The organism is Streptomyces sp. NPDC054842, assembly GCF_053611025.1.
Window position 1 is genome coordinate 57,672 of the sequence record NZ_JBSGZN010000001.1, and the last position, 56,557, is coordinate 114,228.

Consider the following 56,557-nt stretch of genomic DNA (forward strand, 5'->3'; position numbering starts at 1 on the left):
CCGTCACGCGGGCACCAGCAGGTCCGCGTGGTGGCGGGCGGCGACCAGCGGATGCGCCCGGAGCTTGCCCTTCAGCTCGTTGCGCCCGTACTCCGCGAAGAGCGGGTTGGCCGGGTCGCTCGTGACGCCCGGCGCGGCGGACGCGTGCGGGAACGGCAGCGGCTCCACCCGCGCGTCCAGCCGCGGGTTGTAGAAGAACGGCACGGAGAACCGCTCGGTGGCCCCGGGCGGGCTCACCACCCGGTGGTTCGTCGCCACCAGGTACCCGTTCGTCGCCACCTCCAGCAGCTCCCCGAGGTTGACGACGAAGGCTCCCGGGATCGGCGGCACGTCGTGGAACAGCCCGTCCCCGCGCTGCACCTGGAGCCCGCCCACCTCGTCCTGGAGCAGCAGGGTGAGGAACCCGTAGTCCTTGTGCGCGCCGACCCCCTGGCCGGCGCCGTCGCCCGCACTGCCCGGGTACCGCACGAGCTTCAGGTGCGGATGGGCCCGCTCCCCGAAGACGGGGTCGTAGAAGTCGCCGGGCGCCCCGATGGCGGTCAGCAGCTCGCGCAGGAGCCGCGCCGCGACGGACGAGAGCCGGTCGATCCAGGCGAGCGCCGCGGTGCGCAGTTCGGGCAGCGCGGCCGGCCACTGGTTGGGGCCCTCCAGCCACCAGTAGGCGGGCTCGCCCGGCCCGGGCGCGCGGGCGGGCCGCTCGGACCCGATGTCGAGCTGGTCGCGCCAGTCACGGCTGCCGCCCGTCCGCTCGTCCCCGGTGCGGGTGTAGCCCCGGAAGTGGGGCGAGTTGACGTTGTCGAGGGCCAGCCGGTCGGCCTCCGGGAGGGCGAAGAACCGGCGCATGGCGCCGAGCAGCGCGGCGGTCTCGGCCTCCGTCACCCCGTGCCCGACGAGCTGGAAGAAGCCCACGTCGTGGGCGGCGCTGTGCAGCTGCGCGTGGAGCAGCGCACGGGCCTGGGGGCCGCGGCCGGCGGCCGAGAGATCGATGATCGGGAGCTGCTGGTACGACGGGTTCGTCGCGGCGTTCGTCATGGGATGTCCGCAGGGGTCTACGGGTCCCCGGGCACCGCCGGGGGTGTGGCGGGACCGCGGGTGCCGGGTGGGCGAGGAGGAGAAGAGGCGCGCGGTCCCGGGAAGCGAACCGGGGAACGACGCGGGGCCGGGGTCAGAAGGACCGTCGACAGCCCGTGCTCGTGACGCGGACGTAGTCCACGTGGCGGCGTCGTACGAGCGGAACCATGGGCCCAGCGTACTGCGCGCGGCCCGGTCCGGACGTGACGCGGGTCACTCCCGCCGTCCGGTCGCGAGGCGCCCGGACCGCGTACACGCGGCTCACTCCGGCCGTCCCGTCGCGCGGCACCCGGACCCGTACACGCAGGCGACCCGCGGGCTCTGGTCCCCTCGCGCCTGGCGAGGAGGCCGGCCGGACGTACCGGCGAGCCCGCGGGTCGGGTGACTGCGTGGAAATTCGGCCGGCTGCACGCTGAGTTCACGCGCTGGTCCGGCACCGCACTGCATGGGGTGGCGGGCCGCTAGCCCGCAGCCACCTCGCTCGTCCGGGTTCCATACATCTGCCGGATCACCTCCTTTCTCAGCGTGGCTCCAGCCTAGAAACCCGCCGGACGGGGTTCAACCGCTTTTTTTCACCACGCCTGCGGTTGGGCATCGGGGGAACGCGAGGGACCATGGAAAGCGGCCGGCACGGTGCCGCCGAGGACCAGGGAGACGGAGATTCGCCCTACAACGATTTCGTCCGAACTTCGGGGAACGTGATGTGGGCTGAGTCACGTTCCAGTTGAATGATGACGAGTGAGCGAACCGACGCGCCGTACGTGCGGACGCAGCCTGCAGGGGGTTCAGGTGAGTGCTTCCCGGCGTAGTGGGACCACCGACGAGCTGGGGCCGGAGGAGCCCGAGCACGACGGTTCGGACCTTCTTGCCGCGCTGCTGGACGGGATGGACGCGGCGCTGTGCGCCTTCGACGCCGACGGCGTCGTCACGCACTGGAACCGCGAGGCCGAGCGCATCCTCGGCTGGACCGCGGCCGAGGCCGTCGGCCGTCGCGGGTTCGCCGGCTGGGCCGTGCGGACCGCGGACGCGGCGGAGGTCGAGGAACGGCTGATGTCCGCGATGGAGGCCCCGGGCCGCCAGGTCCACGAGTTCGCCCTGGTCACCAAGGACGGCGGCCGGGTCCTCGTACGAACGCAGTCCGCGGCCGTCCGCGGGCCCGACGGCAAGCCCGCCGGCGTCTACTGCGCCTTCAGCGAGGTGCACACCCAGATCGACCTGGAGCGCTCCATCGCGCTGAGCGAGGCCCTCTTCGACGACGCCAGCTGGGGTGTCGTGCTCGTGGACGCCGACCTGCGTCCCGCCGTGGTCAACTCCCACGCCGCCCGGGCCCTCGGCATCGGGCGCACCTCCGTCCTCGGCCGGCCCCTCGGGGAACTGCTCGCCCAGGGCGTCGAGGAGCTGGAGAGCGCGCTGACGCACGTGCTCGCGGAGGGCGCCCCGCCCGCGCCCGCCGAGATGTGGGTGAGCGTGCGGACCGCGGAGGGCGAGAAGCGGCGCTGCTGGCGCAGCGGGTTCCTGCGGCTCGCCTCGCCGCTCACCGAGGAGCCCGTCCCGCTCGGGGTCGGCTGGCTCTTCCAGGACGTCACCGAGGCCAAGCAGACGGAGCAGGAGGCCGCCCAGTTGCGGTTCCGCGCCAACCAGCTGCACCGGGCCGGGCGGGCCGCCGCGGAGTGCGAGGACCCCGCCGAGGCGGCCACCGTCCATCTGGACTTCGCCCTCGCCGGGTTCGCCGACCACGCGCTCATCGACCGGGTCGCCGGCGGACCGGTGGCCGACGGCGAGGGTCCGGTGCGGCTCGTGCGGGACGCGGCGACGCCCTCCGGGGCGCCCGGGCCGAGCCTGCCCGCCGGGAAGGCCGGCATCCCCGTCCGGTACGCGGAGAGTCATCCGGCGCTGCAGTGCGTGGAGCGCTCCGGGTCCGTGCGGGCCAGCGCCGGGGCCGCCGCACCGGAGAAGGCCCGCGACTGGGCCGTGGGCCGGCAGTGGCCCGCGGACGCCGTCCACGCCCTATGCGCGGTGCTGCGCAGCCGGGGCCGCACGCTGGGCGTCGTCACGTTCCTGCGGGGCGCCGGGCGCAGCCAGTTCGAGCGCGCCGACGCGACGTACGCCGAGGACGTGGCCGTCCGCATCGCCGCGCTGCTGGACCTCGCGGACCTGCTGGACGCCCCGTAGGCCGGGTCCGGCCCGGAGCCGTCCGGCGGCCGCCCCTCAGTGCCGGTAGAAGATCCGGTCCCCGTACTCGCTCAGCACGCGGCCGTTCCACTCGTGGCCGCCGTCGACGTTGCCCGAGCGGAGCAGCGGGGGTTCGATGCCGCGCTCGGCCAGGGCGCCGGCCGCCGTCGCCATCACCGCCTGGAGCAGCGCGGAGGTGACCACCGTCGAGGCGGGGGCGAAGGGCGCCGGGATGGCGTCCACCGTCAGCTCCGCGTCGCCGACCGCGATCTTCGAGTCGAGCACGATGTCGCAGTGGTCCTTGAGGTACGTCCCCGAGACGTGCCGCGACCTGGTCTCGGAGGCGTAGGCGACCGACGTGACGCCGACGACCTTGAGGCCGAGGGCGCGGGCGTTCATCGCCATCTCGACGGGGAGCGCGTTGCGTCCGGACAGGGAGACGATCACCAGGAGGTCGCCGGAGCGCGCCGGGCTGGAGTCCAGGACGGCGCTCGCGAGGCCGTCGACCCGCTCCAGCGCGGAACCGAGCGTGGCGGGCATGACGTCGACCCCGACGACCCCGGGCACCGCCAGCAGGTTCATCAGGGCGAGACCGCCCGCGCGGTAGACGACGTCCTGCGCGGCGAGCGAGGAGTGCCCGGCGCCGAAGGCGAACAGCCGGCCTCCCGCGGCGACGGTGTCGGCGACGAGCGTGCCGGCCGCGGCGACGGCGTCGGCCTCCTCGTCCCGCACCCGCTGCAGCAGGCCGATGGCGGCGTCGAAGAACTGCCCGGCCAGCTTGCTCTCGCTCATCGGCGAAGCCCCTTCGATTCGCGTCGGTGGCGGCACGGCCGGTGCGGCGGCCGCCGGGGACCGGGTGGACCGGAGGCCCGGCAGGACCGCTCCCGTCGTGTCGCGGATCACGTTGCGGTCTGGACCAGTGCCCTGTCAATACGGCCCCCGCACCCGGCGCCGGGGCGGGCGCGGGGGCGCCGGCCGGTACGCGGTTCTCCCGGCGCGGCACGGTTGTCAGCGCGATGCGTCAGAATTGGGTCCAGGGCCAGCGCACGCGCCGGAGAGCGGTCCAGTTCCCGGCAGAGCAATCAAGGGGCACGTATGTCCGGACTGATCGACACCACGGAGATGTATCTCCGCACCATCCTCGAGCTGGAGGAGGAAGGTGTGGTCCCCATGCGCGCCCGGATCGCCGAGCGGCTCGACCAGAGCGGACCGACGGTCAGCCAGACGGTGGCGCGGATGGAGCGCGACGGCCTGGTGGCCGTGGCCAGCGACCGGCACCTGGAGCTCACCGAGGAGGGCCGGCGCCTCGCCACCCGCGTGATGCGCAAGCACCGGCTCGCGGAGTGCCTGCTCGTCGACGTGATCGGTCTGGAGTGGGAGCAGGTGCACGCCGAGGCCTGCCGCTGGGAGCACGTGATGAGCGAGGCGGTCGAGCGCCGCGTCCTGGAGCTGCTCCGCCACCCCACGGAGTCGCCGTACGGGAACCCGATCCCAGGGCTGGAGGAGCTGGGCGAGAAGGACGGCGCCGACCCGTTCCTGGACGCCGGCATGGTGTCGCTGGCCGACCTCGACCCGGGCGCGGACGGCAAGACGGTCGTCGTCCGGCGGATCGGCGAGCCCATCCAGACCGACGCGCAGCTGATGTACACGCTGCGGCGGGCGGGCGTGCAGCCCGGTTCGGTCGTGAGCGTCACGGAGTCGCCCGGCGGTGTCCTGGTGGGCAGCGGCGGTGAGGCCGCGGAGCTGGAGGCGGACGTGGCGTCCCACGTGTTCGTCGCCAAGCGCTGACCTCCCCTGAGCCGGCGCGCGGCGCCGGTCGGTTGTCAACTCCCGCGACGGCAGAGGCAGTTGTGGCACGGCGTCGATCCCGTCGATTTCCAGATCCAGTGCGCCGAATCGCAGCGCCGCGACCGTTTGCGTGCGACGCTGTCGCGTGAGGCATATGACCGAGGGGCTCTTGGCCGTCGTCCGACAGCGATGTCACGCGGGCCGGGGAGGGAGCGGGAGATGTGCCGCAGATGTGGAGAGGGCCCCGGCGCCGAGTGGCGCCGGGGCCTGTCCTCCCCTGTGCTGACCCGGAGCCCCGAGCTCCCAGGGTCATCCCCTCCGGACCTTTTCCCCGAGCGGTCCGTTCCCCGATGGAGATCTCCCCTCGGCAGCGGCGGCCAATCCCTGAGAGAGGTCACTCGAACGAGGGGTGTTGGCGCCCGGGCCCGTATTTTCGAATCCGTATTCGATAGCGTGGGGGTGACGATCTCTCGGTGACGCGCGCTGTACGAGCGGGTGTGCGATCACGACGTGGAACAGCGCGCGACGGCAGGACCCAGCAGGAGCAGCGGGACGACCAGCGGTACCGGAGTGGACCGGCGGGAGCGAGCGGTCCGAGCGAGCCAGGGGGGTGCCAGGACCTATGGTGCGGCGCATCGACGTGACCGGAGCAGGCGGCGTACGGCTCGCGGCCTGGGAGTTCGGCGACCCTCCCAAGGGTGATCCGGCGCGGGCCGCCGAGCCCGCCCGGACCGTGCCCGCGCAGGGCGGGCCGGGGCGGGCGCCGGGCGAGCGCCCCGAGCAGGGCCCCGGCGTCCTGTTACTGCACGGCCTGATGGGCCGGGCCTCGCACTGGGCGTCGACCGCCCGCTGGCTCTCCGAGCGGCACCGCGCCGTGGCGCTCGACCAGCGCGGCCACGGACAGAGCGACAAGCCGCCGGAGGGCTTCTACACCCGCGAGGCCTACGTCGACGACGCCGAGGCGGCCCTCGAACAGCTCGGCCTCGCCCCGGCCGTCGTCATCGGCCACGCCATGGGAGCCCTCACCGCCTGGCAGCTCGCCGCCCGACGCCCCGACCTGGTCTGCGGACTGGTGATCTGCGACATGCGGGCCTCGGCCCTGGGCGGCGCCTCGCAGCGGGAGTGGGAGGACTGGTTCAAGGCCTGGCCCGTCCCGTTCGCCACGCTCGCCGACGTCCGCAAGTGGTTCGGTGAGGACGACCCCTGGGTGGAGCGCCCGAACCCGGCCCGCGGGGAGTTCTACGCCGAGGTGATGTCCGAGTCGGAGGACGGCTGGCGCCCCGTCTTCGAACCGGAGCAGATGCTCAAGTCCCGGGAGACCTGGGTGTACGACGCGCACTGGGAGGAGCTGACGCAGGTGCGGTGCCCCGCCCTGGTCGTCCGCGGCCTCGACGGCGAGCTGGGCCGCGCGGAGTCGCAGGAGATGGTCCGCGTCCTGCCCCGCGGCCAGTACGCGGAGGTCGCCGACGCCGGGCACCTCGTGCACTACGACCAGCCGGACGCCTGGCGCGCCGCGATCGAGCCGTTCATGGACGGCGTCCTGGCCAAATGAGCGGCCCCCGGGAGCGGCCGCCCCGCCCCGGGCCCGAGCATCCGGCCCCGTCCCGCCCCGCGGCCTGCCGCCTGTCCTACCCCGCGCCGGGTGGTGGCCCTGAGGTCGGGACGCACCGTCGCCCGCCCTCCTACGCAGGGTGGTGGCCCTGAGGTCGGGACGCACCGTCGCCCGCCCTCCCACGCAGGGGAGGTGGCCCCGATACCGGGACGGGCCACCGCCCGTCCTCGCTCGCCCGGGGTGGCCCCGAGGCCGGGACGCGCCGCCGCCCGTCCTTGCTCGCCGGGTGGTGGCCCTGAGGTCGGGGACGCACCGTCGCCCGCCCTCCTGCGCAGGGTGGTGGCCCCGAGGCCGGGACGCGCCGCCGCCCGTCCCGGCCGGGTGCTCAGCCCTTGCTCACCGCCGTCAGGATCTCCGGCAGCCGCCGTGCGACGCGCGGTGCCGCCAGACGCAGGCCGAGCAGCGTGATCAGCGCCCCGTACCCCGTGCCCACCGGCAGCAGCAGCCACGTCCACCCGTCGCCGTCGGCCGCCACGTGCAGCCAGATCGTCAGGGCGATGACCGGGGCGCACAGCAGCGCGGCGGCGACCATCCCGCCGAAGATCGAGATCCAGGCCAGCCCCGCCTGGCCCGGGACCACGTTCTTGTAGCCCTCCTGCGGGATCGAGTAGGGGAACCGCGCCGACGACCAGGCGCCGGTCGCCAGCATCGACCCGAGCAGCGCGAAGGACAGCCCGAGCACCTCCGGCAGCCGGGGCCAGTCGTCGAGCAGCGCGGTGGTCAGGACGGTCACCAGGGTCGCGTAGGGCAGCGTGATCACCAGCAGCGCCAGTGCCCGCCCCCGCAGCTCCGCGTACGCGTCCCGGGAGGACGAGACCGTCATCGCGACCATCCAGAACGCGGACGTGTCCTGCCCGAACTGGTTGTACATCAGAATGCCGAGCATCCCGGCCGCGAAGCACGCGAAGTACACCGAGCCGGTGCCCTGGAGGGCGTTGAACACCGGCACGATCAGCCCGATGGCGAGCGAGGTCACCCAGGCCGCCTTGGTCTTCGGGTCCCGCCACACGTAGCGCAGGCTCCGCTCCGTGACCGTCCCGGTGCGCCCGGCGGGGAGCAGCCGCAGCGGCCCGTTCGACCGGCGCCCCCGGGCGGCGGGCTCGGCCGCCTGGAGCGTCGAGCCGTCCGGCGAGGTCATCAGCCGGGTCAGGCTCCGCGACCAGAAGGCCAGCAGCCCCGCCAGCGCGGCCCCGCCGAGCGCCAGCCGCACGGCCGCGACGCCGTACGACCCCTCGCTCACAGCGTCCACCGCGCCGATCGCCGAGGCGGGCGGCACCCAGGCCAGCACGTCGCCCGCCGGGTCCAGGGCGGAGAGCCCGCCCGCCGAACCGAGCCGCTGCGCGCCGAAGTTGACGAGCTGGGCCCCGACGGCGACGACGAGCCCGCTCAGTACCGCGAGGTCGCGTCCCCGGCGGCTGGTCAGCAGCCGGATGTTGGCGGCCGCGACGGTCCGGGCGAGGGCCACACAGACGAGCAGGGCCAGCGGCACGGCGACCACCGCGGTGACGCACGCCACCGGGCCGTGCGCGACCGCGATCACCGAGCCGACGAGCAGGCAGAGCGTGAACAGCGGCCCGATGCCGACCAGGGAGGCCGCGAGCAGGGCCCGCACCAGGGGCCGCGGGCGCAGCGGCAGCATCACCAGCCGGGTGGGGTCGAGGGTCTCGTCGCCGCTGGGGAAGAACAGCGGCATGACGGCCCAGCCGAGCGCGAGGACGGCGGTCAGCACCACGGTGACGGTGGCGGCGTGGGCGTCCCCGCGCAGCACGATCAGGCCGATCAGCTGGAGCGCCGCGAAGAGGAGCACGAGGACGGTCGAGGCGACGTACGCGGCCCGCCGTCCGGCGGACTGCCGCAGCCCGTTGCGCAGCAGCGACAGCTTGAGGCGGACGAAGACGGCGGTGACGGGGACGGCGGGCGCGCCGCCGGCCGTGGAGCCCGCGGCCGGTGCGGAGGCGGTCGTGCTCATCGCGCGCCGCCGCCCAGCCAGTCGAGGTCGGCCCCGGCGTCCCGGCCGTGCGCGCCGACGAGTTCGAGGAAGGCGTGCTGGAGCGAGGGGGCGTCGCCGCGGACCTCGGCGAGCGGGCCGTGCGCGCGGATGCGGCCGGCCGCCAGGACCGCCACCCAGTCGCACAGCGACTCGACGAGCTCCATGACGTGGGAGGAGAAGACGACGGTGGCGCCGGAGGCGGTGTAGCGCTCCAGGACGCCCCGGATGATCTGCGCGGACACCGGGTCGACGCCCTCGAACGGCTCGTCCAGGAACAGCACTTCGGGGTTGTGCAGCAGGGCGCAGGCCAGGCCGATCTTCTTGCGCATGCCCGTCGAGTAGTCGACGACGAGCTTGTGCTGGGCGCCCGCCAGGTCCAGGACGTCCAGCAGCTGGGTGGCCCGCTTGTCCACCTCGGCGCCGGGCAGCCCGCGCAACCGGCCGGTGTACGCGAGGAGTTCGCGCCCGGAGAGCCGCTCGAAGAGCCTGAGCCCCTCGGGCAGCACCCCGATGCGGGCCTTCACCTCCACCGGGTCGCGCCACACGTCGTGGCCGACGACCTCGACGGTGCCCTGGTCGGGTCTGAGCAGCCCCGTCACCATCGAGAGGGTGGTCGTCTTGCCCGCACCGTTCGGTCCGACGAGCCCGATGAACCGCCCGGCGGGCAGCTCCAGATCGATCCCGGCGACGGCGATCTGCTCCCCGAACCGCTTCCAGAGCCCCCGTACGCGTACGGCGGCCGCCTGCGCCCCTGCTGCCTCGGTCATGGCAGCACCCTATGGCCGAACGCGCCCGCGGCGAGGGGGTGCCGGCGACTCCGCGATCACCGGCGGACGGCAGGGGCGGCGTGGACGGCGAGCCGTCTAGCGGCGCCCCTCCCGCCCGCAGGCGTAGGCGAGCGGGGAGATCAGTTCCTCCGCGTCCGGCAGCCAGCGGTTCGCCGGGGTCGGCCGGCAGGCCCACTGCACGGCGCCCCGGGACCCGTAACGCGTGGGCGGGGCCGCCACATAGGTGCCCTCGCCGAGCGCGACCAGGTCGAGCGAGGCGGGCGGCCAGCCGAGCTTGCGGATCAGGTCCGGGAGCTTGGCCGCGGCCCCCGGGAGGACGAAGAACTGCATCCGCCGGTCCGGCGTGCAGGTCACCGGGCCGAGGGCCAGCTCCATCCGCTCCATGCGGGCGAGGGCGAGGAACCCGGCCGTCTCGGGCACGTCGATGGCGTCGAAGGTGCGCCCGGTGGGCAGCAGGACCGAGGCGGTGGGCTGCTTCGACCACATCCGGCGGGCGACGGTCGCGCTGCCCGTCGCCTGGGTCGCCCAGTCCTCGCGCGCCGGGTGTGCGCCGGGCAGGGCGCACGCGGGCTCGCCGCAGGAGCAGCGCTGCGTCCCGTCGACGGCCTCCAGCCAGGTGCCGGGGAAGACGTCCCAGTGGCGCTCCTCGGCGTAGCGCACGGCGGTGTCCAGCAGCGCTTCGCCGCGCTGGACGGGGATCTGAGCGGTCTCGGTGCCTGCGATGGTCTCGTCCACGGTGAACTCAACTCCCGCACCCACCTCGGGTTACGGGCGACGCGCGCGCGGGGGAGGAGCATCGATCCCGCATCCGGGGCGCATGGGTGCACGGGCGGGGGCGCGCACGGGCAGCGGCAGCGGGGGGTGGGTAACCACCTGTGGGGTCGGGCAATCGGCTTTACCCCGGCAATCCTCACATGCCTCGCATCTTCCGTATCTCGACGGGGCATTGATCTTCCTGGCCGGGATCCCTCGCCGGAGCCGGCCACCGAGGACACGTCAACCCGGTGCGTGGGCAGGCACCGCAGCAGGGCGACGAGCCGAAGGGGCACCCCGGAGGCGAGCGGACGACCAGGGCCCGTTTCCGGGTCCGGCGGTCTCCCGTTCGCCCGCTACCCGGGCGCCCCGGCGGGGGAGTTGCCGGAAAGCAGGGGGTACGCCATGGCCGCAAGGCCTCTCGTCGCACGGCAGCCGAACGAACGACTGCAGGCGCTCATCCAGGAAGCCGGCTGCTCGAACGCAGGACTGGCCCGCCGGGTCAACATGTGCGGCGCGGAACACGGACTGGACCTGCGCTACGACAAGACGTCCGTCGCGCGCTGGCTGCGCGGTCAGCAGCCGCGGGGACGGGCGCCGGCGATCATCGCGGAGGCGCTGGGCCGCAAGCTGGGGCGCACGGTCACCATCGACGAGATCGGCATGGCCAACGGCAAGAACCTCGCGTCCGGAGTCGGTCTCCAGTTCTCGCCGACGGTGCTGGGGGCCATCGAGCAGGTCTGCGAGCTGTGGCGCAGCGACGTGGGGCGCCGGGACTTCCTGTCCGGCTCGTCCGTCGCCGCCTCCGCGCTCGTGGAGCCGAGCCGCGACTGGCTGATCTCCGCGCCGGACTCGCAGGTCGCGCGCGCGGCGGGCCCCCGCGTCGGGCTGTCGGACGTGGCGGCGGTCCGGGCGATGACCCAGGCGCTCGTACAGCTGGACCACCAGTACGGCAGCGGCCACGTACGGCCCGTCGTCGTGCACTACCTGAACAGCGTGGTCTCCGGGCTGCTCGCGGGCTCCTACCGGGAGGCGGTCGGGCGCGAGCTGTTCGCCGCCGTCTCGCGGCTGACCGAACTCGCCGGGTACATGGCGGTCGACACCGGGCAGCCGGGGCTCGCGCAGCGGTACTACATCCAGGCGCTGCGGCTCGCGCAGGCGGCGGGCGACCGCGGATACGGCGGCTACGTGCTGGCCGCGTCCATGAGCCACCTGGCGGCGCAGCTCGGGAACCCGCGCGAGATCGCGCAGTTGGCGCGCGCCGCCCAGGAGGGGGCCCGCGGCCGGGTGACCCCGCGCGCGGAGTCGATGTTCCACGCGGCCGAGGCGCGCGGGCACGCGCTCATGGGCGACGCCCGGGCCGCCCAGCTGGCGTCGGGGCGGGCGGTCACCGCCCTGGAGTCGGCGGACCCGGAATCCGGGGACGACCCGACGTGGATCGCGCACTTCGACGGGGCCTACCTGGCCGACGAGCTGGCGCACTGCCACCGGGACCTGGGCCAGGCCGAGGCGGCGGCGCGGTGCGCGGAGGAGTCCCTCGCCGGGCACCCGGAGTCGCGGGCGCGGCGCCGGGCGATCGGGTTCGTGCTGCTGGCCACCGCGCAGGTGCAGCAGCGCGAGATCGAGCAGGCCTGCCACACCGGCCTGCGCGCCGTCGAACTCCTCGGCACCCTGCGGTCCAACCGCGGGGCGGAGTACCTGGAGGACTTCCAGCAGCGGCTGGAGCCGTACCGGGACGAGCCCGTGGTAAGGGAGTTCGGGGCCCGGATGGACCTCCAGGCGGCGGCCTGAGCGGGCGGACACCGGCGGGTGCGGGGGGCCGGCGCGCACGCGGTGAACGGACGGGGTGCGTGGGCGTGAACAGGGGGGAAACCGGGATGCGCGCCCCGGAGGGAGGCGTACGGGGCGCGCCGGCGGCCGGTTCGGGCGTCCCGTCCGCCGGGGCGGGGGCCGGGTCACGTGCTGCGTGGCACCGGGTCGGCGTAACCCGGTAGCGTGAGCCGACGATTCCGAAGGTCCCCCATTCGTAGGAGTCCCGGTGACGCAGAGTGGACAGGGCGATCAGCCCTCGGCGCGGCCCCCGCGCGAAGGCATCGTGCTGCCCTCCGACGGCGGTGAACCTCTTCTTCCGGGCACGACGGGCGACCGGACGGCCCCCGCCGGCGGTCAGGCCTGGAACCGGTCGTGGGGGCCCGAGGCCCCGGCGGAACAGGGCCCGGGCCGGGACGCGGCCCCGGACGGCGGGCACGGACAGCAGCCCGGCCACGGCTGGGGGGCAACCGGGTCCGGAGCTGACGGCGCCTCCTTGCCCCCGGCCTGGAGCGCCTCCGAGCCGCCCCCGCCCGCCCCGGACTGGGGCGCCTCCTCCGGCAACGCCGGGAACTGGCAGGCGTCCGGCACGGGCGGCCAGGGCCGGCAGGAGCCCCACGGGGCGCAGGGCGGCTACGAGCCGGGCGTGCCCCGGGGCCGGCACGCGTCGGCCTCCGGGCAGGGCTGGGACGGTGCTCCCGCCCAGCCGCAGCCGCTGCCGCCCGAGGGCGGGCGGCCGGACCCGTACGCCACCGGCGCCCACGCGTCCCGGCAGGGGCCCGGCCACAGGGCGCCCCTGCCCCCGCAGGCCACCGACGGCCGTCACGCGCCCTCGTACCGCGCCGGGGCCGCCTCGCCGCTGCCGCCGGCCGACGAGGGCGCCACCCAGTACCTGCCGCCCGTGCCGCCCGCCGCGGCGCACCCCGACGAGGGCGCGACCCAGTACCTTCCGCCCGTCCCGGCGGCACCGGACGAGGGCGCCACGCAGTTCCTGCCGCCGGTGGGCCCCGGAGCGGGCCCGGCGGGCCCGGGCGCGCTGCCGCCCGAGATGCCCGCCGACGCGACGCGCTACCTGGGCCGGGTGCCCCGGGGCGGGGCCGGCCCGCTGCCGTCCGCCGCCGACCCCGACGCCCAGGCCACCCAGTACATCGCCCCCGTTCCCGCGGACCCGGCCGGAGCGCCGTACGGGACACCGCCGGGAGGCTCCGAGGGGCGCACGCCTCCCGCGGAGTTCGACAACCTCTTCCGCAGCGAGCCGGAGGGCCCCGCGTCCACCCAGCAGCTGCCCCGCGTCGATCCGCGGCAGGCGGGCCCCGGTGCCCCGGGCGGCCGGGCCGCCGCGCGGCGCGGTGCCGCCGACGACGGGGGCGGGCGCCGCCGCACCGGTTCGCGCGTCCCGCTGATCGCCGCCGTCGGCGTCGGCATCGCCATCCTCGGCATCGGGGCCGGCGCCCTGCTCAGCACCGGTTCGGACGGCGACGGCGAGACCGACGGGAAGCCGGTCTCGGCGGCGGCCACCACCGGATCGCAGCCGGCCTCCGCGTCCGCCGACCCGGCGAAGGAGCAGGCCGTCGCGCTCGACAAGCTCCTGGCGGACAGCAACGACAGCCGCGCCTCCGTGATCGCGGCCGTCGGCAACGTACGGGCCTGCAACAACCTCGGTCAGGCGGCCACCGATCTGCGGGCGGCCGCCAAGCAGCGGAACAACCTCGTCACCCGGCTCTCCGGGCTGAAGGTCGACAAGCTGCCGGACAACGCCGACCTGACCACCGCGCTGACCAATGCCTGGAAGGCGTCCGCGTCCGCCGACAGCCACTACGCGGCCTGGGCCGACCAGACCGCGGCCCGGCACGGCTGCCGCAAGCACCGGGCCCGCACCACCGCGCAGTCCCAGGCCGGTGACCGCGCGAGCGTGACCGCCAGCGCCCAGAAGACCAAGGCCGCGCGGCTGTGGAACTCCATCGCGTCCACCTACGGACTGACGCAGCGTCAGCCGACCCAGCTCTGACGGAGAACGCCCGTGCGGGCGGACCCGGACCCCGGGGCCGCCCGCACGGGCGCCGCTGTCAGCGGGAGTTGGAGGCCGCGTTCTCCAGCGTCTTCGACACGTTGACGAACCCGCGCCGCGAGGTGACCAGTTGGCCTCCGCGCACGACCTGGAAGGTCACGTCGGCGTTGACCAGGCGCGGGAAGTCGACCGCCGCGAGCAGGTCCCCGAAACGCCAGCTCAGCGTGGGCGTGAGCCGGCCGGTGTCGATCTTCAGGCCGTTGTCGAGCGCGCGCCGGATGGCGCGGGCGCTCACCTCGCCGTCACCGAGGGACTCGACGACCTGCCGCAGGACGGTGTAGGCGATCCAGGTGGTCTGCACCCCGGCGTCCGCGGGGTCGATGCGGTTGTCGCCGAAGGCCTGTGCGCGGATGACCGACTTCATGTCCTTCCACCGGGCGTCCTTGGACGCCGGGTACCAGCCGCTGACGTACGCGTCCTCGTACGGGCCCGACTTGCCGCCGGTGGCGTCGATCACCGTCTGGTCGACGCTGCCGAGCACGGAGGCCGTGCGCACCTTCGGGTAGTCCTCCCGGCGGTGGCGGAAGGTGTCCATGAAGGCGTCCGTGCGGTCCCCGAGCGCCGTCACCACGCATCCCCGCTCGGCGGGGTCGGAGGACGCCCGCTCCAGAGCCTGCGTGACCTGCGCCGAGTAGTCGGTGGCGTCCTCGGCGGCGCGCACGTCCGTGGCGACGGCGTGCCCCTCGCGCTCCAGACCCGCGCCGAGGAGCAGCGGCAGCTCGTCACCGGCGATGGTGTCGGGGCGGACGAGCGCCACCGGGCCGCAGGTCCTGCCGAGCTCCTCGCCGAGGCCGGCGAGCAGCGCTGGCTGGCCGCCGTTGACGGGGTAGGAGAGCGGGCTCCGGAACTCGTCGTCGGTCAGGCCGTACCCGCCGATGTACGGGATGCCGGCGCCCTGGAGCGGGGAGAGAAAGGAGTCGCCGTGCTGGCTGTAGGAGCCCACGACGGCCACCGCGTCCTCCTTGGCCGCGCGCCGGGCGCACTTCGCGGCGTCCACGGAGTCGTTGTGGTCGTTGCAGGTGAGTACCCGGAGTTCGCGGCCGTTGATGCCGCCCCGGGAGTTGACCCAGCGGGCGTAGGCCTGTGCCATGGCGGGCATGCCGGGCTTGTTCGTCGCCGGGGTCTCCTCGGGAGCCCAGGTCATGACGGTGATGGAGTCGCCCCCGGAACCCCCTGTGACACCGGGGACGACCCCACAGCCGACGGCGATCGACGCACACACCGCCAGAGCACCCGCCGACAGCAGCGTGGCCTTGAGTGGGCGGGACAGTGCGGAGGGGGAGGAGCTGCGTGTGCGTCGCCTGCCGGTCATGTCCCCACACGCTTCCGTCACACGGCCAACCGGGGAGTGACCGCGGGTCAACCGGCGGTGACGCACAGGTGAACAACGGGGGGCGGTCGGCGGTCCCGGACGGGGAACGTACGATCGATGACCGTGCAAGGTTCGGAGAAGTCTTCCCGTCGCGGGCACCGCTCATCCACCATGGGCGGCATGCCACTGAACGACATGCCGTGGTGGCGCTGGCGCAGCAATGTGCGCTCCGCGCTGCACATGCTCTCCGACCCCGGGTTCCAGCGGGACGTCTGGCTCGCCGGCGTGGACGGGTACGGCGACGTCACCGACGCCGTCTACCGCCTGGTCGAGGACACCTGGCTGGACAACTGGTCCGCCGAGAAGTACGTCGGCACGATCTTCCGCGACGCGCAGGAGGCGGCGCTCGTCGACAGCGCCGTGCTGCGGGTGCTGCGGATCATGCACCAGGTCGGCCCGGACGCGCCCGTCTCCGCCTACCTCGACCACCAGGCGTGGCCGGAGGCCGTCCGCGCCGCCCGCGACGCCCACGTCCTGCTGGCGACGAGCGACGGGGACGATCCCGACGTGCCGCCCCGCACGCTCGAGGTGCTCAGGATCCTGACCCGGTCCGCCTAGCGGGACGCCCGCCCGGCGCGGGCGTCATGTATGGGACCCTGGCGGGCATGAACGAGCAGTCCGTCGGCGCCGCCGCACCCGCCGAGCAGTACGTCCTGACCCTCTCCTGCCCGGACAAGCAGGGGATCGTGCACGCCGTGTCGAGCTACCTGTTCATGACCGGCTGCAACATCGAGGACAGCCAGCAGTTCGGCGACCACGACACGGGCCTGTTCTTCATGCGGGTCCACTTCTCGGCCGAGGCGCCGGTGACGGTGGACAAGCTCCGCGCGAGCTTCACGGCGATCGGCGACGCCTTCCACATGGACTGGCAGATCCACCGCGCCGAGGACCGCATGCGGGTCGTCCTGATGGTCAGCAGGTTCGGGCACTGCCTGAACGACCTGCTGTTCCGCGCCCGGATCGGCGCACTGCCCGTCGACATCGCCGCCGTGGTCTCCAACCACACCGACTTCGCCGAACTCGTGGCGTCGTACGACATCCCCTTCCACCACATCCCGGTGACGAGGGACACCAAGGCGGAGGCCGAGGCGCGGCTCCTGGAGCTGGTGCGCGCCGAGGACGTGGAGCTGGTCGTCCTGGCCCGCTACATGCAGGTCCTCTCGGACGACCTGTGCAAGCAGCTGAGCGGCCGGATCATCAACATCCACCACTCCTTCCTGCCGAGCTTCAAGGGCGCCAAGCCGTACCACCAGGCGCACGCCCGGGGTGTGAAGCTGATCGGCGCCACCGCGCACTACGTGACGGCGGACCTCGACGAGGGGCCGATCATCGAGCAGGAGGTCGAGCGGGTCGGCCACGACGTGACCCCCGACCAGCTCGTCGCCATCGGCCGCGACGTGGAGTGCCAGGCCCTCGCCCGCGCGGTGAAGTGGCACGCGGAGCGCCGCATCCTGCTGAACGGCCGCCGCACGGTCGTCTTCGCGTAGCGAACGAACGCGGCCCGGCGCCGGGAAGGCTCCCGGGCCCCGAAGTGGACCCAAGGGCGCCGGAGAAGGCACGGTGCACCGGCACGCCGATCGGGACACGCACCGTTCCAGGCGGGCGTTCCTGGGGGCGCTGGAGGCCCGCACCGCGCACGCCGCGGGCGCGACAGGCACCGTTCCGTGGCAGACGCAGCGACGTAGCCGGAGGCGCCGGACGGCGGCACCACGCACCGCCGCCAAACGGGTCGCGGGCGCGCCCCGCCGGGGAGTGCCCGCGGTCGGACACCCCGCGCGCGGGTGCCTACATCCGGCTCAGGGACGCCGCCGCCATCAGGACGTCCCGGATCGCCTCCCGGTCCCCGTCCTGACCGGCGGCCGCCTCCTCCGGCGACACGTGCCCGGCCGCCAGCCGGCAGAACTCCACGCCGTCCAGGGCCACATGGGCGACCTCCCACTCGGTGGACGCGACCGCTCCGGGCGAGTCGAGCGGAATGAGCCACTCCCCGCCGCCGGACCCCTCGATCTCCAGCCGCAGGCTGCGGCCGGGCGTGCCGGCCGCGACGAGGTGCCGGGGCGGCGGGGACGACAGGCCCGCGCGCCGCCGCTCGGCGAGCGAGGCGGGCAGCATCCGGGCCGCCAGGTCGATCATCCGGTGCAGATGGCGCGGGGCGGGCGGCTCGTACGGGTAGTCCACCGCTTCCGCTATGTCCCCCGCGTGCACCCAGCACTCGAAGGCCCGGTCCAGCATCGAGTCGCGCAGCGGCAGTTCGAAACCGCCGTACGGCACCGGCAGCAGCCCCGAGCCGCCGCCCGCGAACGACACCGTCCGCACCAGGTTGTGGCTCTGCTCCCGCCACGGACCGCGCAGCGCACGGGTCGGCGGGAAGTGCGACGCGGCCCAGAACGCCTCGGTCCGCCCCGCCGGCGACCCCTCGTCGGCGCGGGTCCCGCCGAGCGGGTCGTCCAGGCCCAGCGCGACGGCGACCAGCCCGTCCACGGTGAGCAGATGGGCGATCACCCCGGCGACGGTCGTACGGCGGCTCACGGGCCCCTGTCCGTCGAACCAGCGCAGCCGCACGGGCGCGTGCCACTCGGCGCCGCCGATGTCCTGGAGGAGCGCGTCGAGCCGCGCGGTCTCGGCGTCGTACGGGGCCGCCCAGTCGGGCACCGGGATGCGCGGCGGGCGCCGGTCGAGGCAGCCCTCCAGGACCCGGGTGCGCAGCGTCGGGTCGAGGTCGAGGCTCTCGGCCGGGTGCAGCAGCCCGACGGCCTCGCGCAGCCGGCGGGCCTCGTCCGCGCAGGCGCCGCACTCGCCCAGGTGGTCCTCGACGGCCAGCGTCTCGTCCGCCGAGCACGCGGCGAGCGCCCAGGCACCGAGCAGCGACTTCAGAACGGGGTGCTCCAGGACGAGCGGCGCGGCGACCGGGCCCGGTCCGGGGAGCGGGCGTCCGGTGTCCTCCACGGAGGGCCGCGGCAGCGGTATGCGCGGCGGCCGTCCGGACGCCTCCCCGGAGCCCACGTGCCCGGCGTCCGCCCCGCCCGGTCCGCCGAAGCCGTCCCCGTTCCCGCCCTCGGCGTCCTCCCGGTCGTCCTCCTTGTGGCTGCCGGTCACGTCCGGTCCGCCGCCGTGACCGGTCCCGCCGGAGCCGTCCCCGTACGTGGCCTCGGCGTCCTCCGGTACGTCCTTCCGGTGGCTGCCGGCCGCCTCCTGCGGGCTCGTGGGGCCGAGGTCCCCGGAGCTGCGGTCCGCGTCCCCGCTCACCGGGCGAGCCCGGGTTCGGGCGGCGTCCCGGAGGGGCCGTCGTGAGCCGTGGACAGCAGCTGGAGGCCGAGGCGCAGCCGGCGGCGCGCCTCGTCCTCGGTGATGCCGAGGTCCACGGCGGTCTGGCGGTAGTCCCGGCGCTGGAAGTAGGCGCGCTCCAGGGCGGCCCGCAGCGGCGTGGGCATGGAGGTGACGATGTAGTCCGCGCGGGCGGCCACCGAGGCGCGGCGCACCCGGCGCTCCAGCTCCTCCGTGCCGCCCCGGCCACCGGACTCCAGCGCGGCGGTCTCGGTGGCGCGCAGGCGCTGCACGGCGAGCCGGTGGGTCAGCGTGGCGACCCAGGAACGCAGCGGGCCCTGCTTGGGGTCGTACGCGTCGGGGTGCTCCCAGACGTGGACGAACACCTCGCGGGTGATGCGGTCGGCCGCGTCCTCGTCCCCGAGCACGCGGTGGGCGAGGCCGTGCACGAGCGAGGCGAACCGGTCGTACAGCTCGCCGAGCGCCGCCGCCTCCCCGCGGGCGAGCCGCTGCTGCATCTTGCGGTCCCAGCGGGGCGGTGCGTCCTTCTTCGCCATAAGGCCCTTCACCCCTGCCGTTCCCGAGTGCCTGTCCGCTGTCCAGCCTGTGTGCATCGCTGTCTCGAATGTAGTCGGCACGTCCGACAGCGCACGCCCCTTTGCGGCAATGTGCGCCCCTTGACGAGCGGTGGATGGTAGTGAACCGCCGTCGGCGCGGCGCCTACCCGAACCTGCCCCGATCAGGCCCGATCGGGGCAGACCGGCCATGACTTATTTGGCTCGACAGGAGCGGGCTTTCGGTCGCGTGCAGGTGTTTCATGGAAACGCCTGCCGGGCAGCCGCGCAGGAGAACCGAGGGAGCGTATTCCGTTTCCGGAGGGCGACGAGAGGCGTGGCGTGACGCTCAAGGTGACCGACGGGGAGCGAGGCGACTGGGCCGTGCTCCAGGTGGCGGGCGAGATGGACCTGGTGACGTCGCCGGTGGTCCGCCAGCGGGTGCACGACGCGGTGGCGGACGGCCGCCACAGTCTGGTCCTCGACCTGTCCGACGTCTTCTTCTGCGACTCCAGCGGGGTCGGCGTGCTCATCGCGACCCGCCGGCTCCTCCGCTCCTGCCAGGGGCGCCTGCGGCTGATACTGCCCGCCGAGGGCGCCGAGGACGGCTCGCACGTCAACCGGGTGCTCGCCGCGCTCGGGGTGCGCCGTCTCTTCGACGTCTTCCCTGATCTCGTCACCGCACTCGACGAGGAATCCCGCCCGCTGTCCGCGTGACGCGGATCACAGGGTGGGCGCCGGGGTGCCACACAGTTGTCCCGGAATTCCCGCGGTCTTGGTACAAGCGACGTTTTCCGGCTCCCGCGGGGCCCTCGGCGTCGTACGCTCCCTGCCAGATGAACCCGCAGTCCGGCCGAGTCCGGTGGAGAGGTAAGGCGGTCCGAACACCATGGTCAGCACCGAGTACGAGCGGCGGATCGCCGCCCGGTTCGCCACCTTCGACCAGGACGGCAACGGTTACATCGACCGGGAGGACTTCAACGCTGCGGCGAAGGCGGTCCTCGCCCACTTCGGTACGGCGGCCCGGTCGGACAAGGGCCAGGCCCTCTACAGCGGGGCCGAGGCCTTCTGGCAGGGCATGGCGGGCATAGCGGACCGGGACGGCGACCAGCGCATCACGCGCGAGGAGTTCGTCAACGGCGCGGTCAAGCGGCTCCGCGACAACCCCGACCGCTTCGCCGAGATCGCCCGCCCCTTCCTGCACGCGGCGCTCGCCGTGGCGGACACCGACGGGGACGGCGCGGCCACGGTCGAGGAGACCGCGGGCGTCCTGCGGGCGCTCGGCGCGAGCGAGGACGTCGCCGCCTTCGCGGCCGGCGCCCTCGACACGGACACGGACGGCCGTATCGGCGAGACGGAGGTCGTCACCGCGTTCGCCCGCTACTTCACGGTCCCCGAGTGAGGCCCACGGCGGTGGCACGCCGGGGGTTCACGCCGAGAACCGCTCCCTGAGCCGGTACTTGAGCACCTTGCGCAGGGTCTCGTTGCGGGGGAGGGCGTCCACCAATTCGAGCTGTTCCGGCAGCTTGTGCACGGACAGCCCTTCCCCGCGCAGATACGCGGTCACCGCCGCCAGCGTCAACGGCGGTGCGCCCGGCGGCTGTTCGACCACCGCGCAGACCCGCTCGCCGCGCTCGGCGTCGGGCAGGCCGATCACCGCGACGTCCCCGACACCGGGATGCCGGTGCAGCAGGTCCTCGATCTCCCTGGCCGAGATGTTCTCGCCCTTGCGGATGATCACGTCCTTGAGGCGGCCGGTCAGCACCAGGTGACCGCTGTCCGTCAGCCGTCCCAGGTCGCCGGTGCGCAGGAACCCCTCCTCGTCGAAGGCCGCCGCCGTCTGCGCGGGGTCCAGATACCCCTGGCAGACGGCCTCGCCGCGCAGCCGCACCTCCCCGTCCACGATCCGGACCCGCATGCCCTCGGGGGGCCGCCCCTCCGTCGTCGCCAGGTTCCCGGCCGTGTCGTCGGGTGAGCCCATCGTGATCATCGGGACCTCGGTCATCCCGTACCCGTGGGTGAGCTGGACGCCCATCTCGCGGACGACGTCGTGGTACAGCTCGGGCGGTTTCGGCGCCCCGCCGCCCGCGAGCAGCCGCAGCGTCGGGATCACCTTCCGCCCCGGCCGGCGGCGCTGCTCGGCGAGGAACATCGAGTAGAACGCCGTGGACCCGCCGGCCACCGTCACCCCGTGCCGCCGGTACTCCGCCAGGGCGCCGGGCAGCGCGAAGTGCTCGAACAGCACCGCCGGGAAGCCGTGGAGGAGCAGCATCACCGTGTAGTCGGGCCCGGCGATGTGCGCGTAGGGGAAGGCCATCGAGCCCACGTCGGCGGCCGTCGGACGCAGCGCGTGCGCCAGGCAGGAGCCGCCCGCGATCAGCGAACGGTCGGTGTGCAGCACGCCCTTGGGGTCGGAGGTGGTGCCCGAGGTCCAGTAGATCCAGCGCACGGAGGTGCCGTCGGCGGGCGGCGCGGGCAGCACGGACGGATCGCCGTCCGGCAGGCCGTCGTACGCCTCGAAGACGCCCTTCGCGCCGAGCCCGTGCGCCATCGCGGTGTGGTCGAAGCCGCGCCACACCCCGGGGACGGCGAAGAACTCGGCCTTGGACTCCCGCAGGGCGAAGCCGACCTCGCGGTCCCGGTAGAAGGGGATCACCGGTGACTGCACGGCGCCGAGGCGGGCCAGCGCGAAGGACAGCAGGGCGGTCTCGATCCGTGTGGGGAGCTGCCAGGCGACCACCGTGCCGGGGCGTACGCCCATGCCGTACAGGCCCGCGGCGACCCGCTCCGCGCGCGTGTGCAGCTCGCCGAAGGTGAGGGAGCGCTCGCCCTGGAGGAAGACGGGCCGGCCGGGGGTCAGCGCGGCGCGGCGGCGCGCCAGGTCCCAGAGGGTGGGCGACGCGGCGAGTGCGTGTGCGGTGTCGTTCACGGCGGTCCCCTCGCTGCCGGCGGCGCCCCGGCCCGTGGCTCCGGACGCGCGACGATCCCCCAACTGACGGAGTGTCAGATGTTGGGCAGAGCGTAGGGCGCACCGCCTTGTCGGTCCAGGGGTGCGGGGCTAGCCTGCTATCTGACGGGTCATCAGATCCGTTGGCGGACATGCACCCCACGGTGGAGGGGACACATGACGGAACTGCCGCGGATCGTCAGCGTCGACGACCACGTGATCGAGCCCGCGCACCTCTTCGAGACCTGGCTGCCGCTGAAGTACCGGGACCGTGGACCCCGGCCGCTCACCGCCGGCATCGGCGAACTCGCCTACGTCGCCGGCAGATACCAGATCACGATGGACCCCGACGGGCCGCCGACCGACTGGTGGATCTACGAGGACCTCAAGTTCCCCTACAAACGCAACATCGCCGCCGTCGGCTTCGACCGCGACGAGATGACGCTGGAGGGCATCACCCGCGCGGAGATGCGGCGCGGCTGCTGGGATCCCGCCGAGCGGCTCAAGGACATGGACCTCAACCACGTCGAGGCCAGCCTCTGCTTCCCGACCTTCCCCCGCTTCTGCGGGCAGACCTTCGCCGAGGCGCACGACAAGGAGGTCGCCCTGGCCTGCGTGCGCGCCTACAACGACTGGATGGTCGAGGAGTGGTGCGGCGACAGCGGCGGCCGGCTGATCCCGCTGTGCCTGATCCCGCTGTGGGACATCGGCCTGGCCGTCGCCGAGATCCAGCGCAACGCCGCCCGGGGCGTGAAGGCCGTGACCTTCTCCGAGATCCCCACCCACCTGGGGCTCCCCTCGATCCACTCCGGCTACTGGGACCCCTTCTTCGCGGCCTGCCAGGAGACCGGCACCGTCGTGAACATGCACATCGGGTCCAGCTCCCAGATGCCCGCCGCGTCCCCGGACGCGCCGCCCGCCGTGCAGGCCGCGCTCAGCTTCAACAACGCCATGGCCTCGATGATGGACTTCCTCTTCTCCGGCGTGCTCGTCCGGTTCCCCCGCCTCAAACTCGCCTACTCCGAGGGGCAGATGGGCTGGATCCCGTACGCCCTGGAGCGCGCCGACGACGTCTGGGAGGAGCACCGCGCCTGGGGCGGGGTCCGGGACCTGGTCCCGGAACCGCCCTCGACGTACTACTACCGGCAGATCTTCTGCTGCTTCTTCCGCGACAAGCACGGCGTGGCCTCCCTGGACGCGGTCGGCCGCGACAACGCCACCTTCGAGACCGACTACCCGCACGTCGACTCGACCTTCCCGCACACCAAGGAGGTCGCCCTCGACCACGTGAAGGGCCTGGACGACGAGACCGTCCACAAGCTGATGCGCGGCAACGCGATCCGGATGCTGGACCTGGACCTCGACACCTGATGGACCTCGCCTGCACCCCGGAGGAGGAGGACTTCCGCGCCCGGCTGCGCGCCTGGCTCCACGAGACGCTGCCCTGCCTGCCCCCGAAGCCGTCGCCCGACGACTGGCCCGCACGGCGCGCCTACGACCTCGGCTGGCAGCGCAGGCTCCACGACGCCGGGTACGCGGGCCTGCACTGGCCCGTCGACGCGGGCGGCCAAGGAGCCACCCCGACCCAGCACCTGATCTTCCTGGAGGAGACCGAGAAAGCGGGTGCCCCCTACGTCGGCGCCAACTTCGTCGGGCTGCTGCACGCGGGACCCACGATCGCCGTCGAGGGCACCGCCGAACAGCGGGCGCGCTGGCTGCCGCCCGTCCTGCGCGGCGAGGAGGTCTGGTGCCAGGGGTTCTCCGAACCCGACGCGGGATCGGACCTGGCCTCGCTGCGCACGCGCGCGCGGCGCGACGGCGACCACTACGTGGTCAGCGGGTCCAAGCTCTGGACCTCGCACGCCGAGGTCGCGGACTGGTGCGAACTGCTCGTGCGCACCGATCCGGACGCCCCCCAGCACCGTGGCATCTCGTGGCTGGCCCTGCCCATGGACGCGCCGGGTGTCACGGTGCGCCCGCTGCGCACCCTCGCGGGCTCGGCCGAGTTCGCACAGGTGTTCCTCGACGAGGTGCGCGTCCCGGTGGCCAACCGGGTCGGCGCCGAGAACGACGGCTGGCGCGTGACCATGGTGACGCTCTCCTTCGAACGCGGCACGGCCTTCGTCGGCGAGGTCGTCGCCTGCCGGCGGGTGCTCGGCGAACTCGCCCGCGCCGCCCGCGCCGACGGCCGCTGGGACGACGCCGTGCTGCGCCGCCGCCTCGGCCGGCTGAACGCCGAGTTCCGGGCGCTGTGGCGGCTGACGCAGTGGAACGTGAGCGAGGCGCAGCACACCGGCGGGGTGCCCGGCACCGGCGGCTCCGTCTTCAAGCTCCGGTACTCGCACGCGCGGCAGGAGCTGTACGACGCGGCGGCCGAGGTCCTCGGACCCGTCGCCCTGGACCTCGGGCACGAGTGGACCCTCGACCGGCTGTCCTCGCTGGCGTACACCATCGCGGCCGGCACCTCGCAGATCCAGCGGAACATCGTGGCCGAGCGCATCCTCGGCCTTCCGAAGGGACGGTGACGGCCTCCCGTGCACTTCCAACTCACCGACGACCAGCAGGCGTTGCGGGCGGGCGTGCGCGCGCTGCTCGAAGGGCGCCTCGGCCAAGGGTCGCTGCGCGCGGCGGTGGACGGCGGCGGCCTCGACCGCGCGCTCTGGCGCGAGCTGGGGGCGGCGGGCTTCTTCGCGCTGCGGCTGCCGGAGGCCGAGGGCGGGGTCGGCCTCGGCCTCCCGGAGGCGGTGCTCGCCTTCGAGGAGGCCGGGCGCGCGCTGCTGCCGGGGCCGCTCGTGGCGACGCATCTGGCGGCCGGGACCGTGCCGGGGGCGGCCACCGGCGAGACGGTGGTGACCGCCCCGTACGGCGGCCTCGTGGAGTGGCTGGACGAGGCGGACGCCGTCCGCGGCCCGGGGCCGCCGGAGGCCGGGGACCCGGTGGCCGGTGCCGTGCCGCTGAGGTCCGTCGACCCGCTGACCCCGCTGCACCGGCTGCCGGTCCCGGCGGCGCCCGATCCCCTCGTCGTCCTGCTCACCGCCGCCGAACAACTGGGCGGCGCGGGCCGCACCTGCGAGCTGGCGGTGCAACACGCCCGGGCACGCGAGCAGTTCGGCCGGCCCGTCGGGGCCTTCCAGGCGGTCAAGCATCTGTGCGCCCGGATGCTGGTCCGGGTGGAGACCGCGCGCGCGGCCGTGTACGCGGCCGCCGTGACCGCCGACCCGCTGGACATCGCCGCCGCCCGGCTGCTCGCCGACGAGGCCGCGGTGCGCGGCGCCCGGGACTGCCTCCAGGTGCACGGCGGCATGGGCTTCACCTGGGAGTCCGACGTCCATCTGCACCTGAAGCGGGCCTGGGTCCGCACCCGGCGTGCGGGGGACGCTACGGAGAGTGAGGAGATGCTGGCCGGGAATCTGCTGTCCGGATCGGCGTAATGCGGCCCTGTGCAGCGCCAGGCGCGCGAGACCGTCGGCGAATGTCGCGGAACGTGGCACACCGGAATCACGGAGCGTCGAGACCGGGTTGTGTCCTACGCGTGACTCGTCACGGCCTGGAGTCACAGCCGTGCTCCGGTACCTTGTGTGGGATGCGAGTGGTTCTGAGGCCGGACCATACCGGTGCTGCCCCCGAGGTGGCGCCGGACCGGGCGATGCGCGCCGCTCGCAGGGCGGGACGGACCGTCGTCCCCGCCTGTTCGACTCCCCGCTACGAGCGTCGCACAGTATGCCGTATGCGTACTCCTTCGCGCTGGAATATGCCCGAAGCGCTTGTTGGGGTGACTGTACGTCAACCATGCTGTCTCTCAAGGGAATCACGTTCCGTGACCCTGGTTCTGGCCATGCAGGCGATGGCCACGATCGTGGCCCTGGTGAGGCGCGAGGCGATGTGTCCGCCGGTTCGGATGGTGTGAGCGGTGCAGGTGCTTCAAGTGCAGCTGGAGATCCGGCCCGACCCCGCGGAGGTGGGGCGCGCCCGGAGATGGGCACGGTCGCGGCTCGCCGTGTCCGGCATAGAGGCCGACGAGCCGCTCGCCGAGACGCTGATCCTGCTCGTCTCGGAGCTCGTCACCAACGCGGTGGTGCACACCGGCTGTCCGGCCGTGCTGCGCCTCCAGTTGCAGGGGGTCCGCGGCGAACCCTCCGGCGCGCCCGCCGGAACGGTCCGCCTGGAGGTGGCCGACTCCAGCGCCTGCCCCCCGGCCCCGCGCCACGCGCAGGGCGATGACACCAACGGCCGCGGTCTGGAACTCGTCGACGGTCTCGCCGACCGCTGGGGCTGGAGCCCCGAAGGCGCCGGTAAGCGGATCTGGTGCGAGGTGGACCGCTGCGCTCCCGGCGTCAGGAGGGCCGTCGCGTACCCCTCGTACGAGGATTTCGCGTACGAGGCCGTGTAGCGCGCGGGCACCGGACCGGTGGCCCACCGTGCTGAACGTGCATACATGCACGCCTGCGGCGTCCGCAGGGGTGGTCCACGGCTGAATGCGCCGGGCAGTGCTTCCGCACGCGCTGTCACAAATGGGGTGCTCCGTGATGAATCCCCGTACGGGTGTTGACGTGGCGTGTCCGTTTGATCACGCTTGTGGTCAGCGATTCGCTGCGAGGGGACGACGAGGGTTTCGGTGACGGAAGCCCTCGGCGAGTGCGGATCGCGATTCGGCGTCGACTCCTCGAGGGCCAAGAGGGAGCAGGGCGGGAACGCCGGAGCCGGATGGCGGCGCGCGGTGCCGTGCTCGGGGCGGGCAGCGCCGCGCCGCCAGCCGACACCCCCGCCGCCGGTCGGCGCCCTTCACGAGCGGCCCGTGCCCCTTCCCTTCCGTCGCCTTTGTCCCCCTTGTCCTCCGTCCCGTCGCCGCTACAGCACGGCCACCGGTGCCACCGGGGAGCCCGTGCCGCCGACGAAGGGCTCGGGGGTCGCCGACAGCAGGAAGGTGTGGCGCCGTTCTTGTCCACAGGCTGTGGACAACTCTTCGAGATTCCAGTTCTGGCCCTGCAGCATCCCCATCTCCACGAGGTGGAGCGCGTGCACGGGCAGCCACAGATCCTCTATCTCGGGAGGAAATATCTCAAAGGTGAGGGTGTCGTTGGCGACCGCGGCGACGTCGCGGGCGTGGAACCACTCCGGGGTGCGGACCGACAGCCCCGGGGACGGGTAGCCGTACGCCTCCCGGTCGCCCGCCAGATAGACCTGGACCTGGCCGGTGCGCACCAGGACGATGTCGCCCGCCCGCACCCGGGTGCCCGCGAACTCCTCGGCGGCGTCCAGGTCCTCGGGGGTCACGGCGTGACCGCCCGCCAGCCGCTCCTCGCCGCGCGCCCGGGCGACGTCGAGCAGGACGCCCCGCGAGACGATGTGCCGCGGCTTGTCGATGCCCCCGAACGCGGCCCCGCCGTGCGCGGTGACCGTCTCCGCGGGGCGGCCGTTGTAGAGCCGCCCCGAATGGGAGACGTGGGGCAGCGCGTCCCAGTGGGTGGCCGCCTGGAGCCCCATGGTCACGACGTCGTCGCTGCACGCGACCGTGCCCGGGCCGAACAGCTCCTGGTTGATCTGCACCATCACGTGCAGGGGGTTGACCCGGCCCGGGATCATGCCGGTCTGCACCCCGTCCTGCCGGAGGGGGAGCGCGAGCGGTATCCGGCGGCCCGTGCGCACCTCCGCCGCCGCGTCCCGCACCACCTCGTCGGTGACGAGGTTCAGCGTCCCGATCTCGTCGTCGGCGCCCCAGCGGCCCCAGTTGTTGACGCGCTCGGCGAGGTCGTGGAACGCCGGGTGCGGTGTCGTCGCTGACATCGGTCCTCCGCGGGGCTTGTCTCGGGGCATCTGACGGGTCGTAAAATCTAACGGTCCGTCAGAAACCGCGGGAAGGGGCCGGGCGTGGGGAACTTCTTGGCAGGCAAGGTCGTCGCCGTGACCGGCGCGGGCCGTGGGATAGGCCGCGCCGTCGCGCTCGCCTCGGCGGCCGAGGGGGCGCGCGTCGTCGTCAACGACCACGGCGTCTCCGTCGAGGGCGCCTCCCCGACGAGCGCGGTGGCCGAGGCGGTGGTCAAGGAGATCGAGGCGGCGGGCGGTGACGCCGTCGCGGTGGCCGACGACGTCTCCACCATGGCGGGCGGCCGGCGGGTCGTCGACGCGGCCCTGACGACGTACGGGCGTCTCGACGGCGTCGTGTGCGTGGCGGGGATCCTGCGCGAGCGGATGCTCTTCAACATGACCGAGGAGGAGTGGGACCCGGTGGTCGCCACCCACCTGAAGGGCACGTTCACCGTCTTCCGCGCCGCCTCCGCGGTGATGCGCGCGCAAGGGTCCGGGACGCTGATCGGCTTCACCAGCGGCAACCACCAGGGCTCCGTCGCCCAGGCCAACTACAGCGCGGCGAAGGGCGGGATCATCTCGCTCGTGCGCAGCGCCGCCCTCGGCCTGCACAAGTACGGGGTCACGGCGAACGCGGTCGCCCCCGTCGCCCGGACCCGGATGTCGGCGAACGTCCCCATGGAACTGGCCGAGATCGGCGAACCCGAGGACGTGGCCGCCCTCGTCGTCTACCTGCTCTCCGACCGCGCCCGCGAGGAGCGGATCACCGGGCAGGTCTACACGATCGCCGGTCCCAAGATCGCGGTCTGGGCGCAGCCGCGGGAGCTGCGGGCCGGCTACGCCGAGGGCTCCTGGACCCCCGAGCGGATCGCCGACTTCCTGCCCGGGACGGTGGGCGTGGACCCGATGCCGCTGCTGGAACGGGTCGAGGCGATGGCCCGGGCCGCCGCCGCGAAGCAACGCCCGAACGCGTGACCGGCCGTGCGCGCGGCCGGCACGAGGCGGTGACCGTGGAGTTCGGATCCGGCCCGCAGGACGACACCTTCCGCCGTGAGGCGCGGACCTGGCTGGCGGAGCACCTCCCGGCCGGGGCGGGGCGCCGGGACTGGGAGCGGCAGCTCGGCGCGGCCGGCTGGATCGGCCTCGCCTGGAGCGAGGACGGCTACGGCAACCGGACCGCGACGCTGACCCAACAGGTGGCCTGGGCCGAGGAGTACGCCCGCGCGAACGCGCCCGCCCGCTCGGGCCACATCGGGGAGAAACTGCTCGCCCCCACCCTCATCGCCCACGGCACACCGGAGCAGAAGGCCCGCTTCCTGCCACCGGTCGCCCGCGGCGAGGAACTGTGGTGCCAGGGCTACAGCGAGCCGGGCGCCGGTTCGGACCTGGCGGGCGTGCGCACCGCCGCCGTACGGGAGGGGGACACGTACCGCGTCACCGGCCAGAAGATCTGGACGTCCCTCGCCCACGAGGCCGACTGGTGCTTCGTCCTGGCCCGTACGCGGCCCGGTTCGGTCCGCCACCACGGACTGTCGTTCCTGCTCGTCCCCATGGACCAGCCCGGTCGTGTCGAGGTGCGGCCGATCCGCCAGCTCACCGGGACGAGCGAGTTCAACGAGGTCTTCTTCGACGGGGCGGTGGCGCGCGCCGAGCACCTCGTCGGCGGTGAGGGCGACGGCTGGCGCGTGGCGATGAGCCTGCTCGGCTTCGAGCGGGGCGTGTCGACCCTGGCCCAGCAGATCGGCTTCGCACGGGAGTTGGGCACCGTGATCCGGACCGCCGTCGCCACCGGGGCCGCCGACGACCCCGTGGTCCGGGACCGGCTCGTGGCCCAGTGGGCGCAGTTGTGCGCGATGCGCTGGAACGCCCTGCGCACGCTGGGCAGTTCGGACGCCGAGGCCCCGGGAGCGCCGAGCGTGGCCAAGCTGCTCTGGGGCCGCTGGCACCAGCGGCTCGGCGAGCTGGCGATGCAGGTGCGGGGCGCCGAGGCGGCGGTGGGGCCCGCCGACTGGTCACCGGGGGCGCCGTACCGGATCGACGAGCTCCAGCACCTGTTCCTGTTCGGCCGGGCCGACACCGTCTACGGCGGCTCCGACGAGATCCAGCGCACGATCATCGCCGAGCGCGTGCTCGGCCTGCCGAAGGAACCCCGGGGATGAACCCGGGCGGAGGGGAGCCGGTGCGATGCGAGGCGTGATCTTCGACGGGAAGCGGACCCGGGTCGTGGACGATCTGGAGGTGCGCGATCCGGGACCGGGCGAGGTGCGGGTCGCGATCTCGGCGGCCGGGCTCTGCCACAGCGACCTGTCCGTGGTGGACGGGACGATCCCCTTCCCCGTCCCCGTGGTGCTGGGACACGAGGGCGCGGGCGTCGTCGAGGCGGTGGGCGCCGGCGTCACGCACGTACGGCCCGGCACGCACGTGGCGCTGTCCACGCTCGCCAACTGCGGCGCCTGCGCCGAGTGCGACCGGGGACGGCCGACCATGTGCCGTACGGCGATCGGGATGCCGAGGCAGCCGTTCACGCGTGGCGGCCGGCCGCTCTTCCAGTTCGCCTCCAACTCGGCCTTCGCGGAACGCACGCTGGTCAAGGCGGTGCAGGCGGTGCCCGTCCCCGAGGACATCCCCATGCCGTCCGCCGCGCTGATCGGGTGCGGGGTGCTGACCGGTGTCGGGGCCGTGCTGAACCGGGCGCGGGTGCAGCACGGCGACACCGTCCTCGTCATCGGCACGGGCGGCGTCGGGCTCAACGTCATCCAGGGGGCCCGGCTCGCCGGTGCCGTGCGGATCGTGGCGGTGGACGCCAACCCGGCCAAGGAGACGGCGGCCCGCCGGTTCGGCGCCACGGACTTCCTGACCTCGACGCGGGGCGTGCGGGACCTGCTGCCCACCGGCGCCGACCACGCCTTCGAGTGCGTCGGCCGGGTCGAACTCGTCCGTGAGGCCGTCGATCTGCTCGACCGGCACGGCCAGGCGATCCTCCTCGGCGTCCCGCCGGCGACCGCCGAGGCGTCCTTCCTCGTCTCGTCGATGTACCTGGACAAGTCGATCCTCGGCTGCCGGTACGGTTCCTCGCGGCCCCAGCGCGACATCGCCCGGTACGCCGAGCTGTACCGCGCCGGGCGGTTGCTGCTGGACGAACTGGTGACCGCGGCCTACCCGGTCGAGGACTTCGAGAAGGCGGTGGACGACGCCCACCAGGGCAGGGTGGCGCGGGCGGTACTGACGTTCTGAGGCGTGCTGATGGGTGCGCTGGAGGACGTTCCGGCGGTCGCCCGACGGGGCGGGCGGCGCGGCGTCGGGTGAAGGGGGCGGGCGGACCTTCGTGGCGCATCCTGGCGGACGTGGGCGGTCGTGCGGCCGGTGGGCCCGGTGGTGCTGCCGCGGCGGGGCTGCCGTACGCCGGTGCCGCGCACGGGTCCGGACGTCCGGCGGGCGGGCCGGGTGGTGGGGGGTGCGGGGTTGTTCCGCCGGCTCCCGGCGGCCACCCGGGCCGGTCGCGGCGACGGCGCTCGGTCCGGCGGGCGCGTGGCGGTGCGCGACCGGGTATGCGGCCGGTTCGCCGCCCGCGGTCCCGGGCCCGGGGCCCGACGTCCGGCGGGCGGACCGGTGACGGTGGCGCGGCTGGGCCGCCGCAGGCGGCTTCACGCACGGCGCGCGGTGGTGGCCGGAGTTGTCCACAGGTGGTTGTCCACAGGGCGGGGATATTCCGTGGGCGGTGTCGGCGCGGTCGCCTAACGTCGTCGCATGAGCTATCGCGACGTCGCCTCCCGCCCGGTCCTGGCCTGGGCCGTCGTGGCCGTCGCCGCCCGGCTGCCGGTGGCCATGGCCCCGCTCGCGCTGGTCTTCCTGGTCCGCGAGCGCCCCGGGGGTTACGCCCTGGGCGCGGTCCTCGCGGCGGCCTACGTGGCCGGGGAGATCACCGGCGCACCCCTGCTCGGCACGCGGATGCGCCCGGACAGCGCCCGCCGCCAGCTGGCCGCGGGCCTGGCGGCCGGTGCGCTCGGCTTCGCGTGCCTCGGCGCGTTCCCGCAGGCGCACGCGGGGATACTCGCGGCGTTCGCGTTCCTCGCCGGAGCCGCCCCCGCCGCGGCCCCCGGCGGTCTGCGCACCCTGCTCACCGGCCTCGTCCCCAAGGGCGCCGTCGCGCAGGCCCTGTCGGCCGAGTCGATGCTGATGTCCGGCATCTGGGCGCTGTCCCCCGCCGCGGTCACCGGCCTCGCGCTGGGCGTCTCCCCCGCCGTTCCCCTGCTGCTGGCCGCCGCGCTGATGGCGGCGTCCGTCGCGGGGCTGTGGCTGCTGCCCGCGGGCTGGGAGGCCGACGCGGCGGACCGGGACGGCGTCTCACTGCCCCGCCTGCTGGCCCGCGCCTGGCCGGTGTACGTGACGGGCGCGGCGAGCCTGTCCCTGCTCGCCCTCGCCGAACTCGTCCTGCCCGCGCTCCTGGAACAGCGCGCCGTCGGCGTGGGCTGGTCGGGCCCGCTGCTCACGGGCTTCGCGCTCGGGTCGGGCGTGGGGGCCTTCGTGTACGGGCTGCGGTCCTGGCCGGGGGACCTGCGGTCCCGGAGCGTGGTGCTCATGGCGGGGGTCTCCGCCTGCGTGGCGCTGGTCGCGGTGGTGCCGGCCGCCGGCTGGATGGCCGCCGCCCTCGCCGTCGCGGGCGTGCTCCAGGCGGGCGCGATGCTCACCCGGAACCTGTCGCTGCGCGAGGTGCTCCCGCCGAGCGCGCTGGCCGCCGGCTACTCGGTGATGTACGCGGCGATCGGCGCGGGATACGCGGCGACCGGTTCCCTGGCGGGCGCCCTGCTGCACTTCGTCGCTCCGTCGACGGCGATCCTGGCCGGCGTCGCGCTGACGCTCACGCTCACCGCGGTCGGCGCGGTGGGTGAGGGCCGCGGACGCCGGGCGCCCGCAGCGACGGCACCGTCAACCGGCGTTCCGGACATGGCCGTTGCCGCTTCCCCGGCCGCCGGTCCTGTCACCGGTCCCGCCGCCGGTCCTGTCACCGTTGCCGGCGCGGAAGGTGCGGCGATAGGTCGTGGGGGTGACCCCGAGGGCGGCCTGTAGGTGCTGGCGCATCGACTGGGCCGTGCCGAAGCCGGCGTCCCGGGCCACCTGGTCGATCGACAGGTCGCTGGACTCCAGGAGATGGCGGGCCCGTTCGACGCGCTGCCGGGTGAGCCACTGCCCGGGACTGATGCCGGCCTCCTCGCGGAAGCGGCGCGTGAAGGTGCGGACGGACATGTTCTCCTGCTCCGCCATGTCGCGCAGCTGGATCGGCTCGTGGAGGCGGCCGAGGGCCCAGGCGCGGGCGGCCGTGGTGGTCGCCACCTGGGGCTCGGGGACGGGCCGGTGGATGTACTGCGCCTGGCCGCCGTCCCGGTGCGGCGGTACGACGGTGCGGCGGGCCACCTCGTTGGCGACGGCGGTGCCGTGGTCGCGGCGCACGAGGTGGATGCAGAGGTCGATCCCGGCGGCGACACCGGCGGAGGTGAGGATGTCGCCGTCGTCGATGAACAGGACGTCCGCGTCCACCTTGACCTTCGGGAAGAGCCGCTGGAAGTGCTCGGCGGAGGCCCAGTGCGTGGTGGCGGGGCGGCCGTCGAGCAGACCGGCGGCGGCCAGCACGTATCCGCCGGTGCAGATGGAGACGAGGCGGGTGCCCGGCCGGACGTGGGCCAGCGCGGCGGCCAGTTCGGGCGTCAGGACGCCTTCCTCGTGGACCGGGCCCAGCTCGTAGGAGGCGGGGACGACGACGGTGTCGGCGGTGGCCAGCGCCTCCGGCCCGTTCTCCACGAGCACGGCGAAGTCGGCGTCCGTGTCGACGGGCCCGGGCGCGCGGACGGAGCAGGTGACGACCTCGTACAGCGCGCGTCCTCCCGCGTCCCTGGCGCGCCCGAAGATCCGCTGGGGGATGCCGAGTTCGAAGGGCAGTAGCCCGTCCAGCGCGAGGACGACGACACGGTGCGGCCGCCCCGGGGCACGCCCGTCGGCACCCTTCGGAAGGGCCCACGACGCCCTGAGCGCGTCCGGACGACGGCCGGGGCCTGCGACGCCGTCCACCTGCTCGGACGCGCTTCCCGGGCCCGGGATGGTGGCCGGGCCGGCGGCGCTCGGCGGGGGCGCGGTGGTGGGGTCCGCGGCGCTTGTGGGGGCCGTGGCGGCCGGGGCGGGGGCGTTGTCCCGGTGGCCGGGACGGGTGAGGGCCATGGCCCGATCCTAGCGAACCATGTCCTTCGGGCCACTCGTTCGCCGGGAGCGCGACCCGGAAGCTCTATGACGTGACCCAGACATCCGCAGCCACCGCCGAAGGGGCGGGCGCGGGAACCGCCCGCACCGCCCGCCCTCCCCGTCGTACGCGTGTCCACCGCGCGTGGTTCGTCGCCGCCGTGACCTTCGTGACGATCATCGGCGCGGCGGCCTTCCGCTCACTGCCCGGCCTGCTCATCGACCCGCTGCACGAGGACTTCGGCTGGTCGCGCGGCACGATCGGCGCCGCGGTGTCGGTCAACCTGGCGCTGTACGGGCTGACGGCGCCGTTCGCCGCCGCGCTGATGGACCGCTTCGGCATCCGCCGGGTGGTGGCGGTCGCCCTGATGGTGATCGCCGTCGGCGCCGGAGCCACCGTGTGGATGACGGCGCCCTGGCAGCTGATGCTGTGCTGGGGACTCCTGGTCGGTCTCGGTTCCGGGTCGATGGCGCTCGCCTTCGCGGCGACGGTCACCAACCGCTGGTTCACGCGGCGCCGGGGCCTGGTCACCGGCATCCTCACCGCCGCCTCGGCCTCGGGCCAGCTGATCTTCCTCCCGTTGCTGTCCTGGATCATCACGGAGTACGACTGGCGCCCGGCGGCCGTCACGGTCTCCCTGGCCGCCCTCGTGGTGGTCCCCTTCGTCTGGCTGCTGCTGCGGGACCACCCGGCGGACGTGGGCCTGACGCCGTACGGCGCGACGGAGTTCGTGGAGAAGCCGCCGGCGGTGCCGGGCGCGGCGCGCAGGGCGGTGACGGTGCTGTTCTCGGCGGCCAGGACGGGCCCGTTCTGGCTGCTGGCCGGGACCTTCGCGATCTGCGGCGCCTCGACCAACGGGCTCATCCAGACCCACTTCGTGCCCGCGGCCCACGACCACGGCATGCCGATCACGGCGGCGGCCTCGCTGCTCGCGGTCATCGGCGTGTTCGACGTGATCGGCACGATCGCCTCCGGCTGGTTCACCGACCGCTTCGAACCGCGCAGGCTGCTGGCCGTGTACTACGCGCTGCGGGGCGTCTCGCTGCTGTTCCTGCCCCTGCTCCTGGCGCCGAGCGTGCACCCGCCGATGGTCTTCTTCATCGTCTTCTACGGCCTCGACTGGGTCGCCACCGTGCCGCCCACGCTGGCCCTGTGCCGTGAGCAGTACGGCGAGGACAGCGCGATCGTCTTCGGCTGGGTCCTCGCCTCCCACCAGGTGGGCGCCGCCCTCGTCGCCTTCCTGGGCGGCGTGGCACGGGACGCCTTCGGCTCGTACGACGTCGTCTGGCAGGCGTCCGGAGCGCTGTGCGCGGCTGCGGCGCTGATGGCGCTGGTGATCCGGCGGCGGCCGGAGCCCTCGGCGGTCAAAGTCGCCTGAGCGCCCGGCGGTCGAAGTCCCCTGAGCGCACGCCGGGGCGGTGAGCCGCCCCGGGGTGGGGCTCAGAGGAAGCGGCCGCGGTGGAACAGCAGCGGCGGCCGGTCGCCGTCGGCCGCGCCGAGCGCGGTGACCCGTCCCACCACCACGAGGTGGTCCCCGCCCGTGTGGACCGCGTGGATCGTGCAGTCGATCCACGCGAGGGCGTCCGTGAGGCGCGGGGAGCCGGAGACGGGGGCGGCGTCGTACCCGACGCCGGCGAACTTGTCCGCGCCGCTCACCGCGAACCCGCGGCACAGCTCGCCCTGGTGGGCGCCCAGGACGTTGACGCAGAAGGCACCGGCGCGGGCGATGCGGGGCCAGGTCGCCGACGTCCGCCCGACCATGAAGGCGACCAGCGGCGGGTCCAGCGAGAGGGCCGAGAAGGACTGGCAGGCGAAACCTGCGGGGCCGCCCTCGCCGTCGGCGGCGGGCGCCGTCACCACGGTGACGCCGGTCGCGAAGTTCCCGAGGACGCGCCGGTACTCGGACGGGTCGAACGGCGCCCGTTCGTCGTCGCCGACCGCGCGCAAACGCGGCAGCGCCTCCACGGGCTCCGCGACGGTGGGAGCCCCGGCCGACCTGAGATACCGGACGGCGGCGGCCGCCATCCCTGCGTGTCCCATCACACCGCCCATTAGAGCTGACGGATCGTCAGATAGGAAGGGGCGAGGTGGGGTTGCCTTCCGGCTTCGTGGAGAGGGGATTCCCCGCCGGAGCCGGCCGCAGCCCTACGGAAGCAGGGGGTGCCGCCCGGTCGGCCGGCCTGGTCGGACCCCCTCCGCAGGGGCTCACGGGGGCCGCGTATCTTCACCGCCATGGGGTGGGGGCAGACGGCGCAGGCGGGTGCGCGAACACGTAGAGAAGGGCCGGGTGACGAGGTCACCGCGGCCGCGATGTTCGGCGCGGCGCAGCTTCCCGCGGCCGGGATCATCGCGTGGCTGGCGTCCTACGGTGGCGACGACTACGGCAGCGGCATCGCGCCACTGGGCTTTCTCTGCGTGGCCGTCGCCGCCCCGCCGCTCGCCCTCCTCGGGGGATGGCTGCACGCCTACGCTCTCACCGTGCCCGCCGCCGGCCTCGCCCGGCGGGTGCTCCGGCGGCGGGGCGGCCCCGAGTGGGCCCGGCATCTCGCGCTCGTCGCGGTCCTCGGGGCGCTCTGGGCGGTCCCGTTCGCCGTGCTCGGCCCCACCGCGTACCTGTACGCGGCCGTGTTCCTGGCGGTGTCGGGCGTGCTGCCCGTGCTCGGCGTCGCGCACGTCCGCCGGCGGGCGCGGACTCCAGGGCGCGCGCTGCGGACGAGGGGCATCCGGTGGCGGGCCGCCGGGGCGTCGCTCGGCCTCTTCGTGGCGGCGCTGGCGGGCGGCGTCGTCGCCGACGTCATGGGGCTGGTCGAGCCGTACGAGCCGCCGGTGCTGTCCGCCCGCGAGCTGACCGGGGTCTGGCGGGACGGCGACGGCGCCGAACTGCGGCTGCGCCCCGGCGGCGGCGCCGAGCTGACCCACCTGCCGGCCGAGCCCGACTCCGCGGACTTCGAGCGCGAGGACCTCACCACCTGCGACGGGACCGGGACCTGGCTCCTGGACCGGGACGGCCGCCACGACTTCTCTCCCGGGGACGGGCCGGAAGAGCGGGACGGCGTGCTGGTCCACGTCCGCGGCGGGTGCGGGGACGACACGTTCTGGACCATCGGCGGCACCGAGGCCGAACCCGAGCTGTTCGTACGGTTCGGCGACCCCGACGCGGGCGACCTGCGGATCCTGAAGCGCCACGGGTACGCCTGAGCGGGATCCGCTCAGCGACCCCGGTACCGGGGGGTCCGCCGTTCCACGAAGCTCGCTACGCCCTCCCGTGCGTCCGCCGTCGTCATGTTGATCTCCTGCGCCGCCGCCTCCGCCGCGAACGCCGTGGTCCGGTCGACGTCCAGGGAGGCGTTGACGAGCTGCTTGGTGAGGGCGAGGGCGCGGGTCGGGCCCGCGGCGATCCGCTCCGACCAGGTGCGGGCCGTCTGCTCCAGATCGGCCGCGGGGACGACGCGGTTGACGAGCCCGAGCCGTTCGGCGTCCGCGGCGGTGAGCGCGTCGCCGAGGAACATCAGCTCCTTCGCCCGCTGCGGCCCGATGAGGCGCGGCAGCAGATAGGCGCCGCCGCCGTCGGGGACGAGCCCTCGGCGCACGAACACCTCGACGAACGTGGCGCAGTCCGCCGCGAGGACCAGGTCGCAGGCGAACGCGAGATGGGCGCCGAGACCGGCGGCGGTGCCGTTCACGGCCGCGATCACCGGCTTCTCGCAGTCCAGGACGGCGGCGACGAGGCGCTGCGCGCCGAGCCGCAGGGTGCGGGCCACGTCGCCCGGCACGCGGTCGCCGCCGGACGGCGTGCCCCGCAGATCGGCGCCCGCGCAGAAACCGCGTCCGGTGGCGGTGAGGACGACGGCGCGGACACCGGGGTCGGCGGACGCCTCGGCGAGCAGCGCGATGACGCGTTCGCGCTGGTCCCAGGTGACGGCGTTCAGCGCCTCGGGCCGGTTGAGGGTGATCCACACGACGGCGTTGTCAGTGGCGTGCAGTACCAATGAGTCGAGGGCTTTCTCCGCGCCGTCGGGTCCTTGGGGGCCAGCAGTTCCCCGGGGTTCGCCGGGTCCCTGGGGTTCTTCAGGTCCTGCGGGGCCGTGGGGCCGGTGGCGTGGGAGGGGGCCGGGGGACGACGCGTCGGGGGAGGACGCCATGGGGGAGCTCCGTTTCGTACGACGGGTCGCGGAGGTGGTGGGGCGGCTCGCCCGGGGGCGTGCGGAAGCACGGGCGGGGGCCCGGTCGCCGGGGTGCTCAGTGGCAGACCGCCAGCGCGTCCAGGGCCACGGCGCCCTGCCCGCGCGGCAGCACCATCAGCGGGTTGATGTCCAGCTCCGCGATGTCGTCCCCCAGCTCCAGCGCCATCCGCTGCACCCGCAGGATCACCTCGACGAGGGCGTCGACGTCCACGGGAGGACCGCCGCGTACGCCGTCGAGGAGCGCCCGCCCCCGCAGCTCCGCCAGCATGGTCCGCGCCTGGTCCTCGCCGAACGGCGGCACCCGCACCGCCGTGTCCCGCAGCACCTCCACGAGGACGCCGCCGAGGCCCACGGTGACGGTCGGTCCGAAGAGCGGGTCGTGTGCGACGCCCACGACCATCTCGACGCCCCGCTCGACCATCTGGCAGACCAGCACGCCGTCCAGCGGGATGCCCTCGTAGCGGGCGATGTCGGTCAGCTCCCGGTAGGCGTCCCTGACCTGGCTCGCGGAGGTCAGATCGACCTTCACCAGGCCGAGTTCGGTCTTGTGGGCGATCTGCGCGCCGGACGCCTTCATGACGACGGGGTAGCCGACCAGGCCCGCCGCCCGCACCGAGGCCGCCGCACTGGTCACCAGTTGCTCGCGCGGCACGCGTATGCCGTACGCCCGCAGCAGCTGCTTGGCCGCGTGCTCGCTCAGTTGCTGCCCCGGGCGCATCAGTGCCTGCGCCTTGCGGAAGGAGGGCGAGGGCGTGCGGGGCGCCTCGTCGAACGGCGAGCGGTACGCGGCGGCGAACCGGTGGTGCTCCAGATGGGCGCGGACGGCGGTGATGCAGTTCGCGAACGTGCGGAAGGTGGCGACCCGCGACGACCCGAGGAGCGTCTCGCGGTACGCGGCCTCCGTGCCGACCGGCGACCCCCACACCACGCACACCAGCTTGTCCGTCCGCTCCGCCGCGTCCACCAGGTCCTGGGCCAGCTTGTCGCTCATCGGCGGGAAGGGCCCGGTGATGGGGCAGATGAGCACACCGACCGACGGGTCGGCGAGGAGGGCGTCGATGATCTTCCGGCCGCGCGAGTCGCCCACGGGATGGCCGCCGTTGTCGACGGGGTTGGCGACGTTCAGGTACTCCGGTATCCACGTGTGCAGTTCCGCCTGCTTGGCGGCGGACAGCGTGGGCAGCGAGAGCCCGGCCACGGTCGCGAGGTCCGCGAAGTGCGCCCCGGTGCCGCCCGAGATCGCGTACACGGCGACGCCGTCGGCCCGCGGGGCACGCGCCCGGGCCAGCAGCGCCGCGGTGTCCTGGAGTTCGTCGAGTCCGTCGACGCGGATCACGCCGTACTGCCGCATCGCCGCGTCGACCACCGCGTCCGAGCCGGTCAGTTTGCCGGTGTGGGAGGCGGCGGTGCGGGCGCCGGTCTCGGTGCGGCCCACCTTGACGGCGACGACCGGCACCCCGCGGCGGACGGCGCGGTCGGCGGCGAGCAGGAAGGAGCGGCCGTCCTTCAGCCCTTCGACGTAGCAGGCGATGGCGCCGACCTCGGGCCGTTCGGCGAAGTAGGAGATGAAGTCGGCGGTCTCCAGGTCGGCCTCGTTGCCGGTGGGCGCCCAGTGGGAGAGGCGGATGCCCAGCTCCTGGAGCGCGAAGACGGGGCGGCCCTGGTGTCCGGACTGGGTGATGAGGGCGATCGCCGGTCCTTCGAGGTCGTCGCGGAACCGCTCGAAGGCGTTGAGGTTGGTGTTCGGGCCCAGGAGCCGCAGCCCCGAGCGGGCGACGGCGGCGGCGAGCCGGGACTGCGCCGCCGCGCCCTCCGCCCCGGTCTCCGCGAACCCGGAGGCGAAGGCGACCGCGAACCTGACCTTGGCCTCGGCGAGTTCGTCGAGCACGGAGGTGGGGTCGCGGACCAGGAGCACGGCGAGGTCGACCTGTTCGGGCAGGTCGGCGACGGCGGGGAAGCAGGGGATGCCGAAGACGGCGGGGCGGGTGGGATGCACGGGATACAGGCGGGCGCCGACCCGCTCGGCCCACGCGAGCAGCTGCCGGGTGATCCCGGTGTTCGGCCGGCCCTCGGCGTCGGAGGCGCCGATCACGGCCACCGACTCGGGACGGAAGAAGCGGTCCAGATCGGGTACGGCGGCATACAGCGGCCGGCCGCTGACGTCCAGGTCGTCGGCCTCGGGGGGTCTGCCGTGGACGACCGGTGAGGGTTGCTCGCCGCAGGCGATGACGCGGGCCCGGCGGGAGTCGGTGGTGAGGGTGCCGTGGGTTGATCCAAGCATCGGTCCGCCCGCTCCTGTGTGACAGCCAATTAACTGACGCTGTGTCAGATTACGCAACTGACGCCCTGTCAGGAACAGTCGTGCACGCAAAGGCTGTGCGCAGGCGGGGTGTGGGACGCCCGGTGCGGGGCGGCGTGCGGGGACGCCCGGTGCGGGGCGACGCGCGGAGGGGTCGTACCCGTCGCCCTCCGGTCGGGAACCTGGACGGGGGCGAAGTGGCGCGGAGGCGGCGCTTTGTCGGCTGGGACCCGTCGGGGGGTGCCCTAGTGCGAGTGCGAGTGCGAGTGCGGGTGCGGGTGCGGGGGCGGGTGCCCGGGGCGGGCTCGCTGTCTCGAACGGCGGGGGTGGGCTTGCTGTCTCGGACGGTGGCGGGATCGCCGGTACGGACGGGGGTGGGTTCGTAGCTCCGGACGGGGGTGGAGGCACCGGCTCGACGGCCAGGAAACGCCGGAGGGCTGTGCTCGCGCGGCTGCGGGAGCGGCGGCGGGCTCTCCGCGCCGGGAGGCGAGGCGGCGGGATTCCGGGGTGCGGCGGGGTTGTGCGACTCCGGGGGCGAAGGGGGTGACGTCGTGAGTCGGTTGGGAGTCGTCGGGTCCGGCCGGCCTGCCAGCTGGCCAGTCCGGGTCGGCCGGCCAGCCGCCCAGCCAAGCCAGGCGCCTCCTCAGGCGTCCGCCCGGCCGGTCAGGGCGGGGCCGCCCGTCCGCCTCGGGGCGGCTCGCTTCCCGGGCCGGGGTGTGGCCGGTGCCCTGAGGCGCGGCGGGCAGGGCCCCTGAAGGGGTCGCCCGGCCGGGGGACCTTGCCCGAGGTCGGCCTTGTCGGTGCTGTCGGCCTTATCGGCGGGCGGTGCTTCGGGCTATCGCCTTCGCGATCTTCTGAGCGTCCAGGGCGAGTTCGCGGAACATGCCGCTGATGGGGTTGGTGAACCCGGTGAAGTACAGGCCGGGGGCCTCCCGCGGGGAGCGGGCGCCGTGGACGACCGGTCGGCCGCGCCCGTCGAGCACCCCGAGGTGACCGACGAGCCCCTCCAGCGCGCGCCGGTAACCCGTGGCGGCGATGACGACGTCGGGACCGATGCGGTCGCCGCCCGCGAGGACGACCTTGCCGTCCTCGAAGCTCTCGACGGCGCCGACGATCTCGACCCGACCCTTGCGCACGGCGTCCAGGAGGCCGACATCCTGGACCGGGATCGCCCCTTCCCTCACCCGCGAGTAGAGGCCGGTGTCCGGGCGGGGCAGCCCGTGGGACGACAGGTCGGGCACGCTGACCCGGGCCAGCGGTCCCGCGAGCCGGTCGACCAGCCGGACCGGCAGCCGCCGTACGAGGATGCCGGTGAACTGGGCGGCCCACCCGGCCGTCGAGCGCCGCACGATGTGCGGAGCCGTCCGCACCGCGAGCCGCACCCGCGAGGCACCGCCCTCGACGAGGTCCACGGCGATCTCCGCGCCCGTGTTGCCGATGCCGACGACCAGGACGTCGCGGCCGGCGTAGGGGGCGGCGTTGCGGTACTCGCCGGCGTGCAGGAGTTCGCCGGTGTAGGCGTCGCGGCCGGGCCAGTCGGGCAGGCGGGGCGTGTGGTTGTGGCCGGTGGCGACGACGACCGCGCTGCCGGTGAGGCGGCGCCCGCCGGTGGCGTGCAGCAGCCAGTCGTCCCCCGACCGTTCGATGCGGGAGACCTCGACCCCGGTGACGATCTCCAGTTCGTGGTGCTCGGCGTACTTCTCCAGGTAGCGCACCACGTTGTCACGTGACACCCAGCGCCCGAAGGAGCGCGGCATCGCGAGCCCGGGCAGCGCGGACAGCCTGCGGGTGGTGTGCAGGTGCAGGCGGTCGTAGTGGCGCCGCCAGGAGGCGCCGACGCGGTCGGACCTCTCCAGCACGACGGCCCGCACACCCCGGCTGCGCAGCGCGTACGCCGCGGAGAGTCCACCGGGGCCGCCGCCGATCACGTACACGGGGCGGTCTTCGTGGGACGGCACCGAGCGGGGTGTCGAGGAAGCTGTCGAGTCGGCCATGAGCGCGAGCGTAATCACGTCCTGACTTGATGGGTCTCGGTCAAGGCCGGAATCGGTTGCGAATTGATCACGGCTGTAGGGGGCGTGGGTGGGGCCGGTGGCGTAGGGCGCCCGGTTGTGGGGGTGGCGTGCGGAGAGCGAGGCGGGGCGGGGTTCGGGGGGCGCGCCGTCCGCCGCGCCACCGAACCCCCAGGGGCGCGCCGTCCGCGTGCCGTTCGTCGTGCCGTCGGCGTGCCGTTCGTCGTGCCGTCGGCGCGCCGTCCGCCGTACCGTCGCGTGCGGTCTGCCGCGCCGTCCGTCGAACCGCCGTCGCGCGGTCCGCCGTGCCGTCCGCCCTGTGCGGTGCCTCTTGCGCGGGCGCTCCCGGTGCGCTGAACTGACGTACCGTCAGATACCGAGGCGAAGGCGTGGGTGTCCATGGACGCGATCTGGCTCACCGGTGCGCAATGGCTCGCCGTGCTGCGTATCGGGCTCGGGCTGTGGTGGCTGGAGAGCTGGCGGCACAAGGACAAGAAGGGCTGGTTCCAGCGGGGGACCGGGATCGCGTGGGCGGCGGACGTGGCCTCGAAGCACCGCTGGGAAGCCGTCCGCAGCGGTTTCGACGTGGTCGTCGCGCCCCGGCCGCGGACGATGGCGTACGTCGTCGTCTACGCCGAACTCGCCCTCGGTCTCGGCCTGGTCGCCGGTTTCCTCACCCCGGTCGCGCTGGCCGGCGGCCTGCTGCTCAATCTCCTCTACCTCGTCCTGATGATCCACGACTGGGCCGAGCAGGGGCAGAACGCCATGATGGCGCTCATCTCGCTCGTCGCCCTCTTCGCCGTGTCGTGGCAGACCTGGTCGCTGGACGAGGCGCTCGGGCTGTTCCGGTGACGGGCGGGGCGCCGGGCCGGACGGCAGCGGGAGCAGCGGCGGGCGGCACCGGCGGGGTGCGGTTCGATGTGCCGGAGGCCGACGCGTTCAGCCGGCCGTACTGGGAGGCCGCCGCCGAGGGACGGCTCCTGCTGCGCCACTGCGCCGCCTGCGGACGTACGCACCACTACCCGCGCGAGTTCTGCCCGCACTGCTGGAGCGAGGACGTCGCCTGGCGGCCCGCGAGCGGACGCGCGACGCTCTACACCTGGTCCGTCGTGCACCGCAACGACCTTCCGCCGTTCGGCGCCCGCACGCCGTACGTGGCCGCCGTCGTCGACCTCGCGGAGGGGCCGCGGATGATGACCGAGGTCGTGGAGTGCGAGGAGAGCGCGCTGCGGATCGGGATGGGACTGGAGGTGACCTTCCGGGGATCCGGGACGGACCTCGGGGCGGGGCCCGCGACGGACGTGCGAGTGCCGGTCTTCCGGCCCCGGGAGTGAGCGCCGGGCCGCGGACGGTGACCGCGGACATGGAACCGCGGACGGTGAACCGTGGGCGGTGGACCGCGGGCGGTGGACCGCGGGCGGTGGACCGCGGACGGTGGACCGCGGCAGCCCGAGTGAGCGATGAAGTCGCCGGCCGGGTGGCTGTCGGGCGACCCGGAGGTGAGCGCGGCGCCGGTTCGGGTTTCAATGGCTGGATGGCCGACGTCGACGAGCAGTACACCACCTACCCCTACCGCGAGCTGCACGGCCACGGTCTGCGGCTGCGCGCCTGGAACGCCGCGTCCGACGCCGACGCCGGGGCCTGGCTGCGCGGGCTCTCCGACCCGGAGTTCCAGCGGTGGAACACGCCGCTGAAGGCGATCCGGGACATCGACGGCGCCCGGGAGTCGCTCCGCATGCGGGCCGAGAGCGCCGTGGACGGCACCGGGGTCTCCTTCTGCGTCACGGACGCGGGAAGCGGGGAGATCCTCGGGCACATCGGCGTCAACGAGATCGACCACGTCATGAGCTGCGCCCGCGTCGGGTACTGGGTGCTGCCCGAGGCGCGCGGCCGCCGGGTCGCCTCGCGCGCGCTCGCGGCGGCGGCCGGATTCGCCTTCGCCGAGCTGGGCCTCCACCGCCTGGAACTCGGGCACGCGCTCGGGCACGACGTCTCGTGCCGGGTCGCGGAACGGTGCGGGTTCCGGTACGAGGGGACGCTGCGGGACGCGATGTTCGAGGCGGGGCGGCAGGACGCGTTCCGGGACGTCCACCTGCACGCACGGATCGCGACGGACCCGGAGCCGCGCGCGGACTGACCGGACGGCCCGTCTCCGTGGCCCGCCCGGTCGCGCGGGTCACGCGGGTCACGCGGGTCACGCGGGTCAGGCAGGACGCACAGGGCACGTCGGTCCCGTTCGGTCACGTGAGGCGCGCCGGTCACGCAGGGCGCGCGGGTGCGTAAGCACGCAGAACGCTCAGGCACGCCGGCCCCGTTCAGTCGCCTGTCAGACACGTCACGCCGGTCGTGCCGACCCACAGGGCACCCGGACGTGACTGCCGGGTCGCGTCCCGCTTCCGGTGGCCGCCGCTTCCGGTGGCCGGTCTCCCTGCCCCGGGGGTCCCCGGTGTGCCCGGCGCCCGGGTGTCACGGCCAGAGCAGTTCCTTGCGCCAGCCGCCTTCCGCACGGCGGTAGTTCAGGCGCAGGTGCTGCCGGCGGGCGTCACCCTGGAAGAACTCCGCCTCGTCGGGCCGGAGCCGGTACAGGGTCCAGGTCGGGGCGGGCGCGTCCGGTTCGCGCTCGGCGTGGGCCCAGGCGGCCTCGGAGGCCCGCGCCAACTCCGCGCGTGACGGCAGGACTTCGCTCTGCCGGCCGACCAGGGCGGCGGCCAGCGCGCCGGTGGAGCGGGCGTGCAGATCGGCCTGGCCCTCTTCCGGCGGCGCGGGGGTGACGGGGCCGCGCAGCCGGATCTGGCGGCCCTGCGCCGGCCAGTAGAAGCCGAGGGCGGCGTACGGGCGGGCGGCCAGCTGGCGCCCCTTGCGGCTCGTGGCGTGCGTGGCGAAGGACCAGCCGGCCGCGTCCGCGCCGTGCAGCATCACCGTGCGGACGTCCGGCAGGCCGTCCTCGTCCGCCGTGGCGAGGGACACGGTGTGCGGCTCCGTCTGACCGGCGGCCACGGCCTGCGCGAACCACTCCTCGAACAGCGGCAGCGGGTCCCCGGGCGCGGCGTCCGGATCGAAGGCGGGCAGCTCGGTGTCCCAGACCCGCTGGGACCGCAGCAGGCGGGCGAACTCGGAGGAGGTCTCGGCACTCATGCCCCGATTCTCCCGCGACGCCGCGGCGACCGCCTGCGTGGGCGGGTCCGTACGGCCGCCCGTACGCGGCGTACGGGAGCCCGTCCGGGTACGGCCCCGCATCCCGCGTACGGCAGCGCATCGCACACGCAGTCGTGGCCGACGACGGCACGGGGTGGCGCGCTTACCGGGCAGCGCCACGGCGCTCTGACTTCCGTACGGCACCGCGCCGCACCCGTCGGCGTCGGCGGGCCCCCGAGCAGTGGGGACCGCCCGCGCCCCTGTTCCCCGTTACCCGCCCCGAGACGTCACCTGAGCCCGAACTCGCCTGCCTCACCTGGCGTTTCAGTGTCCCGTCCGAGGGTCACCCCCCGGCCTCGGTAGGGCTGGCCATACCCCAGGTCCGGGAGCCCGCCTCCTCGTGCCGGGGAGCGCGCGACGGCATCGTTGAACCCGGTCGAACCCAGAGGTTCACGGCCCCCGCCGCCCGGAAGGAAACCCCATGAACTCGCTGCTTGCGCCGAAGCCGAAGACGGCGCTCGGAGCGCGGGGTCCCGAGGCGGCGGACGAGGCCCCTACGGACGGCGTACGGAAGGCCCCGGCGGCCGTGGCGGCGCCGGGACCGCTGGCATCCTTCGCCCGGTTCGTCCTGTGCGGCGGGGGTGTCGGAGTCCTCTCCAGCGCCGCGGTGCCGCTGCTCGCCGACGGGCTGGGGTGGCTCCTGGCGAACGCGCTGGTCACCGTCGTCTCGACCCTCCTGTGCACGGAGCTGCACGCACGCTTCACCTTCGGGGCCGGCGGGCGTGCCGGATGGCGCCGGCACTGGCAGTCCGCCGGGTCGGCCACCGCCGCCTACGCCGTGACCTCGGCCGCGATGTTCGTCCTGCACCTGGTGGCGTCCGCGCCCGGCGCGCCGACCGAGCAGGCCGTCTACCTGGGCGCCTCCGGGCTCGCCGGAGCCGGCCGCTTCCTGGTGCTGCGCCTGTACGTCTTCGCCGCGCGCCCCGGCCGACCGGCCCCGGCGGACCGGCGCCCGGTACCCGCCGACGCGACGGTGCCGGCCCCCGGGGAGCTGCACCCCGGCTCCCGGAACACGCGGGGGACTGTGCGACCGGCTCACTCCGGTCCCCGCATCACGCGCGGGGGTGTGCCGCCGGTTCACCCCGCCCTCCGGAAGGCACGGGGGGCTGCGCGGCAGGCTCACCCCGGCCCCCGCAGCACGCGGGGGAGCGTACGGCCGGCGCCCCCGGGACCCCGTGTCACACGTCGGACTGGGGGGCCGGTTCACCCCCGTCCCAGGACCACCGTCCCCGCGGAGCAGAACCAGCCCCCGGTGCCGGAGGCCACCGCGAGGCGCGGCAGCCCGCCGTCGGGGCGCCGGACCTGCCTGCCCTCGCCCGCCTCCCCGCGCAGCTGCCGTACCGCTTCCACGAGCAGGAACAGCCCGCGCATGCCGGGGTGTTGCGCCGACAGCCCGCCCCCGTCGGTGTTGACGGGCAGGTCCCCGCGCAGCGTCAGCCGCCCCTTTTCCACGAAGGCTCCGCCCTCGCCCTTCGCGCAGAACCCGAGGTCCTCCAGCGTCACGAGGGTCATGTAGGTGAAGGCGTCGTAGATCTCGGCGAGGTCCATCTCGTCCGGGCGCAGGCCCGCCCGCCCGAAGGCCAGCCGTCCGCTGACCGCGGCCGGGGAGACCGTGAAGTCGGGCCACTCGGACATCGTGGTGTGCGAGACGTGCTCTCCGGTGCCGAGGATCCACACCGGTGCGGTGCGGCAGTCGCGCACGTACTCCTCGGCGGCGAGCAGGACGGCCGCTCCGCCGTCGGAGCGGATGCAGCAGTGCAGTTTCGTGAAGGGGTCCGCGATCACCGGGCCGGACAGGACGTCGTCGACCGTGACGGGGTCGCGGAACATCGCCTCGGGGTTCGCGGCGGCGTTCGCCCGTGCCTGCACGGCGACCGAGGCGAGCTGTTCGAGGGTGGTGCCGTACTGGTGCATGTGGCGGCGGGCGGCCATCGCGTACTTGGCGACGAGGGTGTGGCCGTAGGGGACCTCGTACTGGAGCGGTCCCCGGGCGCCGAACGAGAGGTCGCCGGTGCGGCGGCCCGCCTTGATGTCGGCGCGGGCGGTGGAGCCGTAGACCAGCAGGACGGCGTTCGCGTGGCCCGCCGCTATGGCGTCCGCCGCGTGGGCGGCCATCACCTCCCAGGTGGAGCCGCCGACCGAGGTGGAGTCGACCCACACGGGCCTGAGGCCCAGGTACTCGGCCACCTCGGCCGGTGCGAGGGTGCCGAGACCGGCGGAGGCGAAGCCGTCGATCACCTCGCGGCCCAGCCCCGAGTCGGCGACGGCACGGCGGGCGGCCTGGGCGTGCAGCGCGTACGCGGTCGTCCCGTCCACCCGGCCGCAGTCGGCGAGGGCGGCCCCGACGACGGCGACCTTGCGTCGTCCCGAGGCGGTGGAAGTCCGGGACGGCCCCGGGGTCCGTGGGGTTGGGGTCACAGATCTGACGGTACATCAGGTTGACTTTCGTCCGGGAGGGGTCCGCCCCCGGGCCCGCCTGCCCCTGCCTTGCCCTTGCCTTTGCCGCGCCCCCGCCCTAGCCCTAGCCCCGCCCCCGTCCCTGCCCTGCCCCTGTCCTTCCGTCGGAAGCCGCCCTAATATGACGGCCCGTCAGATACGTGGTCGGGGACCTGCGCGGGGACAGCCCTCGGCCGGTCGCCGCCCGGGGGGAGGAGCCCCGCTCATGGACGCCCGCTTCACCGCCGAACAGGACGAGATCCGGCGCACCGTAAGGGAGTTGCTGATCAAGCGCTGCGGCTCCGAGGAGCGGCGGGCCGCCGCGCTGGCCCCCGCCGGGCACGACGGCGCGTTGTGGGAGGCGCTCGCGCGGCGGCTCGGACTGCCCGGCCTCGCCCTCCCCGAGACGTACGGCGGGGTGGGCTGCTCGGTCACCGAACTCGCCCTCGCCTGCGAGGAGACGGGGCGTTTCCTCGCCCCCTCGCCGCTGCTCGCCTCGGCCGTGCTGGCCGCCCCGCTGATCCTCGCCCTCGGCACCGCGGCCCAGCGCGCCGCCCTGCTGCCCCCGATCGCGGCCGGGGAGCTGACCGCGGCCCTCGCCGTGCCGGGAGCCGCCCTCGCCACCGCGCTGGGCCTGGTCGGCGACCACCGGGGAGGCTGGGCGGGGGGCGGACGCGCGGGCGGTGTCCAGGCCAGGCGCGTCGACGGACGGTGGCGCCTGTACGGCGAGGCTGCCCAGGTGCTCGACGGGCACAGTGCCGGGCTCCTGGTGGTGCCCGCGCACACCGGAGGGTTCGCCCGGTCACGGACCCTGCTGTTCCTCGTACGGCCCGAGGGGCCCGCCCCGGAACCCGACGGCGGTCTCGTGCGCGTACGGCAGACCGCGCTGGACGTCACACGGCCGCAGGCGCGCGTCGAACTGCGGGACGTGACGGCCGAGTTGCTCGGGAGCGAGGACGCCGACGTTCTGGGACCGCTCGCCGCCGCCGGGGACGGCGCCGCCGCCGTGCTGGCCGCCGAGGCCGTCGGCGCCGCGGACCGCGCGCTGGAGCGGACCGTGGAGTACGTGGGGCAGCGGCACCAGTTCGGGCGGCCCATCGGCTCGTTCCAGGCGGTCAAGCACCGCCTCGCGGACGTCTACGTGCGGGTCCAGGCGGCGCGGTCGGCGGCGTACTACGCGGCCTGGGCGTGCGGCAGCGGAGCCGAGCGGGTGGGCGGGCTGGCGCTCGCACAGGCGCTGGAGGCGCTGCGGTCCGCCGCCGCCGAGGGCATCCAGCTGCACGGCGGCATCGGTTTCACCTGGGAGCACGAGGCCCACCTGTACTTCAAGCGCGCGGCGGGCGACGAGCTGCTGTTCGGGCCCGTGCACCGGCTGCGGGCGCGGGCCGCCGACGCGGCGCGGCTGTTCGACGGGGGAGAGGTGGCGGTCTGATGGCCCGGGGTGTCCGGCTGGTGCAGAAGGTGTCCTCGACCAGGGCCTTCGCCCGGATCGCGCCGCACGTGATCCCGGTCCTCGACCGTGCGGTGCACCGGCTGACGCGGGGCAGGGTGCTGCCGAGCGCGCGGATGCTGCCCGGCGTCGTCCTCACCGTGCGCGGCGCGCGCAGCGGGCTGCCCCGGCGCACGCCGCTGGCCTGCCTGCCGGAGGGCCCCGCCGACGGCGCGCTGCCCGCGGGCGCGCTGCCTGCGGGCTGGCTGCTCGTCGGCTCCAACTTCGGCCGCGCGGGCCATCCCGCCTGGACCGCCAACCTGCTGGCCCACCCGGACGCCGAGATCAGCTGGAAGGGCCGGGACGTGCCCGTCACGGCCCGGCTCCTGGAGGGGGAGGAGCGGGCGGAGGCATGGCGGACGGCGCTGGAGTTCTGGCCGCCGTACGCCGCGTACCAGCGGCGGATCAGCCGCGAGATCCGGCTGTTCCGCATCGTGCCCCGGTGACGGAGGTGACGCAGGTGACGCGGTGGCCCCGAGGTGACGCCGGTGGGGACCGTCGTGAGGGCCCGCCGCATGGGCGCCGCGCCGTGGAGCGGGTGTGCACACAGCACAGCGGGCGGCGGCCCACACCGGTGGACCGCCGCCCGCATGACAGGAAGGGTGTCGAGGAAGAGGAAGAGAGAGGGACGGGAAGTGCAAAAGAGGAAAGGCGGTGGTGCTACTTCGTCGGCTTCTTGCCCGTGACGCCGAGGTGCACCAACATCGCCAGGTTGGGCTTGAGTTCGGCCTGCTTGACGCCCCACGTCTGGAAGCCCCTCTGATGCGAGGCGACCGCCGCGAGCATGGCGACGAGGGAACCCGCCATCGCCGCCGGATTGACGTCCTTGTCGACCTTGCCCTTGGACTGGAGCTCGGTGACCGTGTCCGTAAGGGAGTTGTTCACCGAGTTCAGGATCTTCATCCGGATCTTGTAGAACCGCTTGTCGCCCTCGGCGGCCCCCAGATCGACGACGCGCAGGATCGCGTCGTTCTTCCGCCAGAACTCCAGGAAGCCGTCCACGAGTTCCTGCGCGGTCTGCCAGCCGGCCTTGCCGACCCAGGAGCGGCCTTCGAGCAGCCGGGTCAACCCGGCGCCCTCCGCGGCCATTTGTTCGGCGATCTCCAGGACGGCGCCTTCGACGTCCGGAAAGTACTGGTAGAACGTCGCCGGTGACGTGCCCGCCTTCCGGGCGACATCAATGACTTTGACGTCCCGGTAGGGCGAGGAGCTGAGCATGTCGCTGAGGCAGTCGAGCAGTTTCTGCCTGGTCGCCTGCCCACGCCGCCCGGCCACACGGCCGTCGACGGTACGCACTTGTCCTGTCATGCCGTCAGCTTACCGAGGGGTGATCGGAGCGCGATTCGGCCGACTGCAAATGGGGAGTACGGCCATTTCCGGGGCCCCGGAGGGGGTGCGTCCGCCGTGCGCGGAGCGTGAGCGGCCGTTAGCTTGGCGGCATGGCCGAATCCGCGTCATCCGCCGAGTCCGCCGCTTTCGCGGAGGGCGTCCCCTGCTGGACGGACGCCCAGCTCTCCGACGTCGAGGCGGGCAAGCGCTTCTACGGTGAGCTCTTCGGGTGGACCTTCGAGGAGGCGTACAGCACCCCGCGCACCCCCCGTACCGCCTCCGCGCGGCACGGCACCTCCGTCTGGGCCCACCGGGACGGACAGCCCGTGGCCGCCCTCGCGCCCAAACGGGACGGCCGGATGCCCACCGTCTGGACGGTGTACTTCGCCACCCCCGACGCCGCCGCGCTCGCCCGGCGGATCACGGCGGCCGGCGGGCAGGTGATCACCGACGCGCTGCCCGTGGACTCCCTCGGCACCACCGTGCTCGCCGCCGACCCCGAGGGCGCCGTGTTCGGGCTCTGGCAGGCGGACGGCCACCCCGGCTTCGGCCGCCGCCACCGGCAGGGCTCCTTCTGCTGGGCCGAGCTGTACGCCAGGGACCCCTCCCATTCCTTCTACGAGGATCTCTTCGGCACCCCCGACCAGCCCGACGTCGGCCGCACCGCCGTGTCCGACATCTTCCCGGCCGAGATGCCCCCGCACTTCCTCGTCCACTTCGGCGTCCGGGACTGCGAGGAGGCGCTGGAGACCGTCCGCCGGCTCGGCGGCCGCGTACAGGCACCCCCGTTCGACACCTCGTACGGACGGGTGGCCCTCGTCACGGACAATCAGGGGGCGTCGTTCGCGGTGATGCAGCGCTGAGGCGGGTCCCCGCCCGCGTTCCAGCATCCGGCCGCCGCTTTGCAGAAGCCGCCCGACGTGGTTTTGTCCTGAGACACCCCGATCCGCACCCGGGTTCGCAACCGGTGGCCCGGACAGGAAGAATCAGGGTGCGTGCCGCTGTGGCGGTTCGGTGGTGAGACGCTGCACGGGGCCGCGTTCATACGTGGATGACGCGGCCCGTACGGGGAGGTGGCAGGCAAGTGGTGGATCAGCTGACGCAGCACGATCCGCGGCGGATCGGGCCGTTCGAGGTGCTGGGACGGCTGGGTGCGGGCGGCATGGGGCTGGTCTATCTCGCGCGCTCGGCGTCCGGCCGGCGCGTGGCGATCAAGACGGTCAGGACGGAGCTCGCCGAGGACCAGCTGTTCCGGGTCCGCTTCACCCGCGAGGTGGAGGCGGCGCGAGCCGTGTCCGGCTTCTACACCGCCGCCGTGGTCGACGCCGACCCGCGCGCGGCGGTCCCGTGGCTGGCCACCGCGTACGTCCCCGCACCCTCGCTCGAGGAAATAGTGAACGAGTGCGGGCCCCTCCCGGCCCAGGCGGTCCGCTGGCTGGCCGCCGGCGTCGCGGAGGCGCTGCAGTCCATCCACGGCGCCGGGCTCGTCCACCGCGACCTGAAGCCCTCGAACGTCCTCGTCGTCGAGGACGGCCCCCGAGTGATCGACTTCGGAATCGCCTCCGGCGTCTCGAACACCCGGCTGACCATGACGAACGTCGCGGTGGGCACCCCCGCGTACATGTCGCCCGAGCAGGCCAAGGACTCGCGCAGCGTCACCGGCGCCAGCGACGTCTTCTCGCTCGGCTCCATGCTCGTCTTCGCCGCCACCGGCCACGCCCCGTTCCACGGCGCGAACCCGGTGGAGACGGTCTTCATGCTGCTCCGCGAGGGTCCCGACCTCGAAGGACTCCCGGACGAGCTGCGCCCCCTCATCGAGTCCTGCATGCAGATGGACGCGACGGCCCGGCCCAACCCGGCCGACCTCCAGGCGCAGCTGGCACCGCACCTCTTCGGCTCCGGCTCGGACGACAGCGGTACGGCGTCGGCGTGGCTGCCCGAGCGGGCGGTGGGCCTGATCGAGACGCGCCGCGGCGGCCGTCCCCCCGTGCAGACCGCCGCCGCGTCGGGACGCAGCGGCGGCGGCCGGGGTGTCGTCACCGCGCCGCCGGTACCGCAGCACGCCCCGCCCCGGCCGGCCGCCGGCGCGCCCGACACGGGTCCGGTGCGGCTGGCCGGCGCCCAGGTGCCCATCGGCCCCGGGCCCCGCGTCGCCGACGCCCGCGCCGCCGCCGTGAAGGCGCCCCCTCCGGAGGCGGGCCTCGCCGCGTCCTGGTCCCGTCCGCGCCCCGGCGTGAACGGCGCCGACCCGGCGCCCACCGTCGCACCGCCCGCCCGCGCCCCGGAGTCCCCGGGCGGCTGGCGCCCGTGGCGTTTCCGCATGTCGAACGACGTGTGGGGCACGCCCGCCGTGGCCGACGACCTCGTCTACGTCACCTCCTTCGAGGTGCACGCGCTGGACGTGGCCACCGGCAGACGCCGCTTCAAGACCCGCGACGTCGCCTGGTCGATGGCGGTCGCGGACGGCCGTATCCACGCCTCCGACGGCCCCACCCTCTTCGCCCTGGACGCCCGCGAGGGGGCCGACATCTGGCGCGTGTCCACCGACGCGTGGGTCTACTCCCTGAAGGCCGACCGCGGCACCGTCGTCACCGGCACCCGCGGCGGCGGCGTACAGGCATGGGAGGCCGCCAACGGCCAGAAGCTGTGGGAGATCACCGGCGCCCAGACGGACTTCGAGTCCCCCGAGGCCGGACCCGCCGTCCACGACGGCACGGTCTACGTGTGGAAGGACGCGCGCCTGCGCGCCCTGGAGTCCCGCACCGGCGAGGAGCGCTGGTCGTACCCCATCGGCGACGCGGCCTCCTGCGGCGGCGTCCCCGTCCGGCTGACCCAGGCACCCGACGGATACGTGTACGTGTCCGCCGGCACCCGCGTCCTCGCCATCGACGTGACGAGCGGTCACGTCCGCTGGCACTTCGAGGCCCCCGCGGTCTTCCTCTGCCCGCCCACCTTCGCGCCCGGCCCCGCGGTGACCGGCGGCGGCGTCTACCTCGCCGACTACCTGGGCACCGTCTACGCCCTGGACGCCACCGACGGCCGCGACCGCTGGCGCATCGCGACCGAGTCCCGCGCCTCCGTCGAACCGGTCCTGGTCGCCGCCGGCCACGTCCACGTCGGCAGCGGCAAGGGCCTCTACACCCTGGACGCCGTCACCGGCACCCCGAAGTGGCGCTTCCAGGCGGGCGGCGACATCGTCGGCGCCCCCGCGGTGGCCGAGGGCCGTATCCACTTCGGCTCCTCCGACCACCTCCTGTACACCCTGAAGGCCGACGACGGCCGCCTCCGCTGGAAGCTGGCCACCGGCGGCGAGATCACCGGCGCCCCCGTCGTCAAGGACGGCGTCGTCTACGCGTGCAGCAAGGACCGCTGCGTCTACGCCCTGGACGCGGAGAAGGGCACGGGCACGGCGCGTACGGCGTGACCCGGCCGACCGCGCCCTCGACAGGGGCGCGGACCGTCCCCGGCGTGCGAGGCCGTGCACGCGCCCGGGGACGCACCGCCCGGGAGGCCGAGGGCTGGACGCGGGAGGACGACGGCGACCGGCGCCTGCCGGGCGTCACCTCGCCGGCGTCACCGCTGAGCCGGCGGTCGGGGCACTGCGTGGCGCCGGGACGTCACCTCGCCGGCGTCACCGCTGATCCGGCGGTCGGGGCCACGTGGCCGTCGGCTCCTCCGCCGAACCCGTGCCGCCGGGCTCCCGCGGCGGCGGCCGGTCCGGCGTCGGATCCGGCGGTCCGTAGGGCCCGTCCTGACCGTGCGTCCCGGCGGGCCCGTGCTGCCAGGCGGGCCCGTGCTGCCAGTCGGGACCGGACCGTCCCCCGTGGCCACCCGTGCCGGTGTCCCAGGCGGGATCGGACTGCCAGGACGGCTCGGCGGGCTCCGACGGCGGCAGCGTCGCCATCCGCTCGCGCCGCCCACCGCGCCCCCGCATCAGGGCCGCGCCGATCAGCAGCAGCACCCCGCCGCCCAAAGCGCCCGCGACGCCCGCCCCGAGGCCGTTCCCGTCGGTGTCGACCGTCAGGCCGGACTCGGCCTGCCCGACGCGCACCATCCACAGCACGGCGAACGCGAGCACGGCGATCCCCGCCAGCGCGACCAGCAGCCGCGAGCGCAGCAGGACTCCGACGACGGTCACCACCGCCGCGATCGCGAACGGCAGGAAGAGCGAGGTGAACAGACCGGCGCGGGCGTCGGTGACCCCGGTCCCCGAGAACAGGTCGCCCAGGCGGTAGTACCGGCCGTGACGGCCGTCGTACCAGGCGCGGAATGGGCTCCAGACGGCGGCCGCCGCTCCCAGGAGGGCGATCACCGACCCGAGTACGTTGCGGACCATACGCGGGCCTCCTCACTGCTCTACCAACCGACGCTACGCCGCCCGCCAGGCCCCCGCCACGGCATGGGACGAGAGGGGACGATCCCGTCATGCGGGGTGATCGGACGCGTGCGGTGAGTAGGCTGATCACATGCATTCACGGGGGCGCACACTCAAGTTCACAGCGGTTCTGGCCATGGTCGTGCTCGCGCTGACCGGCTTCTCGACGGGGCGCGGTCACGGCGGCAGCCGTCACGGCGGCGGCGGCGGCGGAGGCGGCGGTTGCAGCAGCTCCAGCCAGAACCACGACAGCTCGTCGTCCACCTCGGGCGGAGGGTCGTACGGCTCGGGCTCGACGACCTCGGGGTCCAGTGGCTACGACGACGACTACTACGACGATGACGACGACGACACGTACGGGAGCAGCAGCACCGGCGGCAGCAGCACGGGCGGCTACAACCGGCGTCCGACCCACCGCTCCTCCTCCGGCAGCGGCTCCTCCAAGGCGGCGCAGGACGGTACGGCGCGGCTGGTGAGCTGCGCGACCGAGCGGGCTCCATACGCGACCGTCGAGGTCACCAACCCGAACGCCCGCAAGGTCACGTTCCGGGTGGACGTCACCTTCTACGACGAGCACGACATCCCCATCCCCGTCACCCGCGGGTACGGACGCGTCGCCGTGCCCGCGAACGGCAAGGAGACCGTCCGCGTGGAGGTCGGCGGCTCGGGACTGGCCGACTCGGTGGACCACTGCGAGGTCTCCCGGACCGCCCCGGCGGAGGACTGAGACCCGGAGCCCCGGACGGGCCGGCCCCCGGCGGCGGGCCCGTCCCCTGTCGCGGGGCGGCCCCAGCGGCGGGGCCGCCCCGGACTAGCGCAGCCGGAACCCGTCGGGCCGGCGGGCGGCGAACAGTTCCGCCTGCCGTCGCGGCGGCAGGTTCCCCAGCGCGATGAGGTGCGGTGCCTGCGCGAAGGCGGGGGCGCTCGCCGCCTCCCGCGCGCTCCACAGGGCGCGCACGGTGCCCTGCACGGCCTCGGGCGGGTAGGAGGCGATGACGGCGGCGCACCGCACGGCG

Annotated in this window: 46 protein-coding genes and 1 pseudogene (1 of these 47 running past the window's edge); 27 read left to right on the forward strand and 20 right to left on the reverse strand. The window is 74.4% G+C overall.

The window, feature by feature from the left end:
* Nucleotides 1–3 precede the first annotated feature (3 nt).
* A complete protein-coding gene (locus tag ACWGIS_RS00240; protein ID WP_453360151.1) occupies nucleotides 4–1,032 on the reverse strand; it encodes an isopenicillin N synthase family dioxygenase in 1,029 nt (342 codons plus the stop codon).
* A gap of 828 nt (nucleotides 1,033–1,860) precedes the next feature.
* Between ACWGIS_RS00240 and ACWGIS_RS00245 the strand changes: the two genes are divergently transcribed.
* A complete protein-coding gene (locus ACWGIS_RS00245) occupies nucleotides 1,861–3,243 on the forward strand; it encodes a PAS domain-containing protein (protein ID WP_453360152.1) in 1,383 nt (460 codons plus the stop codon).
* 36 nt (nucleotides 3,244–3,279) lie between these two features.
* Here the strand turns inward: ACWGIS_RS00245 and ACWGIS_RS00250 are convergent, their stop codons facing one another.
* The gene (locus ACWGIS_RS00250; RefSeq protein WP_453360153.1) at nucleotides 3,280–4,035 is read right to left on the reverse strand and encodes an SIS domain-containing protein; all 756 of its coding nucleotides are present in this window, start codon (nucleotides 4,033–4,035) and stop codon (nucleotides 3,280–3,282) included.
* A 303-nt stretch (nucleotides 4,036–4,338) separates the two neighbouring features.
* Here ACWGIS_RS00250 and ACWGIS_RS00255 point away from each other — a divergent pair, with 303 nt between their 5' ends.
* Both ACWGIS_RS00255 and ACWGIS_RS00260 read left to right on the forward strand, forming a co-directional pair.
* Nucleotides 4,339–5,031, forward strand: a complete 693-nt coding sequence (locus tag ACWGIS_RS00255; protein ID WP_355779356.1) for a metal-dependent transcriptional regulator — start codon at nucleotides 4,339–4,341, stop codon at nucleotides 5,029–5,031.
* 622 nt (nucleotides 5,032–5,653) lie between these two features.
* Complete coding sequence (locus tag ACWGIS_RS00260) at nucleotides 5,654–6,583, forward strand: alpha/beta fold hydrolase (protein ID WP_453360154.1); 930 nt, start codon at nucleotides 5,654–5,656, stop codon at nucleotides 6,581–6,583.
* A gap of 385 nt (nucleotides 6,584–6,968) precedes the next feature.
* On the opposite strand, the gene ACWGIS_RS00265 is transcribed toward ACWGIS_RS00260, so the two are convergent.
* The 3 genes from ACWGIS_RS00265 to ACWGIS_RS00275 form a co-directional block, all read right to left on the reverse strand.
* Entirely contained in the window at nucleotides 6,969–8,612 is a 1,644-nt protein-coding gene (locus ACWGIS_RS00265) for a transporter (RefSeq protein ID WP_453360155.1), read from the reverse strand.
* Nucleotides 8,609–9,400, reverse strand: coding sequence for an ABC transporter ATP-binding protein (locus tag ACWGIS_RS00270; RefSeq protein WP_453360156.1), 792 nt, complete (start codon nucleotides 9,398–9,400; stop codon nucleotides 8,609–8,611). The genes ACWGIS_RS00265 and ACWGIS_RS00270 overlap by 4 nt, the downstream gene beginning before the upstream one ends.
* A 96-nt stretch (nucleotides 9,401–9,496) precedes the next feature.
* Nucleotides 9,497–10,156: a bifunctional DNA primase/polymerase gene (locus ACWGIS_RS00275; protein ID WP_453360157.1), complete on the reverse strand. Its 660-nt coding sequence runs from the start codon at nucleotides 10,154–10,156 to the stop codon at nucleotides 9,497–9,499.
* Nucleotides 10,157–10,579: 423 nt separating this feature from the next.
* Between ACWGIS_RS00275 and ACWGIS_RS00280 the strand changes: the two genes are divergently transcribed.
* Together ACWGIS_RS00280 and ACWGIS_RS00285 are read left to right on the forward strand one after the other, a co-directional pair.
* A complete protein-coding gene (locus ACWGIS_RS00280) occupies nucleotides 10,580–11,965 on the forward strand; it encodes a transcriptional regulator (protein ID WP_453360158.1) in 1,386 nt (461 codons plus the stop codon).
* Between the two features lie 247 nt (nucleotides 11,966–12,212).
* The gene (locus ACWGIS_RS00285) at nucleotides 12,213–13,991 is read left to right on the forward strand and encodes a hypothetical protein (protein WP_453360159.1); all 1,779 of its coding nucleotides are present in this window, start codon (nucleotides 12,213–12,215) and stop codon (nucleotides 13,989–13,991) included.
* Between the two features lie 58 nt (nucleotides 13,992–14,049).
* On the opposite strand, the gene ACWGIS_RS00290 is transcribed toward ACWGIS_RS00285, so the two are convergent.
* Complete coding sequence (locus ACWGIS_RS00290) at nucleotides 14,050–15,363, reverse strand: ABC transporter substrate-binding protein (RefSeq protein ID WP_453360160.1); 1,314 nt, start codon at nucleotides 15,361–15,363, stop codon at nucleotides 14,050–14,052.
* A gap of 117 nt (nucleotides 15,364–15,480) precedes the next feature.
* Here ACWGIS_RS00290 and ACWGIS_RS00295 point away from each other — a divergent pair, with 117 nt between their 5' ends.
* Both ACWGIS_RS00295 and purU read left to right on the forward strand, forming a co-directional pair.
* Nucleotides 15,481–15,981: an SCO4402 family protein gene (locus ACWGIS_RS00295; protein WP_355786484.1), complete on the forward strand. Its 501-nt coding sequence runs from the start codon at nucleotides 15,481–15,483 to the stop codon at nucleotides 15,979–15,981.
* Nucleotides 15,982–16,028: 47 nt separating this feature from the next.
* A complete protein-coding gene (purU, locus tag ACWGIS_RS00300) occupies nucleotides 16,029–16,910 on the forward strand; it encodes a formyltetrahydrofolate deformylase (RefSeq protein ID WP_453360161.1) in 882 nt (293 codons plus the stop codon).
* A gap of 298 nt (nucleotides 16,911–17,208) precedes the next feature.
* On the opposite strand, the gene ACWGIS_RS00305 is transcribed toward purU, so the two are convergent.
* Entirely contained in the window at nucleotides 17,209–18,519 is a 1,311-nt protein-coding gene (locus ACWGIS_RS00305; RefSeq protein ID WP_453360406.1) for a maleylpyruvate isomerase N-terminal domain-containing protein, read from the reverse strand.
* A 146-nt stretch (nucleotides 18,520–18,665) separates the two neighbouring features.
* Nucleotides 18,666–19,244: a sigma-70 family RNA polymerase sigma factor gene (locus ACWGIS_RS00310; protein ID WP_453360162.1), complete on the reverse strand. Its 579-nt coding sequence runs from the start codon at nucleotides 19,242–19,244 to the stop codon at nucleotides 18,666–18,668.
* A gap of 339 nt (nucleotides 19,245–19,583) precedes the next feature.
* Between ACWGIS_RS00310 and ACWGIS_RS00315 the strand changes: the two genes are divergently transcribed.
* The gene (locus ACWGIS_RS00315) at nucleotides 19,584–19,958 is read left to right on the forward strand and encodes an STAS domain-containing protein (RefSeq protein ID WP_453360163.1); all 375 of its coding nucleotides are present in this window, start codon (nucleotides 19,584–19,586) and stop codon (nucleotides 19,956–19,958) included.
* 172 nt (nucleotides 19,959–20,130) lie between these two features.
* Nucleotides 20,131–20,643, forward strand: coding sequence for an EF-hand domain-containing protein (locus tag ACWGIS_RS00320; protein ID WP_453360164.1), 513 nt, complete (start codon nucleotides 20,131–20,133; stop codon nucleotides 20,641–20,643).
* Nucleotides 20,644–20,670: 27 nt separating this feature from the next.
* On the opposite strand, the gene ACWGIS_RS00325 is transcribed toward ACWGIS_RS00320, so the two are convergent.
* Nucleotides 20,671–22,170: a class I adenylate-forming enzyme family protein gene (locus ACWGIS_RS00325; protein ID WP_453360165.1), complete on the reverse strand. Its 1,500-nt coding sequence runs from the start codon at nucleotides 22,168–22,170 to the stop codon at nucleotides 20,671–20,673.
* Between the two features lie 195 nt (nucleotides 22,171–22,365).
* On the opposite strand from ACWGIS_RS00325, the gene ACWGIS_RS00330 reads away from it, so the two are divergent.
* The 4 genes from ACWGIS_RS00330 to ACWGIS_RS00345 all read left to right on the forward strand — a co-directional run bounded on the left by ACWGIS_RS00330 (nucleotide 22,366) and on the right by ACWGIS_RS00345 (nucleotide 26,578).
* Nucleotides 22,366–23,559: an amidohydrolase family protein gene (locus ACWGIS_RS00330; protein ID WP_453360166.1), complete on the forward strand. Its 1,194-nt coding sequence runs from the start codon at nucleotides 22,366–22,368 to the stop codon at nucleotides 23,557–23,559.
* Nucleotides 23,559–24,713, forward strand: a complete 1,155-nt coding sequence (locus ACWGIS_RS00335; RefSeq protein WP_453360167.1) for an acyl-CoA dehydrogenase — start codon at nucleotides 23,559–23,561, stop codon at nucleotides 24,711–24,713. The genes ACWGIS_RS00330 and ACWGIS_RS00335 overlap by 1 nt, the downstream gene beginning before the upstream one ends.
* A gap of 9 nt (nucleotides 24,714–24,722) precedes the next feature.
* Nucleotides 24,723–25,619: an acyl-CoA dehydrogenase family protein gene (locus tag ACWGIS_RS00340; protein WP_453360168.1), complete on the forward strand. Its 897-nt coding sequence runs from the start codon at nucleotides 24,723–24,725 to the stop codon at nucleotides 25,617–25,619.
* Between the two features lie 479 nt (nucleotides 25,620–26,098).
* Nucleotides 26,099–26,578, forward strand: a complete 480-nt coding sequence (locus tag ACWGIS_RS00345) for an ATP-binding protein (RefSeq protein ID WP_453360169.1) — start codon at nucleotides 26,099–26,101, stop codon at nucleotides 26,576–26,578.
* A 458-nt stretch (nucleotides 26,579–27,036) separates the two neighbouring features.
* Here ACWGIS_RS00345 and ACWGIS_RS00350 read toward each other — a convergent pair whose 3' ends face one another.
* The gene (locus ACWGIS_RS00350; protein WP_453360170.1) at nucleotides 27,037–27,972 is read right to left on the reverse strand and encodes a cyclase family protein; all 936 of its coding nucleotides are present in this window, start codon (nucleotides 27,970–27,972) and stop codon (nucleotides 27,037–27,039) included.
* Between the two features lie 84 nt (nucleotides 27,973–28,056).
* Here ACWGIS_RS00350 and ACWGIS_RS00355 point away from each other — a divergent pair, with 84 nt between their 5' ends.
* From ACWGIS_RS00355 to ACWGIS_RS00365, 3 genes are read left to right on the forward strand one after another with little or no spacing between them, the layout of a single operon-like run.
* Nucleotides 28,057–28,968, forward strand: a complete 912-nt coding sequence (locus tag ACWGIS_RS00355) for an SDR family oxidoreductase (protein WP_453360171.1) — start codon at nucleotides 28,057–28,059, stop codon at nucleotides 28,966–28,968.
* 35 nt (nucleotides 28,969–29,003) lie between these two features.
* The gene (locus ACWGIS_RS00360) at nucleotides 29,004–30,152 is read left to right on the forward strand and encodes an acyl-CoA dehydrogenase family protein (protein ID WP_453360407.1); all 1,149 of its coding nucleotides are present in this window, start codon (nucleotides 29,004–29,006) and stop codon (nucleotides 30,150–30,152) included.
* Between the two features lie 25 nt (nucleotides 30,153–30,177).
* Complete coding sequence (locus ACWGIS_RS00365; RefSeq protein ID WP_453360172.1) at nucleotides 30,178–31,227, forward strand: Zn-dependent alcohol dehydrogenase; 1,050 nt, start codon at nucleotides 30,178–30,180, stop codon at nucleotides 31,225–31,227.
* A 1,692-nt stretch (nucleotides 31,228–32,919) separates the two neighbouring features.
* Here the strand turns inward: ACWGIS_RS00365 and ACWGIS_RS00370 are convergent.
* The gene (locus tag ACWGIS_RS00370; RefSeq protein ID WP_453360173.1) at nucleotides 32,920–34,203 is read right to left on the reverse strand and encodes a GlxA family transcriptional regulator; all 1,284 of its coding nucleotides are present in this window, start codon (nucleotides 34,201–34,203) and stop codon (nucleotides 32,920–32,922) included.
* 71 nt (nucleotides 34,204–34,274) lie between these two features.
* Between ACWGIS_RS00370 and ACWGIS_RS00375 the strand changes: the two genes are divergently transcribed.
* The gene (locus ACWGIS_RS00375) at nucleotides 34,275–35,600 is read left to right on the forward strand and encodes an MFS transporter (protein WP_453360174.1); all 1,326 of its coding nucleotides are present in this window, start codon (nucleotides 34,275–34,277) and stop codon (nucleotides 35,598–35,600) included.
* A 62-nt stretch (nucleotides 35,601–35,662) separates the two neighbouring features.
* Here ACWGIS_RS00375 and ACWGIS_RS00380 read toward each other — a convergent pair whose 3' ends face one another.
* Complete coding sequence (locus ACWGIS_RS00380) at nucleotides 35,663–36,262, reverse strand: flavin reductase family protein (RefSeq protein ID WP_453360408.1); 600 nt, start codon at nucleotides 36,260–36,262, stop codon at nucleotides 35,663–35,665.
* Between the two features lie 270 nt (nucleotides 36,263–36,532).
* Here ACWGIS_RS00380 and ACWGIS_RS00385 point away from each other — a divergent pair, with 270 nt between their 5' ends.
* Nucleotides 36,533–37,420, forward strand: coding sequence for a hypothetical protein (locus ACWGIS_RS00385; protein ID WP_453360175.1), 888 nt, complete (start codon nucleotides 36,533–36,535; stop codon nucleotides 37,418–37,420).
* An 11-nt stretch (nucleotides 37,421–37,431) separates the two neighbouring features.
* Here the strand turns inward: ACWGIS_RS00385 and ACWGIS_RS00390 are convergent, their stop codons facing one another.
* From ACWGIS_RS00390 to ACWGIS_RS00400, 3 genes are all read right to left on the reverse strand, one after another.
* Complete coding sequence (locus ACWGIS_RS00390; RefSeq protein WP_453360176.1) at nucleotides 37,432–38,364, reverse strand: enoyl-CoA hydratase-related protein; 933 nt, start codon at nucleotides 38,362–38,364, stop codon at nucleotides 37,432–37,434.
* Nucleotides 38,365–38,461: 97 nt separating this feature from the next.
* Nucleotides 38,462–40,687: an acetate--CoA ligase family protein gene (locus tag ACWGIS_RS00395; protein WP_453360177.1), complete on the reverse strand. Its 2,226-nt coding sequence runs from the start codon at nucleotides 40,685–40,687 to the stop codon at nucleotides 38,462–38,464.
* Nucleotides 40,688–41,517: 830 nt separating this feature from the next.
* Nucleotides 41,518–42,699: a flavin-containing monooxygenase gene (locus ACWGIS_RS00400; protein WP_453360178.1), complete on the reverse strand. Its 1,182-nt coding sequence runs from the start codon at nucleotides 42,697–42,699 to the stop codon at nucleotides 41,518–41,520.
* Between the two features lie 417 nt (nucleotides 42,700–43,116).
* Here ACWGIS_RS00400 and ACWGIS_RS00405 point away from each other — a divergent pair, with 417 nt between their 5' ends.
* From ACWGIS_RS00405 to ACWGIS_RS00415, 3 genes are all read left to right on the forward strand, one after another.
* Nucleotides 43,117–43,569, forward strand: coding sequence for a DoxX family protein (locus tag ACWGIS_RS00405; protein ID WP_453360179.1), 453 nt, complete (start codon nucleotides 43,117–43,119; stop codon nucleotides 43,567–43,569).
* A 68-nt stretch (nucleotides 43,570–43,637) separates the two neighbouring features.
* On the forward strand, nucleotides 43,638–44,051 hold the full coding sequence (locus ACWGIS_RS00410; RefSeq protein WP_453360180.1) for a Zn-ribbon domain-containing OB-fold protein: 414 nt from the start codon (nucleotides 43,638–43,640) through the stop codon (nucleotides 44,049–44,051).
* Nucleotides 44,052–44,251: 200 nt separating this feature from the next.
* Nucleotides 44,252–44,854: a GNAT family N-acetyltransferase gene (locus ACWGIS_RS00415; protein WP_453360181.1), complete on the forward strand. Its 603-nt coding sequence runs from the start codon at nucleotides 44,252–44,254 to the stop codon at nucleotides 44,852–44,854.
* Between the two features lie 329 nt (nucleotides 44,855–45,183).
* Here ACWGIS_RS00415 and ACWGIS_RS00420 read toward each other — a convergent pair whose 3' ends face one another.
* Nucleotides 45,184–45,852, reverse strand: coding sequence for a pyridoxine/pyridoxamine 5'-phosphate oxidase (locus ACWGIS_RS00420; protein WP_453360182.1), 669 nt, complete (start codon nucleotides 45,850–45,852; stop codon nucleotides 45,184–45,186).
* Nucleotides 45,853–46,333: 481 nt separating this feature from the next.
* Between ACWGIS_RS00420 and ACWGIS_RS00425 the strand changes: the two are divergent.
* Nucleotides 46,334–46,876, forward strand: a pseudogene (locus ACWGIS_RS00425) (GtrA family protein); the annotation flags it as partial.
* A gap of 239 nt (nucleotides 46,877–47,115) precedes the next feature.
* Here the strand turns inward: ACWGIS_RS00425 and ACWGIS_RS00430 are convergent.
* The gene (locus ACWGIS_RS00430; protein ID WP_453360183.1) at nucleotides 47,116–48,330 is read right to left on the reverse strand and encodes a thiolase C-terminal domain-containing protein; all 1,215 of its coding nucleotides are present in this window, start codon (nucleotides 48,328–48,330) and stop codon (nucleotides 47,116–47,118) included.
* A 244-nt stretch (nucleotides 48,331–48,574) separates the two neighbouring features.
* On the opposite strand from ACWGIS_RS00430, the gene ACWGIS_RS00435 reads away from it, so the two are divergent.
* Together ACWGIS_RS00435 and ACWGIS_RS00440 are read left to right on the forward strand one after the other, a co-directional pair.
* Nucleotides 48,575–49,780 (forward strand): acyl-CoA dehydrogenase family protein, encoded by a 1,206-nt coding sequence (locus ACWGIS_RS00435; RefSeq protein ID WP_453360184.1) that lies wholly within the window; start codon nucleotides 48,575–48,577, stop codon nucleotides 49,778–49,780.
* On the forward strand, nucleotides 49,780–50,283 hold the full coding sequence (locus ACWGIS_RS00440) for a nitroreductase family deazaflavin-dependent oxidoreductase (RefSeq protein ID WP_453360185.1): 504 nt from the start codon (nucleotides 49,780–49,782) through the stop codon (nucleotides 50,281–50,283). The genes ACWGIS_RS00435 and ACWGIS_RS00440 overlap by 1 nt, the downstream gene beginning before the upstream one ends.
* A 214-nt stretch (nucleotides 50,284–50,497) precedes the next feature.
* On the opposite strand, the gene ACWGIS_RS00445 is transcribed toward ACWGIS_RS00440, so the two are convergent.
* Nucleotides 50,498–51,133 (reverse strand): TetR family transcriptional regulator, encoded by a 636-nt coding sequence (locus tag ACWGIS_RS00445; protein WP_453360409.1) that lies wholly within the window; start codon nucleotides 51,131–51,133, stop codon nucleotides 50,498–50,500.
* Between the two features lie 143 nt (nucleotides 51,134–51,276).
* Here ACWGIS_RS00445 and ACWGIS_RS00450 point away from each other — a divergent pair, with 143 nt between their 5' ends.
* Both ACWGIS_RS00450 and ACWGIS_RS00455 read left to right on the forward strand, forming a co-directional pair.
* Complete coding sequence (locus tag ACWGIS_RS00450; RefSeq protein WP_453360186.1) at nucleotides 51,277–52,029, forward strand: VOC family protein; 753 nt, start codon at nucleotides 51,277–51,279, stop codon at nucleotides 52,027–52,029.
* A 221-nt stretch (nucleotides 52,030–52,250) separates the two neighbouring features.
* Nucleotides 52,251–54,590 carry an outer membrane protein assembly factor BamB family protein gene (locus tag ACWGIS_RS00455; RefSeq protein WP_453360187.1) on the forward strand — a complete coding sequence of 780 codons (2,340 nt, stop codon included), beginning with the start codon at nucleotides 52,251–52,253 and terminating at the stop codon, nucleotides 54,588–54,590.
* Between the two features lie 207 nt (nucleotides 54,591–54,797).
* Here the strand turns inward: ACWGIS_RS00455 and ACWGIS_RS00460 are convergent, their stop codons facing one another.
* Complete coding sequence (locus ACWGIS_RS00460; protein WP_453360188.1) at nucleotides 54,798–55,502, reverse strand: hypothetical protein; 705 nt, start codon at nucleotides 55,500–55,502, stop codon at nucleotides 54,798–54,800.
* Between the two features lie 130 nt (nucleotides 55,503–55,632).
* Here ACWGIS_RS00460 and ACWGIS_RS00465 point away from each other — a divergent pair, with 130 nt between their 5' ends.
* Complete coding sequence (locus ACWGIS_RS00465) at nucleotides 55,633–56,268, forward strand: hypothetical protein (protein ID WP_453360189.1); 636 nt, start codon at nucleotides 55,633–55,635, stop codon at nucleotides 56,266–56,268.
* An 84-nt stretch (nucleotides 56,269–56,352) separates the two neighbouring features.
* Here the strand turns inward: ACWGIS_RS00465 and ACWGIS_RS00470 are convergent, their stop codons facing one another.
* Nucleotides 56,353–56,557 carry the end of an enoyl-CoA hydratase/isomerase family protein gene (locus ACWGIS_RS00470; RefSeq protein ID WP_453360190.1) on the reverse strand. The gene runs 575 nt beyond the window's last position, so 205 of the gene's 780 nt are visible here — the last part of the coding sequence; its start codon lies beyond the right edge, outside the window; its stop codon occupies nucleotides 56,353–56,355.

Bases quoted from the DNA above. Each gene is read 5' to 3' on its own strand.
- ACWGIS_RS00240 (WP_453360151.1), bottom strand. From the start codon at position 1,032: ATGACGAACGCCGCGACGAACCCGTCGTACCAGCAGCTCCCGATCATC.
- ACWGIS_RS00250 (WP_453360153.1), bottom strand. From the start codon at position 4,035: ATGAGCGAGAGCAAGCTGGCCGGGCAGTTCTTCGACGCCGCCATCGGC.
- ACWGIS_RS00255 (WP_355779356.1), top strand. From the start codon at position 4,339: ATGTCCGGACTGATCGACACCACGGAGATGTATCTCCGCACCATCCTC.
- ACWGIS_RS00260 (WP_453360154.1), top strand. From the start codon at position 5,654: ATGGTGCGGCGCATCGACGTGACCGGAGCAGGCGGCGTACGGCTCGCG.
- ACWGIS_RS00265 (WP_453360155.1), bottom strand. From the start codon at position 8,612: ATGAGCACGACCGCCTCCGCACCGGCCGCGGGCTCCACGGCCGGCGGC.
- ACWGIS_RS00270 (WP_453360156.1), bottom strand. From the start codon at position 9,400: ATGACCGAGGCAGCAGGGGCGCAGGCGGCCGCCGTACGCGTACGGGGG.
- ACWGIS_RS00280 (WP_453360158.1), top strand. From the start codon at position 10,580: ATGGCCGCAAGGCCTCTCGTCGCACGGCAGCCGAACGAACGACTGCAG.
- ACWGIS_RS00290 (WP_453360160.1), bottom strand. From the start codon at position 15,363: ATGACCGGCAGGCGACGCACACGCAGCTCCTCCCCCTCCGCACTGTCC.
- ACWGIS_RS00295 (WP_355786484.1), top strand. From the start codon at position 15,481: ATGACCGTGCAAGGTTCGGAGAAGTCTTCCCGTCGCGGGCACCGCTCA.
- purU (WP_453360161.1), top strand. From the start codon at position 16,029: ATGAACGAGCAGTCCGTCGGCGCCGCCGCACCCGCCGAGCAGTACGTC.
- ACWGIS_RS00310 (WP_453360162.1), bottom strand. From the start codon at position 19,244: ATGGCGAAGAAGGACGCACCGCCCCGCTGGGACCGCAAGATGCAGCAG.
- ACWGIS_RS00320 (WP_453360164.1), top strand. From the start codon at position 20,131: ATGGTCAGCACCGAGTACGAGCGGCGGATCGCCGCCCGGTTCGCCACC.
- ACWGIS_RS00330 (WP_453360166.1), top strand. From the start codon at position 22,366: ATGACGGAACTGCCGCGGATCGTCAGCGTCGACGACCACGTGATCGAG.
- ACWGIS_RS00335 (WP_453360167.1), top strand. From the start codon at position 23,559: ATGGACCTCGCCTGCACCCCGGAGGAGGAGGACTTCCGCGCCCGGCTG.
- ACWGIS_RS00350 (WP_453360170.1), bottom strand. From the start codon at position 27,972: ATGTCAGCGACGACACCGCACCCGGCGTTCCACGACCTCGCCGAGCGC.
- ACWGIS_RS00365 (WP_453360172.1), top strand. From the start codon at position 30,178: ATGCGAGGCGTGATCTTCGACGGGAAGCGGACCCGGGTCGTGGACGAT.
- ACWGIS_RS00370 (WP_453360173.1), bottom strand. From the start codon at position 34,203: ATGGCCCTCACCCGTCCCGGCCACCGGGACAACGCCCCCGCCCCGGCC.
- ACWGIS_RS00380 (WP_453360408.1), bottom strand. From the start codon at position 36,262: ATGGGACACGCAGGGATGGCGGCCGCCGCCGTCCGGTATCTCAGGTCG.
- ACWGIS_RS00385 (WP_453360175.1), top strand. From the start codon at position 36,533: ATGTTCGGCGCGGCGCAGCTTCCCGCGGCCGGGATCATCGCGTGGCTG.
- ACWGIS_RS00390 (WP_453360176.1), bottom strand. From the start codon at position 38,364: ATGGCGTCCTCCCCCGACGCGTCGTCCCCCGGCCCCCTCCCACGCCAC.
- ACWGIS_RS00395 (WP_453360177.1), bottom strand. From the start codon at position 40,687: ATGCTTGGATCAACCCACGGCACCCTCACCACCGACTCCCGCCGGGCC.
- ACWGIS_RS00400 (WP_453360178.1), bottom strand. From the start codon at position 42,699: ATGGCCGACTCGACAGCTTCCTCGACACCCCGCTCGGTGCCGTCCCAC.
- ACWGIS_RS00405 (WP_453360179.1), top strand. From the start codon at position 43,117: ATGGACGCGATCTGGCTCACCGGTGCGCAATGGCTCGCCGTGCTGCGT.
- ACWGIS_RS00415 (WP_453360181.1), top strand. From the start codon at position 44,252: ATGGCCGACGTCGACGAGCAGTACACCACCTACCCCTACCGCGAGCTG.
- ACWGIS_RS00420 (WP_453360182.1), bottom strand. From the start codon at position 45,852: ATGAGTGCCGAGACCTCCTCCGAGTTCGCCCGCCTGCTGCGGTCCCAG.
- ACWGIS_RS00435 (WP_453360184.1), top strand. From the start codon at position 48,575: ATGGACGCCCGCTTCACCGCCGAACAGGACGAGATCCGGCGCACCGTA.
- ACWGIS_RS00440 (WP_453360185.1), top strand. From the start codon at position 49,780: ATGGCCCGGGGTGTCCGGCTGGTGCAGAAGGTGTCCTCGACCAGGGCC.
- ACWGIS_RS00450 (WP_453360186.1), top strand. From the start codon at position 51,277: ATGGCCGAATCCGCGTCATCCGCCGAGTCCGCCGCTTTCGCGGAGGGC.
- ACWGIS_RS00460 (WP_453360188.1), bottom strand. From the start codon at position 55,502: ATGGTCCGCAACGTACTCGGGTCGGTGATCGCCCTCCTGGGAGCGGCG.
- ACWGIS_RS00465 (WP_453360189.1), top strand. From the start codon at position 55,633: ATGCATTCACGGGGGCGCACACTCAAGTTCACAGCGGTTCTGGCCATG.